Origin of the sequence: Pseudonocardia yunnanensis, assembly GCF_039534065.1 — a bacterium.
GTDB classification, from domain to species: Bacteria; Actinomycetota; Actinomycetes; order Mycobacteriales; family Pseudonocardiaceae; genus Pseudonocardia; species Pseudonocardia yunnanensis.
Map to the genome: position 1 here is coordinate 1 of NZ_BAAAUS010000066.1, position 56,856 is coordinate 56,856.

At 71.4% G+C, this 56,856-nt stretch carries 50 protein-coding genes, 2 tRNA genes and 2 pseudogenes (1 of these 54 only partly in view); 20 read left to right on the forward strand and 34 right to left on the reverse strand.

Annotated features, from left to right (window positions below):
• The 3 genes and pseudogenes from ABD743_RS43140 to ABD743_RS43150 form a co-directional block, all read right to left on the reverse strand.
• Nucleotides 1-86: pseudogene (locus tag ABD743_RS43140) on the reverse strand (glucose-1-phosphate cytidylyltransferase); the annotation flags it as partial.
• Nucleotides 83-1,360 carry a class I SAM-dependent methyltransferase gene (locus ABD743_RS43145; RefSeq protein ID WP_344730298.1) on the reverse strand — a complete coding sequence of 426 codons (1,278 nt, stop codon included), beginning with the start codon at nucleotides 1,358-1,360 and terminating at the stop codon, nucleotides 83-85. The pseudogene ABD743_RS43140 and the gene ABD743_RS43145, both read right to left, overlap by 4 nt.
• Before the next feature lie 196 nt (nucleotides 1,361-1,556).
• Nucleotides 1,557-2,513, reverse strand: coding sequence for an acyl-CoA desaturase (locus ABD743_RS43150; protein WP_344730300.1), 957 nt, complete (start codon nucleotides 2,511-2,513; stop codon nucleotides 1,557-1,559).
• A 217-nt stretch (nucleotides 2,514-2,730) separates the two neighbouring features.
• Between ABD743_RS43150 and ABD743_RS43155 the strand changes: the two genes are divergently transcribed.
• Nucleotides 2,731-2,801: transfer RNA gene (locus ABD743_RS43155), tRNA-Gln, on the forward strand.
• A gap of 249 nt (nucleotides 2,802-3,050) precedes the next feature.
• Here ABD743_RS43155 and ABD743_RS43160 read toward each other — a convergent pair.
• Both ABD743_RS43160 and ABD743_RS43165 read right to left on the reverse strand, forming a co-directional pair.
• Nucleotides 3,051-3,356 carry an antibiotic biosynthesis monooxygenase family protein gene (locus ABD743_RS43160; protein ID WP_344730302.1) on the reverse strand — a complete coding sequence of 102 codons (306 nt, stop codon included), beginning with the start codon at nucleotides 3,354-3,356 and terminating at the stop codon, nucleotides 3,051-3,053.
• Nucleotides 3,357-3,719: 363 nt separating this feature from the next.
• Nucleotides 3,720-4,157, reverse strand: coding sequence for an OsmC family protein (locus ABD743_RS43165; protein ID WP_241043146.1), 438 nt, complete (start codon nucleotides 4,155-4,157; stop codon nucleotides 3,720-3,722).
• A gap of 382 nt (nucleotides 4,158-4,539) precedes the next feature.
• Here ABD743_RS43165 and glmU point away from each other — a divergent pair, with 382 nt between their 5' ends.
• From glmU to pth, 4 genes are all read left to right on the forward strand, one after another.
• Complete coding sequence (gene glmU / locus ABD743_RS43170; protein ID WP_344730303.1) at nucleotides 4,540-6,048, forward strand: bifunctional UDP-N-acetylglucosamine diphosphorylase/glucosamine-1-phosphate N-acetyltransferase GlmU; 1,509 nt, start codon at nucleotides 4,540-4,542, stop codon at nucleotides 6,046-6,048.
• Nucleotides 6,049-6,053: 5 nt separating this feature from the next.
• Nucleotides 6,054-7,025, forward strand: a complete 972-nt coding sequence (locus ABD743_RS43175; RefSeq protein WP_344730304.1) for a ribose-phosphate diphosphokinase — start codon at nucleotides 6,054-6,056, stop codon at nucleotides 7,023-7,025.
• 440 nt (nucleotides 7,026-7,465) lie between these two features.
• Nucleotides 7,466-8,101, forward strand: coding sequence for a 50S ribosomal protein L25/general stress protein Ctc (locus ABD743_RS43180; protein WP_344730306.1), 636 nt, complete (start codon nucleotides 7,466-7,468; stop codon nucleotides 8,099-8,101).
• A gap of 2 nt (nucleotides 8,102-8,103) precedes the next feature.
• Nucleotides 8,104-8,688 carry an aminoacyl-tRNA hydrolase gene (pth, locus tag ABD743_RS43185; protein WP_344730307.1) on the forward strand — a complete coding sequence of 195 codons (585 nt, stop codon included), beginning with the start codon at nucleotides 8,104-8,106 and terminating at the stop codon, nucleotides 8,686-8,688.
• Between the two features lie 760 nt (nucleotides 8,689-9,448).
• Here the strand turns inward: pth and ABD743_RS43190 are convergent.
• On the reverse strand, nucleotides 9,449-11,122 hold the full coding sequence (locus ABD743_RS43190; RefSeq protein WP_344730309.1) for a fatty acyl-AMP ligase: 1,674 nt from the start codon (nucleotides 11,120-11,122) through the stop codon (nucleotides 9,449-9,451).
• 93 nt (nucleotides 11,123-11,215) lie between these two features.
• Between ABD743_RS43190 and ABD743_RS43195 the strand changes: the two genes are divergently transcribed.
• Together ABD743_RS43195 and ABD743_RS43200 are read left to right on the forward strand one after the other, a co-directional pair.
• The gene (locus tag ABD743_RS43195) at nucleotides 11,216-12,574 is read left to right on the forward strand and encodes a dipeptidase (protein WP_344730310.1); all 1,359 of its coding nucleotides are present in this window, start codon (nucleotides 11,216-11,218) and stop codon (nucleotides 12,572-12,574) included.
• A gap of 42 nt (nucleotides 12,575-12,616) precedes the next feature.
• Nucleotides 12,617-15,751: an ATP-binding protein gene (locus tag ABD743_RS43200; protein WP_344730311.1), complete on the forward strand. Its 3,135-nt coding sequence runs from the start codon at nucleotides 12,617-12,619 to the stop codon at nucleotides 15,749-15,751.
• A 53-nt stretch (nucleotides 15,752-15,804) separates the two neighbouring features.
• On the opposite strand, the gene ABD743_RS43205 is transcribed toward ABD743_RS43200, so the two are convergent.
• The 3 genes from ABD743_RS43205 to ABD743_RS43215 form a co-directional block, all read right to left on the reverse strand.
• A complete protein-coding gene (locus ABD743_RS43205) occupies nucleotides 15,805-16,638 on the reverse strand; it encodes an ABC transporter permease (RefSeq protein WP_344730312.1) in 834 nt (277 codons plus the stop codon).
• Complete coding sequence (locus ABD743_RS43210; protein WP_344730314.1) at nucleotides 16,635-17,600, reverse strand: ATP-binding cassette domain-containing protein; 966 nt, start codon at nucleotides 17,598-17,600, stop codon at nucleotides 16,635-16,637. The genes ABD743_RS43205 and ABD743_RS43210 overlap by 4 nt, the downstream gene beginning before the upstream one ends.
• A 237-nt stretch (nucleotides 17,601-17,837) precedes the next feature.
• Entirely contained in the window at nucleotides 17,838-18,395 is a 558-nt protein-coding gene (locus tag ABD743_RS43215; protein ID WP_344730315.1) for a TetR/AcrR family transcriptional regulator, read from the reverse strand.
• Nucleotides 18,396-18,473: 78 nt separating this feature from the next.
• Here ABD743_RS43215 and ABD743_RS43220 point away from each other — a divergent pair, with 78 nt between their 5' ends.
• Nucleotides 18,474-18,908 carry a nuclear transport factor 2 family protein gene (locus ABD743_RS43220; protein WP_344730317.1) on the forward strand — a complete coding sequence of 145 codons (435 nt, stop codon included), beginning with the start codon at nucleotides 18,474-18,476 and terminating at the stop codon, nucleotides 18,906-18,908.
• Between the two features lie 371 nt (nucleotides 18,909-19,279).
• Nucleotides 19,280-19,627, forward strand: a complete 348-nt coding sequence (locus ABD743_RS43225; protein WP_344730319.1) for a DoxX family protein — start codon at nucleotides 19,280-19,282, stop codon at nucleotides 19,625-19,627.
• A 211-nt stretch (nucleotides 19,628-19,838) separates the two neighbouring features.
• On the opposite strand, the gene ABD743_RS43230 is transcribed toward ABD743_RS43225, so the two are convergent.
• From ABD743_RS43230 to ABD743_RS43275, 10 genes are all read right to left on the reverse strand, one after another.
• Entirely contained in the window at nucleotides 19,839-21,329 is a 1,491-nt protein-coding gene (locus ABD743_RS43230; RefSeq protein WP_344730321.1) for a glycosyltransferase family 39 protein, read from the reverse strand.
• 106 nt (nucleotides 21,330-21,435) lie between these two features.
• Nucleotides 21,436-23,253: an ATP-binding cassette domain-containing protein gene (locus ABD743_RS43235; protein ID WP_344730323.1), complete on the reverse strand. Its 1,818-nt coding sequence runs from the start codon at nucleotides 23,251-23,253 to the stop codon at nucleotides 21,436-21,438.
• Entirely contained in the window at nucleotides 23,253-24,212 is a 960-nt protein-coding gene (locus ABD743_RS43240) for a 4-(cytidine 5'-diphospho)-2-C-methyl-D-erythritol kinase (RefSeq protein WP_241042661.1), read from the reverse strand. The genes ABD743_RS43235 and ABD743_RS43240 overlap by 1 nt, the downstream gene beginning before the upstream one ends.
• A 64-nt stretch (nucleotides 24,213-24,276) precedes the next feature.
• A complete protein-coding gene (locus tag ABD743_RS43245; protein WP_344730325.1) occupies nucleotides 24,277-25,806 on the reverse strand; it encodes a DHA2 family efflux MFS transporter permease subunit in 1,530 nt (509 codons plus the stop codon).
• Nucleotides 25,788-26,351, reverse strand: coding sequence for a PadR family transcriptional regulator (locus ABD743_RS43250; protein ID WP_344730327.1), 564 nt, complete (start codon nucleotides 26,349-26,351; stop codon nucleotides 25,788-25,790). The genes ABD743_RS43245 and ABD743_RS43250 overlap by 19 nt, the downstream gene beginning before the upstream one ends.
• 98 nt (nucleotides 26,352-26,449) lie before the next feature.
• Nucleotides 26,450-27,304 (reverse strand): 16S rRNA (adenine(1518)-N(6)/adenine(1519)-N(6))-dimethyltransferase RsmA, encoded by an 855-nt coding sequence (rsmA, locus tag ABD743_RS43255; RefSeq protein ID WP_344730329.1) that lies wholly within the window; start codon nucleotides 27,302-27,304, stop codon nucleotides 26,450-26,452.
• Nucleotides 27,305-27,338: 34 nt separating this feature from the next.
• Nucleotides 27,339-28,928: a resuscitation-promoting factor gene (locus ABD743_RS43260; RefSeq protein ID WP_344730331.1), complete on the reverse strand. Its 1,590-nt coding sequence runs from the start codon at nucleotides 28,926-28,928 to the stop codon at nucleotides 27,339-27,341.
• Between the two features lie 283 nt (nucleotides 28,929-29,211).
• Nucleotides 29,212-30,096 (reverse strand): TatD family hydrolase, encoded by an 885-nt coding sequence (locus ABD743_RS43265; protein ID WP_344730333.1) that lies wholly within the window; start codon nucleotides 30,094-30,096, stop codon nucleotides 29,212-29,214.
• 28 nt (nucleotides 30,097-30,124) lie between these two features.
• Nucleotides 30,125-31,918 carry a methionine--tRNA ligase gene (metG, locus tag ABD743_RS43270; protein WP_344730335.1) on the reverse strand — a complete coding sequence of 598 codons (1,794 nt, stop codon included), beginning with the start codon at nucleotides 31,916-31,918 and terminating at the stop codon, nucleotides 30,125-30,127.
• Between the two features lie 43 nt (nucleotides 31,919-31,961).
• On the reverse strand, nucleotides 31,962-32,516 hold the full coding sequence (locus tag ABD743_RS43275; protein ID WP_344730337.1) for a Uma2 family endonuclease: 555 nt from the start codon (nucleotides 32,514-32,516) through the stop codon (nucleotides 31,962-31,964).
• 40 nt (nucleotides 32,517-32,556) lie between these two features.
• Here ABD743_RS43275 and ABD743_RS43280 point away from each other — a divergent pair, with 40 nt between their 5' ends.
• Both ABD743_RS43280 and ABD743_RS43285 read left to right on the forward strand, forming a co-directional pair.
• The gene (locus ABD743_RS43280) at nucleotides 32,557-33,033 is read left to right on the forward strand and encodes a cation:proton antiporter regulatory subunit (protein WP_344730339.1); all 477 of its coding nucleotides are present in this window, start codon (nucleotides 32,557-32,559) and stop codon (nucleotides 33,031-33,033) included.
• Nucleotides 33,034-33,039: 6 nt separating this feature from the next.
• The gene (locus ABD743_RS43285) at nucleotides 33,040-34,236 is read left to right on the forward strand and encodes a cation:proton antiporter (RefSeq protein ID WP_344730341.1); all 1,197 of its coding nucleotides are present in this window, start codon (nucleotides 33,040-33,042) and stop codon (nucleotides 34,234-34,236) included.
• Nucleotides 34,237-34,345: 109 nt separating this feature from the next.
• On the opposite strand, the gene ABD743_RS43290 is transcribed toward ABD743_RS43285, so the two are convergent.
• The 4 genes from ABD743_RS43290 to rsmI all read right to left on the reverse strand — a co-directional run bounded on the left by ABD743_RS43290 (nucleotide 34,346) and on the right by rsmI (nucleotide 38,639).
• Nucleotides 34,346-34,948, reverse strand: coding sequence for a hypothetical protein (locus tag ABD743_RS43290; protein WP_344730343.1), 603 nt, complete (start codon nucleotides 34,946-34,948; stop codon nucleotides 34,346-34,348).
• Complete coding sequence (locus tag ABD743_RS43295; protein ID WP_344730418.1) at nucleotides 34,941-36,560, reverse strand: extracellular solute-binding protein; 1,620 nt, start codon at nucleotides 36,558-36,560, stop codon at nucleotides 34,941-34,943. The genes ABD743_RS43290 and ABD743_RS43295 overlap by 8 nt, the downstream gene beginning before the upstream one ends.
• Entirely contained in the window at nucleotides 36,557-37,660 is a 1,104-nt protein-coding gene (locus ABD743_RS43300) for a hypothetical protein (RefSeq protein WP_344730344.1), read from the reverse strand. Before ABD743_RS43300 ends, ABD743_RS43295 begins: the two co-directional genes overlap by 4 nt.
• Nucleotides 37,661-37,787: 127 nt before the next feature.
• The gene (gene rsmI / locus ABD743_RS43305; protein WP_344730346.1) at nucleotides 37,788-38,639 is read right to left on the reverse strand and encodes a 16S rRNA (cytidine(1402)-2'-O)-methyltransferase; all 852 of its coding nucleotides are present in this window, start codon (nucleotides 38,637-38,639) and stop codon (nucleotides 37,788-37,790) included.
• A 93-nt stretch (nucleotides 38,640-38,732) separates the two neighbouring features.
• On the opposite strand from rsmI, the gene ABD743_RS43310 reads away from it, so the two are divergent.
• Nucleotides 38,733-40,283: a dolichyl-phosphate-mannose--protein mannosyltransferase gene (locus tag ABD743_RS43310; protein WP_379659194.1), complete on the forward strand. Its 1,551-nt coding sequence runs from the start codon at nucleotides 38,733-38,735 to the stop codon at nucleotides 40,281-40,283.
• A 21-nt stretch (nucleotides 40,284-40,304) separates the two neighbouring features.
• On the opposite strand, the gene ABD743_RS43315 is transcribed toward ABD743_RS43310, so the two are convergent.
• A complete protein-coding gene (locus tag ABD743_RS43315) occupies nucleotides 40,305-41,198 on the reverse strand; it encodes an EamA family transporter (RefSeq protein WP_344730350.1) in 894 nt (297 codons plus the stop codon).
• A gap of 109 nt (nucleotides 41,199-41,307) precedes the next feature.
• Between ABD743_RS43315 and ABD743_RS43320 the strand changes: the two genes are divergently transcribed.
• On the forward strand, nucleotides 41,308-41,943 hold the full coding sequence (locus ABD743_RS43320) for a helix-turn-helix domain-containing protein (protein ID WP_344730352.1): 636 nt from the start codon (nucleotides 41,308-41,310) through the stop codon (nucleotides 41,941-41,943).
• Nucleotides 41,944-41,950: 7 nt separating this feature from the next.
• Here the strand turns inward: ABD743_RS43320 and ABD743_RS43325 are convergent, their stop codons facing one another.
• A complete protein-coding gene (locus tag ABD743_RS43325; protein WP_344730353.1) occupies nucleotides 41,951-42,517 on the reverse strand; it encodes a hypothetical protein in 567 nt (188 codons plus the stop codon).
• Nucleotides 42,518-42,648: 131 nt separating this feature from the next.
• On the opposite strand from ABD743_RS43325, the gene ABD743_RS43330 reads away from it, so the two are divergent.
• Nucleotides 42,649-44,187, forward strand: coding sequence for an acyl-CoA synthetase (locus ABD743_RS43330; RefSeq protein ID WP_344730355.1), 1,539 nt, complete (start codon nucleotides 42,649-42,651; stop codon nucleotides 44,185-44,187).
• A 48-nt stretch (nucleotides 44,188-44,235) separates the two neighbouring features.
• On the opposite strand, the gene ABD743_RS43335 is transcribed toward ABD743_RS43330, so the two are convergent.
• Nucleotides 44,236-45,462: a cytochrome P450 gene (locus tag ABD743_RS43335; protein ID WP_344730357.1), complete on the reverse strand. Its 1,227-nt coding sequence runs from the start codon at nucleotides 45,460-45,462 to the stop codon at nucleotides 44,236-44,238.
• A gap of 181 nt (nucleotides 45,463-45,643) precedes the next feature.
• On the opposite strand from ABD743_RS43335, the gene ABD743_RS43340 reads away from it, so the two are divergent.
• A complete protein-coding gene (locus tag ABD743_RS43340) occupies nucleotides 45,644-48,772 on the forward strand; it encodes an ATP-binding protein (protein ID WP_344730359.1) in 3,129 nt (1,042 codons plus the stop codon).
• A 3-nt stretch (nucleotides 48,773-48,775) separates the two neighbouring features.
• Here the strand turns inward: ABD743_RS43340 and ABD743_RS43345 are convergent, their stop codons facing one another.
• From ABD743_RS43345 to ABD743_RS43370, 6 genes are all read right to left on the reverse strand, one after another.
• Nucleotides 48,776-49,648 (reverse strand): DUF4097 family beta strand repeat-containing protein, encoded by an 873-nt coding sequence (locus ABD743_RS43345; protein ID WP_344730361.1) that lies wholly within the window; start codon nucleotides 49,646-49,648, stop codon nucleotides 48,776-48,778.
• A gap of 191 nt (nucleotides 49,649-49,839) precedes the next feature.
• Nucleotides 49,840-49,912: transfer RNA gene (locus ABD743_RS43350), tRNA-Ala, on the reverse strand.
• 43 nt (nucleotides 49,913-49,955) lie between these two features.
• A complete protein-coding gene (gene sepX / locus ABD743_RS43355; RefSeq protein WP_344730363.1) occupies nucleotides 49,956-51,077 on the reverse strand; it encodes a divisome protein SepX/GlpR in 1,122 nt (373 codons plus the stop codon).
• A 209-nt stretch (nucleotides 51,078-51,286) separates the two neighbouring features.
• Nucleotides 51,287-51,955, reverse strand: coding sequence for a GNAT family N-acetyltransferase (locus tag ABD743_RS43360; RefSeq protein WP_344730366.1), 669 nt, complete (start codon nucleotides 51,953-51,955; stop codon nucleotides 51,287-51,289).
• Between the two features lie 7 nt (nucleotides 51,956-51,962).
• Nucleotides 51,963-53,189, reverse strand: a complete 1,227-nt coding sequence (glp, locus tag ABD743_RS43365; protein ID WP_344730368.1) for a molybdotransferase-like divisome protein Glp — start codon at nucleotides 53,187-53,189, stop codon at nucleotides 51,963-51,965.
• 3 nt (nucleotides 53,190-53,192) lie between these two features.
• On the reverse strand, nucleotides 53,193-54,107 hold the full coding sequence (locus ABD743_RS43370) for a UTP--glucose-1-phosphate uridylyltransferase (RefSeq protein WP_344730370.1): 915 nt from the start codon (nucleotides 54,105-54,107) through the stop codon (nucleotides 53,193-53,195).
• Nucleotides 54,108-54,143: 36 nt separating this feature from the next.
• Between ABD743_RS43370 and ABD743_RS43375 the strand changes: the two genes are divergently transcribed.
• Both ABD743_RS43375 and ABD743_RS44680 read left to right on the forward strand, forming a co-directional pair.
• A complete protein-coding gene (locus tag ABD743_RS43375; protein ID WP_344730372.1) occupies nucleotides 54,144-54,776 on the forward strand; it encodes a 5-formyltetrahydrofolate cyclo-ligase in 633 nt (210 codons plus the stop codon).
• Nucleotides 54,727-54,939, forward strand: a pseudogene (locus tag ABD743_RS44680) (FmdB family zinc ribbon protein); the annotation flags it as partial. The gene ABD743_RS43375 and the pseudogene ABD743_RS44680, both read left to right, overlap by 50 nt.
• Before the next feature lie 62 nt (nucleotides 54,940-55,001).
• Here ABD743_RS44680 and ABD743_RS44685 read toward each other — a convergent pair.
• Entirely contained in the window at nucleotides 55,002-55,283 is a 282-nt protein-coding gene (locus ABD743_RS44685; protein WP_425567064.1) for a hypothetical protein, read from the reverse strand.
• On the opposite strand from ABD743_RS44685, the gene ABD743_RS43385 reads away from it, so the two are divergent.
• Both ABD743_RS43385 and mscL read left to right on the forward strand, forming a co-directional pair.
• Nucleotides 55,282-55,902 carry an SAF domain-containing protein gene (locus tag ABD743_RS43385; protein WP_344730376.1) on the forward strand — a complete coding sequence of 207 codons (621 nt, stop codon included), beginning with the start codon at nucleotides 55,282-55,284 and terminating at the stop codon, nucleotides 55,900-55,902. The two genes, ABD743_RS44685 and ABD743_RS43385, sit on opposite strands and share 2 nt — an antisense overlap.
• Nucleotides 55,899-56,294: a large conductance mechanosensitive channel protein MscL gene (gene mscL, locus ABD743_RS43390; RefSeq protein ID WP_344730378.1), complete on the forward strand. Its 396-nt coding sequence runs from the start codon at nucleotides 55,899-55,901 to the stop codon at nucleotides 56,292-56,294. Before ABD743_RS43385 ends, mscL begins: the two co-directional genes overlap by 4 nt.
• Before the next feature lie 20 nt (nucleotides 56,295-56,314).
• On the opposite strand, the gene ABD743_RS43395 is transcribed toward mscL, so the two are convergent.
• Nucleotides 56,315-56,479, reverse strand: a complete 165-nt coding sequence (locus tag ABD743_RS43395; RefSeq protein ID WP_344730380.1) for a hypothetical protein — start codon at nucleotides 56,477-56,479, stop codon at nucleotides 56,315-56,317.
• Nucleotides 56,480-56,515: 36 nt separating this feature from the next.
• Here ABD743_RS43395 and ABD743_RS43400 point away from each other — a divergent pair, with 36 nt between their 5' ends.
• Nucleotides 56,516-56,856: the 5' portion of a hypothetical protein gene (locus ABD743_RS43400; RefSeq protein WP_344730382.1), read on the forward strand. 112 nt of this gene lie beyond the right edge of the window; 341 of the gene's 453 nt are visible here — the first part of the coding sequence; its start codon is at nucleotides 56,516-56,518; its stop codon lies beyond the right edge, outside the window.

Below are 56,856 nucleotides of genomic sequence, written 5' to 3' on the forward strand. Positions count from 1 at the left end.
CCCACCGGATGCATCGGCTTCGGCAGATCCGACACGCCATCGCGCATCCGCATGCCGTAACCGCCGCAGAACAATACGACCTTCACGCGATCACCTCGAGCGCCGGAATCGGGAACACCAACTGCCCGCCCCATTCGCGGACATAGGACAGCTGGTCGATCAGCTCGTCGCGCAGGTTCCACGGCAGGATGAGGACGTAGTCCGGCCGGTCCTTCGCGATCTGTTCCGGTGGGAGCACCGGAACACGCGTACCTGGGGTGAACCGCCCGTGCTTGTACGGGTTGCGGTCCACCGTGTACTTCAGCAGGTCGGGGCGGATGCCGCAGTAGTTCAGCAGGGTGTTGCCCTTGCCCGGCGCCCCGTAGCCGACCACCGTCTTGCCCGCGCGTCGCGCCTCGATGAGGAACGCGACGAGGTCGTCGCGCACTCGCGAGACCGCCTCGGCGAAACCGTCGTGGCCCTCGGCGGTGTGCAGCCCAGCCGCCTCCTCTGCGGCGAGGACCGCACGCACCCGCTCCGACGGCTCGCCTGCGATCTCGCTGGGCCGTGCCCACATCCGGATGGAGCCGCCGTGGGTGTCCAACAGTTCGACGTCGACGAGCGTGAGGCCGCCCGACTCGAGCGCGCGCTGGCCGGTGAGCAGCGTGTAGTACTGGAAGTGCTCGTGGTAGATCGTGTCGAACTGGGTGCGCTCCACGAGCGTCAGCAGGTGCTGCACCTCGATCGACACCCAGCCGTCGTCGGCCACCAGCGCCCGCAGCCCCTGCGTGAACCCGACGACGTCGGGGATGTGGGCGTAGACGTTGTTGAGGCAGACGAGGTCGGCCGGACCGTGCTCGGCGCGGACCGCGGCACCGGTCTCGGGGGTGAGGAACGCCGTGAGAGTGGGCACGCCCTTCTCCCGGGCGGCCTCGCCCACGTTGACCGACGGCTCGATGCCCAGGCAGCGGATGCCCCGCTCGACGACGTGCTGAAGCAGGTAGCCGTCGTTGCTCGCCACCTCGACGACGAACGATTCGGGGCCCAGGCCGAGCCGCTCGACGGACTCATCGACGAAGCGCTTCGCGTGCTCCACCCAGGACGTGGAGAACGACGAGAAGTAGGCGTACTCGGTGAAGGTCTCCTCCGGCGTGATCAGCGGAGGAAGCTGCGCGAGCAGGCACTTGTCGCACACCCGCACGTGCAGCGGGAAGGTGGCCTCGGGCCGCTCAGTGGCGTCCGCCGTGAGGAACAGCTCGCACGGCGGGGTGGCCCCGAGATCCAGGAAGCTTCTGAGCTCTGCCGAACCGCAGAGCCGGCACGTGACGAGGGGCGCGGCGGTTGGCGCGTCACCCGCATGAACTGCGTTCTCGGTCAGCACTGCGGCGCCCCCCAGATCGTGTCGCGCCGGTGGCGGTTCTCCAGTCTGCGCACGGGGGCCAGTGTTTCACGAACAGCCCAGCACTCCCCCGCGGGTGGGTCACCCGAGTGGGCCGCACGCGAGTCGACTCAGCACCCTGCTGGGCGCATACATGCAGGTCAAAGCGGTGGAATCGCCCGTAGCGCAGAAGCGAGGCTCACACTTCCTGGCTACTGAGCCGGGCGAGCCGCTTGGGAGTGGGCCAACGCACGTCGTAGGCCCAGCCGAACTTCTCGAATATCCAGATGAGCCGGGCCGAGATGTCGATCTGGCCAGGCAGGACGCCGTGACGCGCGCAGGTCGGGTCGGCGTGGTGCAGGTTGTGCCACGACTCACCCATGGACAGCACAGCGAGCGGCCAGAAGTTGTGCGACCGGTCACGCGAGCGGAACGGGCGCTTGCCGATCATGTGGCAGATCGAGTTGATGGACCACGTGACGTGGTTGGAGATCGCGAGGCGCACCAGCCCGCCCCAGAAGAAGCCGGTGAGCACGCCGACCCAGGACCACGAGATGAGCCCGCCCAGCACGGCGGGAAGCAACAGGCTGACCGCCACCCAGACGCCGAACGTCTTGCTCACGCGCACGATCGCGCGGTCGGCGAGCAGGTCCGGGATGAACCGCCGGTGGTTGGTCTCGTTGCGGTCGAAGAACCAGGTCATGTGGGCGTGCAGGAAGCCCCGCGCCACGGCCAGCGGCGACGTGCCGAACAGCCACGGCGAGTGCGGGTCGCCCTCGCGGTCGGAGAAGGCGTGATGGCGGCGGTGGTCGGCCACCCAGTTCAGGACGTTGCCCTGCACGGCCAGCGAGCCGGTGATCGCCATCGCGACCCGCAGCCACGGCTTGGCCTTGAACGACTTGTGCGTGAAGTGGCGGTGGAAGCCGACCGTGATGCCGAGGACGGCGGGCACGTAGAACACGACGAGGAGCACGAGGTCGTGCCAGTCCACCCCCCATCCCCACGCCAACGGCACGGCCACCACGAGCGCGACCATCGGCATCGCGACGAAAACCCAGATCAGCGAGTGCTGGAACGCGGTGCGCCGGCCGGAGATCACCGGGTTCGGATCCAAGGTCGGCCGACTTCCGTCGGCGTCCGAGACGGTGGCGGTCATGGGGCTCCTCGCGGATGAGTGTCTGGGGTGACGGCCGGGCGGCCCGCGCGGCCTGCAGACCGCACCCGTTCCGGAGGCTAGGTGATCAGGACCCGGCCACACAGCCCCCGCCACGGGAACAACAGGCGAATCGCCCGGTTCGCAGCGCGCTCCACCGCATACCCGGCTGTGGTCCGCCGCAACCGGTGTTCCCACTGCGTGACAGGATGAAGGCCTGTCCGCCGTGGTGTAACGGCAGCACCTCGGATTTTGGTTCCGATGGTCCAGGTTCGAATCCTGGCGGCGGAGCAGCAGGTCAGCGCCTCGCCGACCCCGTCATGCCGCACCGGCACGGGCGCCGGCAGCCGGCGTTCCGGGTTGCGCTCGACGGCCCGGCGGGGGTCGGGAGTGGCCCGGATTCGGGTCGCCCGAGCGGCGGCCGAGCCCGCGAGCGGTTTTCGTCACAGGGATGAGATGAGCGGGTGACATACCCGTGAAACCGGCACGACCAGCGACGATCCGGATACGGGGCGCCTCTGTCGCAGTCTCCGACGACCGTCAGAGTTCCGGCTTCTCGTCGTAGAGGACGTAGTGCTCGACCACCGGCGGCGCGGCCAGGAACTCACCCAGAAGCGCTACGTACCGGCTGTATCGATCGGTGCCCCGGAAGTTCTGCAGATGGGCGTCGCGCGACTCCCACTCCACCATCCCGACGAACCGGGTGGGGCTCTCCACCCCGCGAAACATCCGGGCCGAGAGGCATCCCGGCGTTCCGGTCAGAATTGCCTGCGCCTCGACGTAGCGGGCGGCGAAGTCGTTCTCGCTGCCCTCACGAATGTCGATCAGCGCGATCTCGCGGATCATGAAACCGACCCTACGCGCGGTCGGACCGGCGCCGTAGACGAACCGGGGCGGTCCCGCCTCACTCAGCGGGACCGCCCCGGGACGGTTGTGTCATGGATCGGTCGGTAGGTGCGGATCTGCTTACTGGTGTTCGTTACGCGAGTTCCGCTCGGCGATGGTGATCGCCTCGCGGGCCCCCTCAGCGTGGATGTTCACTCCCCTGCCTTGCTCGGCGATGGTGTTCGCTTCGCAAGCTCCCCTCAGCGCCCGTTCGGCGCCGGCGGCGGCTGGGGCGGTTCGGGCGGACGCCCGTTCCCCGTGCACCTCATGCCACTCCTCTGTTTCCCTACCAGCGGGGCCCCTATGACGGCAGGCCCCGGTCCGTCACTCCAGACCGGCGTCCAGAGTGATGGTGGTGCCGGCCAGTGCCTTGCTGACCGGACACCCTTCCTTGGCCGCGAGTGCGGCCTTCTCGAACCCGGCCGCGTCGAGTCCCTCGACCTCGCCGCGGACGGTGAGTGCAATGCCCGTGATCGCGAACCCGCCCTTGGGGTCCGGACCGAGCGTGACGTCGGCGGTGACGTCCAGCGACTGCGGCGTGCCACCGGCCTGCGCGATGAGAGCCGACAGCTGCATCGCGTAGCAGGACGAGTGGGCCGCCGCGATGAGCTCCTCCGGGCTGGTGGTGCCGCCGGCGTCCTCCGCCGTGCGCTTCGGGAAGCTCACGTCGTACGTGCCCACGCCACTGCTGGTCAGTTCGACCTGCCCGGCTCCCTGCTCGAGGGTGCCGTTCCAGGCCGTGCGGGCGGTGCGCGTGGGCATCGAAAGCCTCCTGAGAGCGGTCGTGATCTTCCTTGTGTGACAACCCCCGAGAACGAGCGAACTATCCGTCAGGCGCGGCCGGTGAGACGACCGGTGCAGGATGCACGGCGAACGGTCCGGCCGGACCGTGTGTCAGCCATTCGGGGTGGCCCACGGCCAGGAAGTCGTGCACTGTCCTCGCGCCGTTACGTGGCCCCACCGACCGGCTGTGAGACGTCCGTCCAGGTGCCGGCCGCAGCGATGGGCTCGACGGCGGGGCGCCTACCGACCCCGTAGGCTTTCCAGGTCCCCGACGCCGGCCCGGCGTGCCGTACCGCATCAGGTCGGTATCGCCGTCGGCTCGCCCCGGTGACCACCAGCAGTAGAACAGGGAGTGGGCTCCATGGTCGACAGTCACGAGCCCGGACGCACCGGCGACCACGCACCCGTACGCCCGGCCGCCGCGATCGTGCTGGCTGCGGGCGAGGGCACTCGTATGCGCTCGGCCGTGCCGAAGGTCCTGCATCCGATCGCCGGCCGCAGCCTGCTCGGGCATGCGGTCCACGCGGTTGCCGCGTTGGAGCCCGAGCACCTCGTCGTCGTGGTCGGCCACGGCCGCCACCAGGTCGGCGACGCCGTCACCGCGCTGGGCGAGGAGCTCGCCCGGCCGGTGCTCGCGGCCGAGCAGGAGAAGCGCCTCGGCACGGGGCACGCGGTCCGGTGTGCGCTCGACGTCGTGCCGTCCACGATCGCGGGCCCGGTCCTCGTCACCTACGGCGACGTCCCGCTCCTCGACCCGCACACCCTCACCGACCTCATGGCCGACCACGCCAGGTCCGGGGCGGCACTCACCCTGCTCACCACCGAGCTCGCCGACCCCACCGGGTACGGCCGGGTGCTGCGCGAGTCGGACGGCACCGTCACCCGGATCGTGGAGGAGGCCGACGCCACGCCGGAGCAGCGGGCGGTCACCGAGGTGAACTCCGGGGTGTACGCCTTCGACGCCGAATACCTTCTCGCCACCATCACCAGGTTGCGCGCGGCCAACAGCCAGGGCGAGCTGTACCTCACCGACCTCGTCAAGATCGCGCATGACAACGATGTCGATGTCCGCGCCGTGCGCTGCAGCGACGGCTGGCAGGTACGCGGCGTCAACGACCAGGTCCAGCTCGCGGCCATCCGCGCCGAGCTGAACCGGCGCCTGCTCGATGGCTGGATGCGCAAGGGCGTCACGGTCGTCGACCCGGCCTCCACGTGGACCGACGTCGAGGTCCGGCTGGAGCCGGATGTCGTGCTGCACCCGCACACCCAGCTGCACGGCTACACGTCCGTCGCCGGCGGGGCCGAGGTCGGCCCGGACACCACGCTCACCGACTGCGAGATCGGCGCGGGCGCCAGGGTCATCCGGACGCACGGCACCGGCGCCACCATCGGCGCGGGCGCGTCGGTCGGGCCGTTCGCCTACCTGCGGCCGGGGGCACGGCTCGGCGAGCGCGGCAAGATCGGCACCTTCGTCGAGGTCAAGAACTCCGACATCGGCACGGGCACCAAAGTTCCGCATCTCACATATGTCGGCGACGCCACGATCGGCGAGTACAGCAACATCGGCGCGTCCTCGGTCTTCGTCAACTACGACGGTGTGCGCAAACAGCGCAGCGTCATCGGATCGCACGTCAGGACCGGTTCGGACAACACCTTCGTCGCCCCGGTGCACGTCGGCGACGGCGCCTACACGGGTGCCGGCGCGGTCGTGCGCGAGGACGTCCCACCGGGGGCGCTCGCCGTGTCCGCCGGGGCACAGCGCACGATCGAGGGGTGGGTCGAGAAGAAGCGACCCGACACCCCGGCCGCGGAGGCCGCCGCCAGGGCGGTCGACCGGGCGAACAATGGCGATGGAGGCACAGCACGGTGAGCGCGATGTCGGCAGTCCCGAAGAAGAACCTCATGCTCTTCTCGGGGCGTGCACATCCCGAGCTGGCCGAGCAGGTCGCCAAGCACCTGGACGTGACGATCACGCCCCAGTCGGCGTACTCGTTCGCCAACGGCGAGATCTTCGTCCGGTTCGAGGAGTCGGTGCGCGGCTGCGACGCCTTCGTCCTGCAGTCGCACTCGGCGCCGATCAACGACCAGATCATGGAACAGCTGATCATGGTCGACGCGCTGAAACGGGCCTCGGCCAAGCGGATCACCGTGGTCATGCCGTTCTGGGGCTACGCGCGCCAGGACAAGAAGCACCGGGGGCGCGAGCCGATCTCGGCCCGCCTCATCGCCGACATGTTCCAGGTCGCCGGTGCCGACCGGATCATGACGGTCGACCTGCACACCGCGCAGATCCAGGGCTTCTTCGACGGGCCGGTCGACCACCTCTTCGCGCTGCCGGTACTCGCCGAGCACGTCAAGCGCACCTACGCCGACTACCCACTCGCCGTCGTCTCCCCCGACTCCGGCCGCGTCCGGCTCGCTGAACGCTGGGCCGAGACTCTCGGTGGCACGCCGCTGGCGTTCATCCACAAGACGCGCGACCCGCGCAGGCCGAACGAGGCCGTCGCCAACCGCGTCGTCGGTGAGGTGGAGGGCAGGCTCTGCGTGGTCATCGACGACATGATCGACACCGGCGGCACCGTGGCCAAGACCGCCGAGGTGCTCCTCAACGAGGGCGCTCTGGACGTCGTCGTCGCAGCGACGCACGGCGTGCTCTCCGGCCCCGCACCCGAGCGTCTCGCCGCCTGCGGGGCCCGCGAGGTCATCTTCACCGACACGCTGCCGATCCCCGACGAGAAGCGCTTCCCGGCGATGACCGTGCTCTCCATCGCCCCTCTGCTCGCCGAGGCCATCCACCAGGTGTTCGACGACGGCTCCGTCACCAGCCTCTTCGACGGCAACGCGTAGGAACTCCGCGAATCACGCTCCGGTGCGGCCACGGCGGTCTCGATACACGGACAGCCGTCGGCCGTACCGGAGGTGCGTGGCGCACTCCGCGTCGTGATCCACAACTCCCTCGGAGCGACAGCCTGTCCGCGGACGTCAGCGGCCTGGGCGACACGGCATTGCGGGTACCTACAGCGCTTGAACGGCTCTACCAGCGGCATCCGACCGCATTCCCCGGGTCGGCGGACGCCCAGGAGCGGTCGAAGTCACCGCAGAGAGTGACGCCCGTAAGGGCGAGGGTCTGGCGAGGCGCGCGGTACGCGTCGCGTATCGTTGACGCCAGTTCCGCGGCGAGGGTGGGTGTTCCTTCTTTGCCCGCCGTTATCGACGCAGCCCCCGGCCCTGCCGGTCTGCCTCGCCGCGCGTCCATGTCGCAGCACGCTTGATCGAGGAGAAGTACCGTGGCCGAGGCCCGTATCGACGCCGAGACCCGCACGGAGTTCGGCAAGGGCGCCGCCCGCCGCACACGTCGCGCCGGAAAGATCCCCGCTGTGCTCTACGGGCACGGCACCGACCCGCAGCATCTCTCGCTCCCGGAGCTGGAGTTCAAGCGGGTCGTCCGCGAGCAGGGCCGCAACGCCGTGATCACGCTCAACATCGGCGGCCGCCCCCAGCTCGCGCTGACCAAGACGGTGGTCACCCACCCGATCCGCCCCTACATCGAGCACGTCGACCTGCTGGTGATCAGGCGGGGCGAGAAGGTCGCCGTCGAGGTCCCGGTGCTCATCGTCGGCGACGCCGCACCCGGCACCCTGGTCACCCAGGAGCTCAACAACATCGAGGTCGAGGCCGACGTCTCCAACATCCCGGAGCACGTCGAGGTGTCCGTCGAGGGCCTCGAGGTCGGCACCCAGATCCAGGCCGCTGACGTGCCGCTGCCCGAGGGCACCACGTTGCGCGCCGACGCCGAGATTCTCGTGGTCAACATCGTCGCCGCCCCGACCGAGGCGCAGCTCGAGGGCGAGATCGACACCGAGGGTGCAGGCGTCGTCGAGGAGGCCCCGCAGACCCCGGCGCCCGAGTCCACCGAGAGCTGACCATGACGCCGGGCCCCGCTCTGGTGGTCGGGCTCGGCAACCCGGGCCCCGACTACGCCGAGACCCGGCACAACGTCGGATTCCGCGTCGTCGAACTACTCGCGGCGCGGGCCGGCGGTGGCCGCTTCTCCCGGCACCGAACCAACTCCGACGTGCTCGAAGCCAGGCTCGCCGGGCGGCGGGTCGTGCTCGCCAAGCCGCGCACGTACATGAACGTCTCCGGCGGCCCGGTCGCCGGACTCGCGAAGTACTTCTCCGTGCCGATCGAGGATCTCGTCGTCGTCCACGACGATCTCGATCTCGGCTTCGGCGTGGTGCGGCTCAAGCGGGGCGGGGGCGAGGGCGGCCACAACGGCCTGCGCTCCATCAGCTCCGCGCTGGGCACGAAGGACTACCTTCGAGTCCGCTTCGGGATCGGCAGGCCCCCGGGCCGGCAGGACCCGGCCGACTTCGTGCTGAAGCGCTTCTCCGGGGCGGAGAAGAAGGAACTGGAGTTCGCCGTCGACCTCGCCGCCGACGCCGCCGAGGCCCTGCTCTCCGACGGCCTCGAGCCCGCGCAGAACAAGTTCCATGCCCTTTCGGGCTGACGCGCTGCGTCCTTGATCAACGGTTGGGGGCGCGGAGCCGTGCCGAGAGCGGCTGCGGGGCCCGAAACGGTGATCATGAACTGCGGCCCTGCGGATCAGCCACCACGGGGCGGCGGCCCGTGCCCATGATCAACGAATGGGGACGCGCAGCCGTGTGTCAAGCGGTCGCAAGGCCCGAAACAGTGATCATGGGACGGCTCCGGCTCGTCGGCAGCGGTCGCCGTCGCTCAGCGATACGCCAGGCCACCCCCTGAGCCGCCCCCGCACGGCCACGAGCTGGCGGCGCGACCCCGCGAGCACAACCCTCATGATCAGCAATTCGGGACGCGGAGCCGCGCCGAGAGCGGCTGCGAGGCCCGAACCGGTGATCATGAATCGCCCCGCGGCTCCTCGACCTCGACCGGCGCCCCCCGGGGCCGTCTCCAGGAACCCGCAACCATCCCGGTGCGGCTGCCAGTCCTCCGAAGCAACCCGCCGGGCGACGACATCTGCCCGGCGGCGGCGTGGTGGGACCCCATGATCAGCGGCCGGGGACCCGCAACCGCATCACGCACAGCTGCGCGCCCCGAAACAGTGATCATGATGCGCAGCCGCGCCTCGGACAGTCCCGCTGGGCCGCGGGCCGTCCATGATCAGCACTTGGGGACCCGCAGCAGCGCCATATGCGGCTGCATGGCCCGAAACGGTGATCATCGCCTGGAGCCGCGCCGTTGCGGCAGTGATCAGCGGCCGGAGGGCCCGAGCGCCCGGTGCGGCTGCCTCAGACGCGGGCCCGCAGCAGTTCGCCCGTGGCGGCTCGTCGCAGCTTGCCGGAGGGGGTCTTGGGCAGGGTGCCGGGGCCGAGCACCATGACCTCGGCCGGTCGCACCCCCACCGCGGAAACCACCTGGTGCGTGACGTCCTTGCGGATCACCTGCTCGGCTTCCGGGTCGCCTGCCTTGCGCGACTCGACCGCGACGAGGAACGACTCGCGGTGCATGGCGCCTTCCGTGCCGCTGAGCATCCGGACGGCCACCGCGTTGCCGGCGCGCACGTCGTCGGCCTGGGCCGCGGCACGCTCGATGTCGGTGGGGTAGATGTTGCGCCCGCCCATGATGATCACGTCTTTACGCCGGCCGCAGACCACGACCTCGCCGTTCACGACGTAGCCCTCGTCGCCGGTGTCGAGCCAGCCTTCCGCGTCCTGGGTGGCGACGGGGCCGTCGACGGTGAGGTAGCCGGGGGTCACCGACTCGCCGCGCAGCTGCAGCACGCCGACCTCGCGATCGCCGAGCACCGCGCCGTCGTCGCCCACAACTCGCACCTCGATGCCGAGGAGCGGCGGCCCCAGCTTCGGGAAGCGGCGCCGGGGCTCGCCGGTCGTGGGCTCCGCTCGCCGGTGTTCCTCCAGCTGCTGGGCGTCGATGTGGTCGACCTCCAGCCCCGTGGCGAGCGGGGCGAAGGACACGCCGAGCGCCGTCTCGGCCATCCCGTAGGCGGCGACCACCGACTCCGGTTGCAGGCCGAAGCGGCTGCCCGCCGACGTGAACGCCGCCACGGCGTCCGGGTCGATGGGTTCGGCGCCGTTGAGGGCGATCCGGAGCGACGACAGGTCGAGCGACCCCTCGTCGGCGCGGGCGAGCTGCCTGCCGAGCACCGCGTAGGCGAAGTTCGGCGCTGCGGTGACCGTGCCGCCGTACTTCGAGATGAGCTCGGCCCACAGCAGCGGGCGGGTGAGGAAGTCGACTGGTGTGACGCTCACGAGCTCGAGCCCCGTGGTCATCGGGACCGTCAGGAACCCGACCATGCCCATGTCGTGGAAGAGCGGGAGCCACGACACCATCACGTCGCGGCTCACGTCGAGCGCGGAGGCGTGGACCATGCCTGCGATGTTGGAGTGCAGGTTGCGATGGGTGATCCGCACCGCTTTCGGCTCCGCCGTGGAGCCGCTCGTCAGTTGCAGGAGGGCGGTGTCGTCCTCGGCGGCGGCCGCGGCGTCGGGAGCGAAGTCGTCGCCGCCCGCGTCGAGCGACTCGATGGTGCGGTAGGCGATGCCGCGTTCGGCGAGCACCGGCGCCAGCCCGTCGAACGGCGCGCCGAGCAGCACGAGCTTCGCGTCGATCATCCGTAGGACGGACACGGTGTCCTCGGCCCAGGAGGCGAGGTCGGTGCGTGCAGTCGGCTGGTGGAGCATCGTGACGCTGCCGCCGGTGAACCACACGGCCTGGGCGACGGGGGCGATCGACCCCGGCTCACCCGCGAGGACCCCGACTGCGGCCCCCCGCGGGAGACCGGGCACGTCCTCGCTGCCCATGACCAGCGCGGCCGCCATCCGCCGCGCGACGGCGTGCACGTCGGCCCACGGTCGCCGCACTGCCGTCCTGGGCTCGCCGGTGGTCATCCCTTTGGTGGAACGGGTGGCGGAGTCCAGCAGCATTGCCAGGAACCGGGACATGGTCAAGAGCTTACGGTCTCCACGACCGCGCGACCGTCCGGCGGGTGAGTCGAGCGGCCGGAACGACGGGCCGGGCGGTACTAGCATCCAGGGGTGGCCGATCACTCCGCAGACCGCCTTCCCGCACTCGTCACCGCAGCCCTGCCCGGCGCGCGCGCCGACCTGGAGAGGCTGGTCCGCATTCCGAGCATCTGGGCCGACCCGTCCCATGCGGAGGACACCCGCCGCAGCGCCGAGGCCGTCGCCGAGCTCGCCAGGGGCGCCGGCGCGGCGGACGTCACAATCATCGCGGCCGACGGTGGCGCTCCCGCCGTCGTCGCGCACTGGCCCGCTCCTGAGGGCGCACCCACCGTGCTGCTCTACGCGCACCACGACGTCCAGCCCACCGGCGGCGACGAGCACTGGACGAGCCCGCCGTTCGAGCCGGCCGAGCGGAACGGCCGTCTCTACGGCCGGGGCGCGGCCGACGACAAGGCCGGCGTGATGACCCACCTCGCGGTGCTGCGCGCCTACGAGGGCAAGCCGCCGGTCGGGGTCACGTTGTTCATCGAGGGTGAGGAGGAGTCCGGCTCCCCCACACTGAGCGCCCTGCTCCGTGAGCACCGCGACGCTCTCGCCTCCGACGTGATTGTGATCGCAGACTCCTCGAACCCGTCCGTCGACGTCCCGGCCGTCACCACGAGCCTGCGCGGCCTGGTGAGCGTCATCGTCGAGGTCGCGATGCTGGAGCGCCCGGCGCACTCCGGGATGTTCGGCGGCCCGGTCGGCGACGCCCTCACGGCGCTCTGCCACGGGCTCGCCTCCCTCCACGACGAGAAGGGCGAGGTGGCCGTCCCGGGGCTCGTGCGCGGCAGCGCCGAAGGCCCCGACCTCGACGAGGCCACGCTCCGCTCGGACGTCGGGCTGCTCGACGGCGTCGAACTGCTGGGCTCAGGCAGCGTCCCGACCCGCCTCTGGCACAAGCCTGCGGTGGCCGTGCTCGGTATCGACGCGCCGCGTGTGGCCGAGTCGTCGAACGTGCTGCTCCCCCGCGCCCGCGCCTGCGTGAGCATGCGGCTCGCGCCCGGGGAGGACGCCCTGAAGGCGCAGCAGGCACTGGCCGAGCACATCGAAGCCAACGTGCCGTGGGGCGCGCAGGTCACCATCACACCGGAGTCCGGGGTGGCGGAGCCGTACTCGCTGGAGGCCACCGGCGCCGTCTACGACGCGGTGCGCCGGGCGTTCGCCCAGGCCTACGGCAACGAGGTGGTCGAGACCGGCGTCGGCGGGTCCATCCCGTTCATCGCCGAGTTCGCCCGTACCTTCCCGGGCGCCACGGTGCTCGTCACTGGCGTCGGCGACCCGGCCAGCCGTTGGCACGGCATCGACGAGAGCCTGGACCTGGCGATGTTCGGGAAGGCGGTGCTCGGCGAAGCCCTCCTGCTCGCCGAGCTCGCCCCGAGCACCCCCTGACCACGAGCGAACCACCTGGCACTCCCCGGGCACACTGACCTCGTGCGGATCACGCTGCTCGGTGCCGTGGAGGCGTGGCCGGAGGGCAGCGAGCAGCACCCGGTGTCGCTCGGTGGGCTGCGCCTGCGCGGGTTGCTCGCGCGGCTCGCGCTCGACGCCGGGCGACCGGTCGCCGTGAGCGAGCTGGTGGACGACCTGTGGGGCGATGCGCCTCCCGAGGGAGCCGTCAATGCGCTGCAGGCTCTCGTGTTGCGACTGCGCCGGGCGATCGGGGCCGATCTCGTGGACACCGCCGCCCGCGGTTACCAGCTGCGGGTGGATCCGGAGGCGGTCGACGCACTGCGGTTCGCGTCCATGCTCACCGCTGCGGACGCGGCCGATGACACGGCGGCGTATGCGCTTCTCGGCCAGGCCCTGGCGCTGTGGCACGGGCCTGCGCTCGCCGACGTTCGCGACCTGCCCTTCGCCGTGCCGGTGGCACATCGGCTGGCCGAGCGGCGGGCGCTCGCCGTCGAGCGGCGGGCCCGGCTCGCGCTGGAGCTCGGGCAGCCCGCCGACGAGCTCGACACCCTGCGTGCTCAGCTCGACGCCGCCCCGCTGCGCGAGAGCACGGCGGTGCTGCTGGCCCGCGGACTGCACGCCACCGGCCGGCAGGCCGACGCCCTCGCCGTGCTGGACAGCACCCGGGCGCGCCTGGCCGATGAGCTCGGCGTCGATCCGGGCGCCGATCTCGAGGCGGCGCGGCTCGCCGTCCTGCGCGGCGACGCCGCTCCCGCGCGGGTGACCGCGCCGGCGCCCATTTCCTCGTCGCGCCCGCCGGCCGCCCCGCTGACCAGCTTCATCGGCCGGACGGTCGACGTCGAACGGATCCGTGCACTGCTCGGCACCGCCCGTCTGGTGACGCTCACCGGGCCCGGAGGCGCGGGGAAGACACGCCTCGCGCGGGAAGCCGTCACGGTCGGCGGCGTGGAGACTCAGGTCGCCGAGCTCGCCGCGCTGACCGCCCCGGAGCAGCTGCCCGCCGCGGTGCTCGCCGCGGTCGGAGGGCCTGAGCTGCTGCTTCGTATCCAGGACGACACCGGCCCACCGACGACGGCGCGGCTCGTCACGGCGCTGGGTGGCCGCGAGCTGGTCCTCGTCCTGGACAACTGCGAGCACCTGGTGGACGGCGTGGCTGTGCTCGCGGAGACGCTGCTGGGCGCGTGCCCGCTGTTGCGGGTGCTGGCCACCAGCCGCGAGCCGCTCGGAGTTCCGGGCGAGGTGCTGCACCCCGTCGAGGCGCTGGCACCGGTCGACGCCGTCCGGCTCTTCGTCGACCGGGCGGCGGCGGTCAGTCCCGGCTTCGACCTCGGTGCCGACGTCGAGCCGGCTGTCACCGAGATCTGCCGCAGGCTCGACGGCCAACCGCTGCCCATCGAGCTGGCGGCGGCACGCCTGCGCTCGCTCACGCCGCAGGAGATCGCCGCACGTCTCGACGACCGGTTCCGGCTGCTCACCTCTGGTGCCCGGACGGCGCTGCCCCGCCACCAGACGTTGCGCGCGGTCGTCGACTGGAGCTGGGACCTGCTCGACGAACCGGAGCGGGCAGTGGCGCGCCGGCTCGCCGCATTCGCGGGCGGAGCCACCGCTGTTGCTGCGGAGCGGGTCTGCGCCGGCCCGGCAGGCCCCGCCCCGGGCGAGGTGTTCGAGTTGCTCGCGGCGCTCGTCGACAAGTCGCTGGTCGTCGCGATCCCGCAGAACGGCAGCACGCGCTACCGGATGCTGGAGACGATCAGGGAGTACGCGGGCGAGCGTCTCGACGAGGCAGGTGAACGGGCGGTCACCGAGGCGGCCCATGCCGCTGTCGTGCTCGAGCTGGCGGAAGAGGCCGAGCCCCACCTTCGCGGAAAGGAGCAGCTCACGTGGCTGGTGCGGTTGCGGGCAGAGGCCGACGAGATCGACGTCGCGCTGCGCCGGGCGGTTGCCGCAGGTGACGCGGTCACCGCGCACCGGCTCGTCGCCGCGATGGCGTGGGCCTGGATCGTGCGCGGGCTGTTCGACGAGGCCGTGCGATGGGTGGAAGCCGTCCAGCCGCTCACCGGTCCGATCCCGGTGCGGGCTCATGCCATGAACACCGCCTATCTCGCACTGGTCGGCGTCGCACGTGGCGATCTCCCGGCGGCGGAGCGCGCCGTCGAGGCGGCCCTCACGCTCGCCGCGGGTGTTCCCCGCCCGCTGCCGGCCGTGCTGGCACTGATGGGGCCGGTGTACGCGCTGTTCGCCGGCTCCGATCCGGGGCCGATCACGCAGCTCTCCGAGGCGGACGCTGATCCGTGGGTGCGCGCCTTCGCGCTGCAGACGCAGGCCCAGATCGCGGGCAACGACGGCCGGCTCGACGATCAGCGCCGGTACCTCCGCGCGGCGCACGAGTTGTTCGCCGCCACGGGCGACCGCTTCGGGCTGGGCATCGTCGTGCACGCGCTGGGCGAGCTGGAGGACATCGCCGGCGAGCACGACGCAGCCGCCCGCGCGTACGACGAGGCGATCGCACTCGCACGTGAGCTGGGCAACGACGACGACCTACCCCAGTTCATGAGCAGGCGAGCGACACTCGCGGCCCGCCGCGGCGACGTCGCCGCCGCACGGACGATGCTGCAGCGGGCGAGCACCATGGCGCGGGGGCCGTTCGGATCGGCGGGACTCCTGTCGATCTCGTTCGCGCACGTCGAGCGCCTGGCAGGGGACGTCCAGGCAGCACGGGCCCACCTCGACGACGCCGTCACCGACCTCGGCAAGGGCGGCAGCGGAGCACCGCAACGCGCGGCATACCTCGCGATGACGCGGGCGGCGGTCGAGCTCACCGCGGGCGACCAGCCGGCGGCACGGGCGGCGCTCACCGACGCCGTCGCGGCGGCGGTGGAGAGCCGGGACGGCCCCATCGCCGCGGGCGTGGCCGAGGTCGCAGCGCTGGTCACGCTCGCCGAGGGTGACGCGGAGTGCGCCGGCCTGCTGCTCGGGATCGCGGCCGCCCAGCGTGGGGCCATCGACCGGGGCAATCCGGAGGTGATTGCCGCCCTCGACCGCGTGCGCGACGCGCTCGGTTCCGCCGCAGCGCAGGACGTGATGCGGCGCGGCCGAGAGCTGCCGCGCGACGAGGGGCTGGCGGTCCTCGCCGAGAAGACCGCCCAGCCGATCTGAAAGCCCGACCGTCCCGCCACGGCCCCTCGACGCGGCGGGACGGGCCGTGCCGGTCAGGTCCGGCGCTGGTAAAGCGCCACCGCCAGGGGCGCGAAGATCGCGACGACGACCGCAGCCGCAATCAGAGAGGCAGTAGCCGGCGCCGCGACGGGGCCGCCGGTGAGCAGCCCACGCACCGCGTCCGCGATCTTCGACACCGGATTGAGCTCGACGAACCAGCGCAGCCACGAGGGCATGGTGGAGGCCGGGACGAACACGTTGCTGCCGAACGTGATCGGCAGCATGATCAGCGCGCCGAGACCCTGAACCGACCGGGGCTCCTTCACGACCATCGCCAGCGCGGTGAAGACCCAGCACAACGCGAACGCGAACACCATCACCAGGCCGAGCGCGGCCACCACGGCGACCGGGCCGGTGGCGAACCGGAAACCGAGGATCACGCCGAAGACCAGCATGATCACTCCCGAAGCCAGGTAGCGGACGAGGTCCGCGCCGATCGCACCGAGCAAGGGAGCGGTGCGCGAGATCGGCAGGCTGCGGAACCGATCGAAGATGCCGGTGTGCAGGTCGTCGGCGAGTGCCACGCCCGTGCCTGCGGAGGCGAAGACCACGGTCTGCACGAGCACGCCGGGCAGCGCGAACTGCAGGTAGGTGCCGGTGTCGCCGGAGATCGCGCCGCCGAAGACGTAGACGAACAGCAGCAGGAAGATGATCGGCTGCAGCGTGACGTCGATCAGCGCCTCCGGCGAGTTGATCGTCTTGACCACTCCGCGCCAGACGAGCGTGGCGCCGTGGCGCAGCGCGGACGGGATCCGGCGAACGGGCGTTCCGCCCGCGCTCCCCGTCCGATGGGAGGTGGCCGGTCGTGCGTCGGTAGCGGTGCTCATGCGGCCTCCTCGGTCGCGGCGGCCGGGCCTGCCACCCGTCCGGTCAGGGTCAGGAAGACGTCGTCCAGGCTCGGCAGCCGCAGACCCAGCTCGGCGACCGTGACGCCGGCCTCGTCGAGCCGGGCCCCGGCCCGGTGCAGCAGTCCGGAGTCGACGGCCGGCACGATCAGCTCGCCACTGGCGTCGATGGTGGGCTCGAGGCCGGGGGCCAACTCCGCTATCAGCGCGGTCACCAGCGGCAGGTCGGCCCGGTGCATCGGCCGCACGTGCAGCCGCTGTCCGCCGACCTCGGCCTTCAGGGTGGCGGGGGTCCCGGCGGCGATCACCCGCCCCCGGTCGAGGACCACGAGGTCGTCGGCGAGCTGGTCGGCCTCCTCGAGGTACTGCGTGGTCAGCAGCACGGTCACGCCGTCGGCGGCGAGAGCGCGCACGCCGTCCCACACCTCGTTGCGGTGTCGGGGGTCGAGCCCGGTGGTCGGCTCGTCGAGAAAAAGCACCTGGGGACGGCCGATCAGGCTCGCGGCGAGGTCGAGCCTGCGCCGCATTCCCCCCGAGTAGGTGCGGACGCGCCTGGCCGCCGCCTCGGCCAGGCCGAACCGCTCCACCAGTTCGGCGGCGCGGGCGCGTGCGGTGCGCCGGGGCAGGTCGAGCAACCGCGCGACCAGTACGAGGTTGTCCGTGCCCGACAGCGCCTCGTCCACAGCGGCGTACTGCCCGGTCAGCCCGATCTGCCTGCGGACGGCGGCCGGCTCGGTGACGACGTCGTGCCCGAGCACACTCGCGCGACCTGCGTCGGGTCGCAGCAGGGTGGAGAGCACTCGCACGGTAGTGGTCTTGCCGGAGCCGTTGGGGCCGAGCAGACCGAGCACGGCACCCCGGCGCGCGACGAGGTCGACGCCGGCCAGCGCGGCCGTCCCGCCGAAGTTCTTGACCAGGCCCTCGACCTGGATGACTGATTCCATGACCGTGACGCTGCGCCAGGCCGCTGATACGCCACCTATATCGCGCTGATGCGCCCCTGATACGGCCTCAGGCGATCTCGGGTGCTGCTCGGCGGGTTCCGACCGGCCCGCCGCCTCCGTCGATCAGCGGTGGGCCGGTCGCCCAGTGCGGTGCCCCCCTCCGGGTCCCCCGACCCGGCCGCACCTCTTCGACGTTAGAGGAGATGCCCATCGGGCGGATCGGTCGAAAGATTGATCTCAGCCCGCCGGAGGTCGGAGCCCGTCCCGCAGTACGGCGTAGACGCGCTGCCGCAGTTCGGGCTCAGGGTCGGCGCGGACCACATACAGCATGGCTTTGAGCAGGGCGATCAGATCCTTGACAGTGATCTCGCCGCGAACGGCCCCGGCTGCCTGCGCCCGCGCCAGCAGCACGCCGAGCGCGTCCTGCATCTCGGCCACCGCTTCGGCGACACCCTCCGCTCCCGCTCCGGCGAGAGCATCGGGAAGGTCACGTTTACGTTCCGCCTCCTCGGCGAGGCGGGCGAGGAACCCGTCGAAGGCCGCACCGGGATCGACAGCTGTGGCCCGGGCTCGCGCGTCCGCCGCGAGCTCCTGCACGCGGGCGAGCGACACGGCCTCGAACAACGCCTCCTTCGTAGGGAAGTGCCGGTAGACCGTGCCCGGACCGACGCCGGCCGCGTTGGCGATCTCGTCGAGCGGGACGTCGTACCCGCGCTCGGCGAACGCCGCGGCAGCAGCAGCCAGCACTCGTTCCCGGTTACGGCGGGCGTCGGCCCGGAGCGGTCGCTCAGCCACACGGCCCCCTCTGGCTAAGCGGGGCGCTCGTTCCGTATAGTCGAAGCGGGGTCACCGTTCCGATTCTAGGGAGGATTCATGAGCCGTAGTCCGCGGGAAGTCGTCGATCAGGTGCGCCGCATGGTGGCAGGTGAGGGCGTCACGTTCGCCGACCTCTTCGCCATAGACGGTGTGCTCCGCTACCCGTTCGCCCCGCCCGGGATGCCGCGCGAGCTGCACGGGCGGGACGCGATCCGCGCCTACCACGGCGCCGCGTCCGACCGGCGCGCGATGCTCGAGATCGAGGATGTCGACGTGGTGGTCCGCGAGACGGACGACCCGGAGGTCGTCGTTGCGGAGATCGAGCACCACGGGCACTCCCACGCCACCGGCGGCCCGTACCGGTTCCGCGCGCTGGGCGTGATCCGGGTGCGCGACGGCGAGATCGTCTCTTACGACGACTACATGGACCCGATCGCTATGGCCGCGCTGCTCGGGCGGACCCCTGATCTGGTGGCCGCGCTCGCGTCCTGATCGCGGGCCGTGCGCGGATGCGGTACTCCCGCATCCGCGCACGGCCTGGACGAGTAGTTCCTCATTGCGTGGCAGCCGGGGAGAAGGCAGGTGGGTGTTCAAGAACCGGTTGTGTCGGGAATCTGCTCCGGCCGGGTGCCACGCCCGCCGACCTGGGGTGGCGGCGCCACCGTGATCACGATCGCCGGGAGCTGTCCGTCAATCTCGAGACCCCAACACGGCGGGCCGGAGCGACCGAGTCCTCATCTGCGCAGACCTGCCGCCCCGTCCTGTCACATCCGCGCGCGCCGAGGGGTCAGGTCTACAGCAACCGAGACCCCAGCCGGAGCGGGACAGCACCGCCTCCGGCGACCTGGTGAGGAGCGTTTCTGATGTCCACCGCCTACATCGTCGTCACACTCGTGGGAGCCGCCATGGCGGCCTTCTCCGCCGGCTCCGTCTTCTTCCACGCCAAGTGGGTCGTGCAGCCCCTGGCCGACTACCGCGTGCCCCGCCCGTGGTGGCCCTGGCTCGGTACGGCCAAGGCCGCGGGGGCGGCAGGTCTGGTGGTCGGCCTGTTCGTGCCGGTCATCGGCGTCCTGGCCGGCGTCGGGCTGGTGCTGTACTTCGCCGGGGCCGTCATCACCGTGTTCCGCGCGCGGTGGTACTCGCACCTCCCGTTCCCACTGGTGTACGCGGCGCCGGTGGTTGGTTCCCTGGCCCTGGCCTTCGCCGCCTGAGCACGTGGCCGGCGTGCACCGTGACGCACAGCCGCCCGATCCGGCGGGGAGCCGCCGCCTAGGCCCCCGCCGGACCATCCGGCGGGGGCCTTCTCGTGTCCGTAGTGAAGAGGGCGCGGGGTTCATGCAGATGGTCCGGCGAAGGTCATGCGGAGTGTCTGGGCACAACCGCGCCACTGGACAGCCCATCACCCGATCCCTGCTCGCTCGTCTAGAGGTGCCGGAGGGCGGGCCATAGCTGCGCCCATGGCCGGTGACGCCCCTCGAGCAGGAAGATCGGTGTCCCCTGCGCCAGGTTGGTGACACGCACGTCGTTGTCCAAGGCGCCCACCTGCGTCACACGGTCGAATCCCGCCGCCACGGCGCTCGGGTCGCCCACGAAGATCACGGCGCCGGAGTCCTCCGGCGGCATGCCGAACCACGCAGCCCCCCGCGCCCCGCTGTACGCGGGCAGGCCGGGCGCGAAGTGCTGGATCGCCGACACCGACCAGTAGTCCCCCGTGACCACCACGGCGTTCCGCGCGGACTCCGGCGGCAGCGCGCGATGTGCGGCCACCACGTCGTCCACCATCGCGGGCCAGCCGATCTCGTCGAGCTGGAAGTTCCCGATCTGCAACGGCTGGTCGGCGTGCGCCGAGACCGGCCTGATCGGCAGCACGTTCATGACGCCGAGGACGAGTACTGCGGTCGCCGCGTAGACCGGCCAGGTCGGCACCCAGCGCCACCACACCGCGGGCCTGCGCCGCTCGATCGAGGCCGCGGACGCCGCCCAGAGCAGCGGGAACATCCCGGCGACGTAGTACGGACGGCCGCCGCTGACGAGGAAGATCAGGGTGACGCCGAGCGCCGTGACTCCCAGGAACCGGTACGCGGGGTCAGCCAGCAGCCTGCCGACACCGTGCACGGCGAGCACCGACCCGATCAGCAGCCCGACCATCAGCAGCGCCACCGGCAGGAAACCGATCATGCCGCCCGCGTAGACGCTCTCGGCGGCGACGGCGCGGCTCATCCCCAGTTGCGGCCAGCCGTTCTGCGCCTGCCAGACCAGCGTGGGCACCGTGGTGAGCACCGCGATCGCGCCACCCAGCCACAACGCGGGCCTGCGCAGCAGATCACGCGGACCGAACACGAGCACCGCGACGATCGCGACCGCCCAGAACGCCACGACGAGGAACTTCACCTGGATCGCGACCGCGGTGACCAGCCCGGCCGCGATCATCAGACCGTCCTGCCGGGTGCGCACCCAGCGGACCAACAGCCAGGTCAGGGCCGTCCACAGTGCAGGGTCCACTGTCGACGTGGCCAACAAGTGCCCGGTGCCCAGGAAGTTCGGCGACAGCGCAAACGCGCCCGCGGCGATCAGCTGTGCGCGCCTCGCGCCCCCGAACTCGCGGGCCAGCAGTGCGGTCAGCACGACCCCGGCCACCGTGGCGATTGTGGCCGGAATGCGTAGCACCGGCAGAGATCCCGGCGCGATCGTGTCCATCGCGAGTGCGATCAGCGGCAGCATCGGCGGCTGGTCCGCGTAGCCCCAGGCGAGGTGGTGCCCCGCCGCGATGAAGTACAACTCGTCACCGAAGTAGCCGTAACGGCCGCTGACCGCGGTCAGCAGTACCGCAGTGGCGGCCGCCACCGCGAGCACCGGACCGCGGGCGAAATCCGGCACCGCCCGGGCAAGCGTCGGGTTCGTGATCGTCGTCATTCGTCCCCCCAGAGATTCACGGGCGACGCTAGGGCGCCGCGAATCCGGACGAATCGATCGAACGACGGATTCTGGGGTCAGCCGGACGTCCGGCTGGTCCTCGACACTAGGACTCGGCGATCTCCGCCGCTGCCAGCCAGTCCAGCTCCACGCTCTCCTTCTCGGCGAGCACGGCCCGGAGCTCGGCGTCGAGCTCCAGCAGCCGGGACGGGTCGGTGGCTGCGGCTGCCAGCTCTTCGTGCAACTGCTTCTCGCGCTTGTCGAGCGTCTCCAGTCGGCGCTCGAGCCGGGAGGCCTCCTTGCGCGCCGCTCGATGATCGGCCGCGCTCGACGTCGGCTTCGCCGCGGCGGGTGTGGGTGGCGGCGCGGAGAGGCCAGTCGCCTGCCGGCCTGCCGCCGCACGCCGCTGCAGGTACTCCTCGATCCCGCCGGGCAGGTGCGTGACCTTCCCGTCGCCCAGCAGCGCGACGACCGTGTCGCACACCCGTTCCACGAGGTAACGGTCGTGGCTGACGACGATGAGCGTGCCCGGCCACCCGTCGAGCAGGTCCTCGAGCCGGGAGAGCGTGTCGACGTCGAGATCGTTGGTGGGCTCGTCGAGCAGCAGGACGTTGGGCTCCGCCATCAACAGCCGGGTGAGCTGGAGCCTGCGCCTCTCACCACCGGAGAGCTGTCCGACCGGCGTCCACTGGCGGGCGGCGGGGAAGCCCAGCCGTTCCAGCACCGACGACGCGGTGAGCTCGAGCTTGCCGAACCTCACGTACTTCGCCACCTGCTCGGTGGCCTCCAGTACCCGCATGTCCTTCGGCAGGTCTGTGAGCTCCTGGCTCAGCTCGGCGAGCTGCACCGTGGTGCCCCTGACGACCCGGCCGCCCTGCAGCGGACGCTCGCCGCTCAGGGTGCGCAGCAGCGTGGTCTTGCCCGAGCCGTTGACCCCGACGATCCCGACGCGGTCACCGGGACCGAGGCGCCAGGTGACGTGGTTCAGCAGCGTGCGGCCGGCGATCTCTGCGGTGGCGTCCTCCAGTTCCAGCACCGTGCGGCCGAGCCGGTTGGTGGCGAACCCGAGCAGCTCCACGGTGTTGCGGGGCGGCGGGACGTCGGCGATGAGCGCCTCCGCAGCCTCGATCCGGAACCGCGGCTTCGACGTGCGGGCCGGTGCGCCGCGGCGCAGCCAGGCCAGCTCCTTCCGGGCGAGGTTCTGCCGGCGTGCCTCCGCGGCATCCGCCTGCCGGGAGCGCTCGGCACGGGCGTAGACCCAGTCGGCGTAACCGCCGAGGTAGCTCTCCACCCTGCCGCCCGCGACCTCCCACGTGCGCGTGCAGACCGCGTCGAGGAACCATCGGTCGTGGGTGACGACCACGACCGCGCACCGCCGCGACAGCAGGTGCTGGGCGAGCCAGCCGATGCCCTCGACGTCGAGATGGTTCGTGGGCTCGTCCAGCACCACGAGGTCGGGCTCGCCGACGAGCGCCGCCGCCAGCGCCACCCGCCGCTTCTCGCCACCGGACAGGCCGTCGACGGTGCGGTCGAGGTCGCCGATGCCGAGCCCGCCGAGCACGTCGCGGACCTTGGCGTCCGCTGCCCACTCGTGGTCGGCCGCGCCTTCCCAGGCCGCGAGCACGACGTCCCGGACGCGAGCGCCTGCGGGGAGGGCGTCGCCCTGCGCCAGGTGGGCGAGGTTGAGCCCGCCCAGGCGGCTCACCCGTCCCCCGTCCGGCGGACGCTCGCCGGTGATGATGTCGAGCAGGGTGGTCTTGCCGCCGCCGTTCAGTCCCACGACGCCGACCCGCTCCCCACGCTCGACGCCGAGCGACACGGCATCGAGCAGGACGCGTGAGGCGTCGCCGGGAACGTGGGCCGTGACGGACTCCAGGTTGACCAGGTTCTGGGCGGATCTCTGGGCTGCTGCGCGTGGAGGCATCAGGCACGCACCGGAGGCCAGGACGTGGGCGGACCAGGTGGCTCGTGCTGGTCGACGACACGGGCGCCGGGCACCGGACCGTGTGCCACCCGCACGGTGCGGCAGACGCCGACCCCGGCCAGCTCGGTGGCCACGTCGATCGCCGCGTCGGCACCGGAGCACAGGAACGCGCAGGTCGGCCCCGACCCGGAGACGAGCCCGGCCAGCGCGCCCGCGGTGACCCCGGCGCGCAAGGTGCGGCGCAGGTCAGGAGCCATGCTGACGGCGGCGGCCTGCAGGTCGTTGCCGAGGCTGAGCGCGAGCTGACGAGGGTCGCCGCCGGCCAGCGCCTCCAGCACGGGCTCGACAGGGCGGTCCGGCGGGGCGTCGTCCCCACGCAGCCGGTCGAGCTCTCGGAAGACGCTCGGCGTGGAGAGGCCGCCGCGGTGCAGGGCGATCACCCAGTGCTGCGGGTGCCGGGACAGCACCGGCACGATCCGCTCGCCGCGCCCGGTGCCGAGCGCGGTGCCTCCGTAGAGCGCGAACGTGACGTCGCTGCCGAGCTCGGCCGCCAGCACGGACAGCTCGTCGCGGGAGAGATCGAGCTTCCACAACGCCGACAACCCGACGAGCGCCGCCGCCGCGTCGGCGCTCCCGCCGGCCATTCCGCCGGCCACCGGAATGCCCTTGCGCAGCACCAGCCGCACGTCCGGATCACGGTCGGCGCGCTCGGCCAGGAGCTGGACGGCCCGCCAGGCCAGGTTCGTCTCGTCGGCGGGCACCTCGGCGACGCCTTCTCCGTGCACCTCGATCCCGGGTGCGTCGCTGGACGCGAGGGACACCTCGTCGAACAGGCTCACGGCGTGGAACACCGTGACCAGGTCGTGGAAGCCGTCCTCGCGCAGCGGCCCGACTGCGAGATGCAGGTTGATCTTCGCCGGAACGCGCACGGTGACCGGGGGAGGGACGGCAGCGAGCACCCGACAACACTACGTGCGTCGGCTCCCGGCCCGAGCGGGGCGGGCCGGGAACCCGGCGCCCGGGTTACTTGACGACCGGCAGGACGGGCGCCGACGCCTCGGACGGCACCGGGCGGGTCAAGTGGCGCGGCCGGGCGAACAACAGCACCGCCACCAGCCCGATCAGCAGCACCACGGCAGGCAGAACCAGCGCCTGCCCCATCGCCGTGGCGAAGCCGGCGTGCAGTGGCTCCGGAAGTTGCGACACGCCGAACTCCGAACTCCCGCCGGCGGAGGATGCCGGCAGGTTCGCGGCGAGCCGCGACTCGATCAGCACCGCGATCCCCGCACTGCCCAGCACCGCGCCGATCTGGCGGGTCGTGTTGTAGATGCCGGCGCCGCCACCGGCGTTCGAGGGAGGCAGGTTCCGCGTGGCCGTGGTGGCGATCGGAGCCCACACGAACCCGTTGGCCACGCCCAACAGCGCGACCGGAAGCAACAGCTGCCAGATCGGCGTGGCCGGCCCCATGATCGCCGCGAGCCACAGCAACGCCGCCGGGAAGCACACCATCCCGATACCGGCGATCCAGCTCGGGTGCACACGGTCGGTCCACCCGCCCACGATCGGCGCGAGCCCACCGGAGACGACCGCCATCGGCACGAGCAGCAGCGCCGAACCCGTGGGACTGAGCCCGAGCACGCCCTGGGCGTAGAAGATGATCGGGAACGTCATCGCGGTGACCGCGAAACCGACCGTGCTGATCGCGACGTTGGCGAGGCTGAAGTTCCGGTCGCGGAACAGAGCAAGTGTCACCAGCGGCTCTCCGCGGGTGCGCGCCTGCCAGAACAGGAAGACCGCCATCACCACGAGGCCTGCGATGATCAGCGACCACACGGAGATCGGGCCGGTGATCGTCCCCCAGTCGTAGGTCTGTCCCTCCTGGATGCCGAAGACCAGCAGGAACATGCCGATCGCGCTCAGCGCCACACCGAGCAGATCGAAGCGGCGGACGTGGGTCGGGAGCTCGGGAACCAGCCGGGCCGCCAGCACGAAGCCGACCACGCCGACCGGCACGTTGACGATGAAGATCCACTCCCAGCCGAGCCCGTCGACGAGCACTCCGCCCAGGATCGGCCCGACGAGCGTGGCCACGCCGGCGGTGGCGCCCCACAGGCTCATCGCCTTGCCCCGGCTCTCGGCGGGGAAGGTTCGCGTGATCACGGCCATCGTCTGCGGGGTCATCAGGGACGCACCGAGGCCCTGCAGGACCCGCGCCGTGACGAGCTCGCCGATGCTGTCGGTCAGGCCGCACCACAGCGACGCGAGCGTGAAGACGGCCAGCCCGGCGAGGTAGACGCGGCGCGGTCCGAACCGGTCGCCCAGCCGGCCGGTGATCAGCAGTGGCACCGCGTAGGCCAGCAGGTAGGCGCTCGTGACCCACACGACCGAGTCCACACCGGCACCGAGCCCGGTCATGATCGCGGGCGTGGCAACGGAGACGATCGTCGAGTCCACCAGGATCATGAAGAACCCGACCACGAGCGCCCACAGCGCAGGCCACGGGCTGGGCGGCGCGGCCTCCGCAGCCGTATCGGTCAGTCGTCGAGTGGCCATCCCAGCTCCTTGGTCTCCAGCCGGGCCACGAGCCGTCGCAGCCAGCTCAGCTCCGCCCGCGACATCTCCACGAGGAAGTACCCGTCCAGCAGGTGGGCTTCAGCGGTCTTGGCCGCCCCGCGTTCGAGGGCAGGCTCCACCTCGGCGAGCTCCGCCTCGATGTGGCGGATGCGTGCCGTGAGCAGTTCGATCGCCTCTGCGCGAGGCAGGTTGTGCGCTTCGCCGAGGGCGACCGGGAACCGGGGGAACTCGTTGACCGGCTCCGCGAGCACGCCACGAATCCAGTCCTGCATCGCAACGCGCCCGGCGGCCGTGATGCGGTACGTGGTGCGCTCGGGACGCGCGCCCTCGCGGTCGGTGCCGATCGCCTCGACCAGTTCGTGGGCCGCCAGCCGGTCGACGGTGTGGTAGAGCGAGCCCGGCCGCACCTTGACGACCCGGTCCTCGAACCGGTCCATCATCAACCGGTACATCTCATAGGGATGCATCGGCCGTTCGCACAACAGCGCCAGGATGCTGGTCGCCAGCGACGTCAGTGCCGCCACTACACGCACCACTCCGCTCAGATCGTTCCTCTAGGGTTATTCCGCGCGGAATAGTACACATGGAACTTCCGCCCTCATCGACACGGGCGGGCTCCGGCCTACGCGCGCGCGGCGGCCAGGCGCGCGAATGCGGTGATGTCGAGCTGCTCGGCTCGCTCCAGCGGCGGGATTCCGGCCGCGCGAAGAGCCTCCTCCGCCGCGGCAGGCGAGCCCGCCCACCCCGACAGCGCCGATCGCAGGGCCTTGCGGCGCTGCGCGAACGCCGCGTCGATCAACGCGAACACCTCGGTGCGGTCGCCGGGCGGCGGTTCGCGCCGGTCGAAGGCCAGCAGCCCGGAGTCGACGTTCGGCACGGGCCAGAACACCGCTCGTGGCACCGGACCCGCCCGGCGGGCCGAGGCGAACCAGGCCAGCTTCGCGCTGGGTACCCCGTAGGTCTTGCTGCCGGGTTGCGCGGCGAGGCGCTCGGCCACCTCCGACTGCACCATCACGAGCCCGCGCCGGATCAGCGGCAGCTCGGCCAGCAGGTGCAGCACCACGGGCACGCCCACGTTGTAGGGCAGGTTCGCGACGATCGCGGTGGGCGCCGGCCCGGGGAGATCAGCGGCCCGCAGGTGCAGCGCGTCGGCTGTGACGACGCTGAGCCGGTCGGCCAGCGCGGGCGCCCGCTCGGCAGCGGTGGCGGGCAGCCGGGCCGCCAGTACGGGGTCGATCTCCACGGCATGGACCGCGCGCACCGCCGGGAGCAGGGCCAGCGTCAACGATCCGAGGCCCGGCCCGACCTCCACCACCACGTCGTCCGGCGCGAGCTCGGCCTCCCGGACGATCCGGCGCACCGTGTTGGGGTCGTGCACGAAGTTCTGCCCGAGCCGCTTCGTCGGCCGCAGCCCCAGCTCGCCGGCCAGGGCACGTACCTCTGCCGGCCCCAACAGCCGCGACCGCTCGTCCGTCACCCCCGGAGGGTGCACCGGCCCGCTCTACGTGGTGTCACCGGGGCAGCCCGAGCTTGTTCGCGCACGCCGGCCAGGCCCCGTAGTCGCCCCGGTCGTCGCGGACCTTGCTGGCGACAGCGATCTGCTCCTCGCGGCTGGCCTGGTGGGGCAGCGGCGCGTAGTCGGTGCCGCCGTAGGCGCGCCAGGTGCCGGCATCGAACTGCAGGCCGCCGTAGTAGCCGTTGCCCGTGTTGATCCCCCAGTTGCCGGTGGCCTCACAGTTGGCGAGCCGATCCCAGACGCTGCCGTCGGTGACGGCCGGAGCCTGCGGGATGTCGTCGTTCGTGCCGATCTTGACGACGCGGGGCCTCGCCGGGGTCATGCCGCCTGCCCGGACCTGCTCGCGCCGGACCTCCGCGCCGTTCTGCACGTACACGCGCATGATCGCCGTCTGCTCACCGGCCTTGCCCTTGTCGACGACCACTCGCTTGCCGCGGGGCAGGTCGGGGTCCTCGATGTGCTCCTCCGGCGGCGGGATCGGCCGGACGACCACGACTTCACCGACACCGTTGCGTACCACCTGCACCGACGCGCCGTCGGTGAGCGGAGTGTCGCCGGAGGGCACCGAGACATCGTCCGGGCCGAGCTGGATGCCCCGCTCGGCGAGCAGGCCGCTCACCGTTCCCGCGGAGCTGGTGAGCTGCTCGAGGGCGCCGGTGCCGTCGGTGAACGAGACGGCCTTCGGCACGTTCAGCTTGAGGGCCATACCGGCCAGCGGGATGCTCGTGGTGGGTGCGGCGGACATCTGGATCGGGCTGGCGTCGACACCGAGCACGGCCAGTGCGTCGCCCACCGACGCCGCTGTGGTCCAGACCTCCCGCTCCGACGGTCCTTCCACGAGCGTGAGCTTGCGTGCCTTGCTGACGATGATGTGGTCGCCGCTGCCCAGCTCGGTGGGCAACGCGGGCTCCACACGGTCCTGCGGGTTGGCGTCGACCCCGGCCGACTCCAGCGCCGAGGCGACGTCGTCGGCGAACGTGTGCACGACACGGTCCTCGCCGTCGACCGTGATCCTGACCGTCTTGTCCATGGCCAGCGCGGTGGCGCTGCCGCCGACCAGAGCGACGAGCGTCGCGAGCACGGTGCCGCGCACGACGACGCCGGCATGGCCCCGGCGAGCGGCGGCCTCTTGGCGGCGCCGGTCGGCACGGGTGGGAGCAGCTGCGCCGGGAGGAGCCGGCGGCGCCGTGACAGCCGCGAACGGGTGGGTCAGCGGCTCGGCCTCGACCTCGACCTCGAGAGCTGCGACGGCCGCGACCACCGGGAGCGGGCCCGTCATGTCGTCGTCGATCGGCGGGATCCGGCCGGTGATCTCCTGCGCCGGGACGACCTCGAAGGGGCCTGTCGAGGGGTCCGCACCGGCGTCGACGGCGATGGAGCCGTGGGCAGGCCGTGTCATCACGGGAACCGGGCGCCGCAGATCGCGGCGCGCCGGCTGGGTTCCGCCGTGCGTCGGGCGGACTCTGCCGGTGCGCTCGATCGCGGACTCGCGGGTGTGCGCGAGCAGTTCGGCGGGGGTTGCCGGGAACGTCCCGGTGTCCCCACCGCTGTACCAGTCCGCGTAGGGGTCCTCCGTGGACACCACGGCGGGGGGCGCGGTGTCCTTTCGACCCCCACGCCCACGCGGGGCACGGTGCCGCGCGCGAGGAGAGACGTCGACCACTGGCTTCCAGACCTCGTCGGACCGGGCAGGGGAGGCATCGATCACGGTGGCCCGGAGGCAGGGATCAGGGGGAGCGCCCCGGTCCACCGTGATCGCTGTGCTGGGGAGCGTTCCCCACCCCGGCTTTAGCGATCACGGAACCGTAACGGGCAGCCAAAGCCCTCGCCTATTCCCGACACGCCGATAGCGCCGAGTGGACCCTCCGCTACGCCGAACGAGCGTCGTCCGCGCCTGCCGAAGGTAATCCCACGACAGCGGGTAGCCCATCGAGACGGAAAACTCGCCGGGCGGTGCCTGCGATGCTCGCGGCGAGCTGATCGTCGGTGACACCGCGCAATGTCGCAAGGGCACGCACGGTCCACGGCAGGCAGTACGGCTCGTTCGCCCGGCCGCGGTGCGGGTGCGGGGTGAGGAACGGAGCGTCGGTCTCCGCGAGCAGTTGGTCCTCCGGCACCACGACCGCGGCCTCCTGCAGCGCGCGGGCGTTGCGGAAGGTCACGGGGCCTGCGAAGGACAGGACATAGCCGGCCGCGGAACACTCGCGGGCCATCGCGGCGTCGCCGGAGAAGCAGTGGAACACCACCGTGTCCGGCGGTCCCTCCTCGCGCAGGATCCGCAGCACGTCGTCATGGGCGTCGCGGTCGTGGATCATCAGCGGCTTGCCGATCCGCTTGGCGAGGTCGATGTGCCGGCGAAAGGACTCCTGCTGCGCGGCCGGCGGCGAGTAGTCCCAGTAGTAGTCGAGGCCGGTCTCCCCCACCGCCACCACCCGCGGGTCGCGGGCGAGCCGCTCGATCTCGGCGTGATCGTCATCGGTGAGGGCGGCCGTCCGCGTCGGGTGCAGCGCCACCGCGGCGACCACGCGGTCGTCCCAGTGCGCCGCTTGCACGGCCCACCGGGCGGACGCGAGGTCGTCCGCGACCGTGACGGCGCGCGTGACGCCCACCGCGGCCGCGCGGTCCATCGCGGCAGCCACGTCGGCGGCGTCCACGCAGCCGCAGGCGTCGAGGTGCGTGTGCGCGTCGATGGTCGGCGCGGGGAGCGGCTCCGGTGCGGGCGGCCGCTCGCGACGCCCATCCGCCCCGCTCACCGACACCCGCCCCCGCTCCGGGTTGCGCTCACTTCTGGATCGGCGCCCACTCCGGGCCGGTCTCGCCGAGCTCCGGGTCGAGCTTGCGGAAGATCGGCGTGGGCTTCGCCAGGGGGCGGCCGACCTGGATCGGCGTGGACTCCCAGCGCGCCTGCTCGCGGGTGTAGTCGCCGGTCAGGATCGGGTTGATCCGGCCGGGGATGTCCAGGTCCGGAACGTCGACCAGCTCCGGCTGGGCAGCCCACACCCCGGTGCCTCCCAGCGCCTCGTGCACCTTCTGCGCAGCGTGCGGCAGGAACGGGGTGAGCAGCGTGTTGGCGTCCTGCACGACCTGCAGTGCCGTGTGCAGCACGGCGTCGCGCCTGCCGGGGTCGTCCCCCAGCTTCCACGGCTCCTGCTCCGACAGATATCGGTTGGCCGCCGAGACCACCCGCATCGCCTCGCCGATGCCTGCTCGAAACCGCGAGCGCTTGAGGTGCGCACCGACCGTGTCGAACGCCGCGCGCGAGAGCGCGAGCAGCTCGGCGTCGGCCGGAGCCGGAGTGGTGGCGGGCGGGATCGCACCGTTGTTCTTGTGCGCCATCGAGATCGACCGGTTGACGAGGTTGCCCCACTCGTTGGCGAGCTCGAAGTTGACCCGCCGGACGAACTCGTCCCAGGTGAAGTCGACGTCCTGGGTCTCGGGCCCGGCGGCCGAGATGAAGTACCGCAGGCTGTCCGGGCCGTAGTCGCGTAGGAAGTCCTGCAGGTAGATCACGGTGCCGCGCGAGGTGGAGAACTTCGAGCCGCTCATCGTGAGGAACTCGCTGGACGCGATCTCCGTGGGCAGGTCGAGCACGCCGTAGGGGCCGGGCCCGCCACCGTGGTCGCCCTGGCCGTTGTGGCCGAGCAGCAGCGCCGGCCAGATCTGGGCGTGGAAGGTGATGTTGTCCTTGCCCATGAAGTAGACGTGCTCGGCGTCGGGGTCGTTCCACCACGTCTTCCACGCGTCGGCGTCACCCGTGCGCCGGGCCCACTCGACACTCGCCGAGAAGTAGCCGATGACGGCGTCGAACCAGACGTAGAACTTCTTGAGCGGCTGGTCGCTCCACCCGTCGAGCGGGATCGTGACACCCCAGTCGAGGTCGCGGGTGATGGGCCGCGGGCGCATGTCGTCGACGAGGTTCCTGGTGAAGTTCAGGACGTTCGGCCGCCACCCGGTCTTCGTGGAGAGCCACTTGCCGAGCGCCTCTGTGAAGGCGGGGAGGTCGAGGAAAAGATGCTCGGTCTCGACGAACGCGGGTACCTCGCCGTTGATCCGCGACCGCGGGTTGATCAGCTCAGTGGCGTCGAGCTGGTTGCCGCAGTTGTCGCACTGGTCGCCACGGGCGTGCGGGTAACCGCAGATGGGGCAGGTGCCCTCGACATAGCGGTCGGGCAGCGTGCGCCCGGTGGACGGGCTGATGGCGCCGGTCGTGGTCTTCGGGACGATGTAACCGTTGCGGTACAGGGCCAGGAAGATCTGCTGCACGACCTCGGCGTGGTTGCCGGTGGTGGTGCGGGTGTAGAGGTCGTAGGTGACGCCGAGCCCGCGCAGGTCCTCCGAGATGACACGGTGGTACTTGTCCACGGTCTGCTGCGGCGTCAGGCCCTCCTTCTCGGCCTGCACCAGGATCGGGGTGCCGTGCTCGTCGCTGCCCGAGACCATGAGCACCCGCTTGCCCGCCATCCGCTGGTAGCGGGAGAACACATCGGAGGGCACACCGATACCGGAGACGTGGCCGATGTGCCGTGGGCCGTTGGCGTAGGGCCATGCCACGGCGGTCAGCACGGGGGAACTCATGCATCAAGACTAGGCCCAGCCCGCCACTGGGTTCCGCGGGTGCTCAGACCGTGGCGGAGCCCTCGGACCAGGCGATCTCCAGCTTCCCGTCGACGGTGCGCAGGACGATCCCGAGCACCTCGCTCGTGAGCTCGCCCGAGGCACCCGGCTGCACGGGCACGAGCCGGCCGCCGAGGGCGCGGAACAGCTCGACCCGGCGGTCGTGCGGGTGGGCGACGATCATCTCGCGGACGCCGATCCGACCGTAGAAGTCGATCTTGTCGTAGGTCTCGTCGTCCTTGGACCGGATCTCGACGACGAGCTCGGCCCTTTCCGCGCCCCGCTCCGAGACGTGCTCGGCTGCGCAGTACAGCTGATCCGGCACTCGGTAATCGTCGTCCGAGCGGAAGAGCCCGGTCCCGAACAAGGGCACAAGATCCGCCGCCTCAACGAGCGGCGCGATGACAAAAAAGAACTCCGAGGCAAACCGCTGGTGCGGGCCATCCGGAAGAGGTACGAGGTGCAGTAGACCGTCCCACATCTCGTCGCGGCGGTCCAGCCCCAGCCGGCGGCGCTCGTCGAGCATCGCCTTGGGCGCGTCGAGCATGAGGACCCGCATGCGCTCAGGGTAGCGACGCAAGTCGATTACCGTGTACAGGGTGAACGTTGAGGTCACGCCACTGCCCGGCATCGGTGTGCGTAAGGACTTCGCCATCCGGGGCGGCAGACGGATCGGCGTGGTCACGCATCGGGACGGAAGGATCGAGCTGATCATCTCCAAGTCGGACGACCCCGACGCTTGTCTCGCCGAGCTGCCGCTCACCGTCGACGAGGCGGGCGCGCTGGCCAACCTGCTGGGCGCACCACAGCTCGTCGCGCAGCTCACCGAGGAGCACCGCGACCTGCCCGGCATCCACACCCGCCAGATCCCCGTCGGCGCCCCGTTCGACGGACGCACGCTGGGCGACACCGCCCTGCGCACCCGCACCGGCGTCTCCGTCGTCGCCGTGATGCGGGCGGGCCAGGTCCACCCGAGCCCGACGCCCGATTTCACCCTGACCGCCGGGGACCTCATGGTCACCGTCGGCACGTCGGAGGGGCTCGACAACGCTGTCAAGATCCTCAAGCGGGGCTGATCGCGCGTGGACCACACCGCGCTCGAACTGATCGAGCTCGGCGCCGTGTTCTTGAGCCTGGGCATCCTGGGCAGGCTCGCCGGCCGGATCGGCCTGTCCCCCATCCCCCTCTACCTGCTCGGCGGGTTGTTCTTCGGCACGGGCGGAATCATTCCGCTGAGCGGCATCGAGGGCTTCACGTCGCTGGCCGGCGAGGTCGGCGTGGTCCTGCTGCTCCTGCTCCTCGGGCTCGAGTACTCGGCTGCTGAGCTTGTCACGGGCCTGCGCCGTTCCTGGATGGGCGGCATTCTCGACATCGTCCTCAACGCCGCACCGGGCGCGGCTGTCGCGCTCGCGTTGGGCTGGGGTCCTGTCGGGGCGCTCGTGATGGGCGGCGTCACCTACATCTCCTCGTCGGGGATCATCGCGAAGGTCCTCTCCGACCTCGGCCGCCTCGGTAACCGCGAGACGCCCGTGGTGCTGTCGATCCTCGTGTTCGAAGACCTCGTGATGGCGCTCTACCTGCCGATCCTCACCGCGGTGCTGATCGGCGTGAGCCTCGTCGGCGGTCTCACCGCCGTCGGGATCTCGGTGGCGGTGCTCGCCGTCGTGCTCGTGGTGGCGCTGCGCTACGGCCGGTTCGTGTCCGCACTCGTCGACTCCCCGGACCGTGAGGTCTTCCTGCTCAAGGTGCTCGGGGCCGCGCTGCTCGTGGCCGGTTTCGCCTCGGCGATGCAGGTCTCGGCCGCTGTCGGCGCGTTTCTGCTGGGCATCGCGATCTCGGGTTCCACCGCGGAGAACGCCACCAAATTGCTGGAGCCGCTGCGCGACCTGTTCGCCGCGGTGTTCTTCGTGGTGTTCGGGCTCAACACCGACCCCGCGTCGATCCCACCGGTGCTGGGCTGGGCGGTCGTCCTCGCCGTCGCCACCACGCTCACGAAGCTCGCCACCGGCTGGTGGGCCGCGAGCCGGGTGAAGATCGGCACGCTCGGCCGGGCGCGCGCCGGCGCCGCGCTGGTGGCACGCGGCGAGTTCTCGATCGTCATCGCGGGGCTGGCCGTCGGCTACGCGGCGGTGGACGAACAGCTTGCCGCCCTCGCCACCACGTACGTGCTGCTCATGGCCGTGATCGGCCCGGTGGCCGCGCGGGTGGTCGAGCCCGTCGTCCGCTGGGCACGCGCTAGGCGCCCGTCCACCGCGCCCGCCCCGTCCGCCGGCAACTGACCCTCCGCCCGACTGACCCTCCGCCCGTCGACATGGTCACCTGACGCGCATTCGCCGACGCGCAGAACAGCGACACGTGACCATGTCGCGGCGGGGAGTCCGGCGGGCGTCACGGTTGGCCGTAGCGGCGGCGTAGCTCGCGAGTGAGGTCTTCCGCGCGCTCGGCGTGAATGTCGGGGACCTGCGCGGCCAGGCGATCGGCCGCCGCCGCGATCAGGTCGAGCTGGGCCACGAGCTCCGCGGCCGCCCGCTCCTCCGACGTCGACGGTGCGCGGCCGAGGTAGGTGTCCAGGCACATCGGCAGATCCACCCGCACGATCTCGGCCGCCAGCGCGAGCCGTTCGGGAGCGGCCGCACGGTCGGCGGGCTGGTCGGCGACCTCGTCGAGCCGGTCGAGCACGAGCCGCACGACCTCGACGATCCGCCGGACGGCGGGGATCGTGCCCGCCGGAAGGGCTTCGAGGCGTGGCTCGATGCGGGTGACGAGAGTGGCGGCGTCGGCGCGCAGCGCGTCGGTCAGCCGCGGCGCCGCGGCCGGGTCTGCCGGCCCGACCAGCGCGCCCACCCCGTACAGCCCGAGCGCAACGACCGGCCAGACGTCCCCGATCACCCCGGCGAGGTGCAGCCCGACGCCGGCGAGCGCGCCTGCCATCCCGGCGATGTTCTTCCGGGACGAGAGGTAGCGGCGCACCACACCCCGGCGCTCAGACATATCCGCGGATCTCCTGGAAGACCTCCGCGAGCGGCACCGTGCGCGCATCGAAGGTCCGGCCGCCGGTCAGCTCCGCGACCTCCTCCATCTCGGCCGTGCTGCTCTCGCCGAAGAGCACACAGAACACCGGGACGCCGCGCAGCTGCGCGGGAAGCGAGCCGACGTAGGAGCGGAACGCTGCGATGTCGGCGCCGCTCGTGTTCTCCCCGTCGGTCATCAGAACGATCGAGGTGAACCGGTCGGGGTCGGCGGCGATCTGTTGCTGCGCGATCCGGTAGGCCCTCTCCAGGCTGTCGTAGATCGCCGTGTCCCCGCCCGCCTGCAGCGCCTCGCCCGCGTCCGCGATCCGCTGCCGATCCGGGCCCGGGTCGTCCTCGGCCACGGTGAACGTCTGCGGGCTGCCCGCCACTGTGTTGAAGGGGAGCAGCGTCACCTCCTCGCGGCCCCGGAACCGGCGGTACTGCGCGGTGAGCGACGGGTCGGCCCCGGCCAGACCGGCGAGCGAGCGGCGCAGGTCCCCGATGCGGTCGTCGCGCTCCATGGAGCCCGACGTGTCGAGGACGTAGACCGTGCGCGACGGGCGCCGCAGCTTGTCGAAGTAGCTCGTGAGCAGCGCGTCGACCACGTCGGCCTGCGCCGGGAACGGCAGCTCCACGAGCGTGGCCGACGTCGGCGCAGGGGCGACGCCGGGCACGGCGGGCCTGCGGTTCGTGCGCGTCGCGATCGCGAGCTGCACGTCGGGCGTGCGCAGGTACTCGGTCAGTCGGCGGTAGGCGTCCCGCACCTCCTCGGACGCCCCGGCCAGCACGGTGAACGGGTACTCGGCCGTGACCACCCCGTCTGCCGGGTAGATCAGCTCGAGCGGCTCGGGGAGGTCACCCGCGGCGTTCATCGCCAGCAGCACCGACTCGTAGTTGATCAGCCCGTCGACCCGGTCCCCGGGATCGGCGCCCGTGGCACGGCGGACGTAGGCGTCCTGGAGGAAGCCGGACGACCCTGCGGCGAGCGTCTGGGCGGCGAAGAAGTCGCGCAGTGCCGGAGCAGTCGACGCCGCCTGCGACGCGGTGAGTGCCGACCCTGCCCCGACCAGCGCCGTCGCCACGGCCACGACGGCCGAGAAACCCGAGTTGGACGCCGACGGGTCGGTCATCCCGTAGGTGAACTGCCGGGCACCGGCCGCGGCGGCGATCTCGGCCCAGGTGACCGGCCGCCCCACCCAGCCGAGGCGCTCGGCCACCGAGCGGCGCAGGCCGAGCACCACCGGCGAGGACATGATGTCGGTGGCCGTGCCGAGCCGGGCCGCTGCCTCGGGCTGCAGCGCCAAGTAGCGGTTGGAGGAGAACCAGATCGCGTCGTGATCCGCCGCCGCGGCTCCGGACGCCACAGCCTCGGCACCGTCCAGCGTGCCGATCGGGTCCAGCTCGACGCGCACGCCCGTGGCTGCGGCGGCCTCGTCGAGCACCGGCCCGAGGTCCGCGAGCTCGCTCCCGGCGAGCACCCGCAGCGTCACCGCCTGTCCGGACGGTCCCTCGCCCTGCGAGGCAGGCGTTCCGCTCGTACACCCGGTCAGCAGGGCGAGCACCGCCGCGGCGACGACGGTCAGCCGCCTCACTGGGGGCACCCGAGGCTCGTCAACATCCACTCCAACGTGTCGTACGACGGCGGCTCCACGACATCGACGAGCGCCGGCGGATCCGGCAGACCCCGGTTCCGCAACGTCTCGGCGAACGGCCTCGGGTCCGTCGGGCGGAAGCCGTGCTCGGCGGCCAGTGCGATCAGCTGCGCGTTGGTGGTGAGCAGCGCGCCGACCCGATCGCCCTCCGGTGTGAGCGGCACGAGCGTGTGCCGCGAGAAGATCGTCGGGCTCGGATACAGCAGGCGTGCGTCGGCAGGCAGGACGGGGTCCGGCGACAGCGCCTCCGCCAGGTACTGCGCCTCGTACACCATCGCCATCGGGACGCGGCCCATCCCGGCCGACAGGTAGTCCTCGAACAGCACCTCGGTGGTCGGCGGCAGGTAGCCCTGGTCGCGGAACAGCGGCCGGACTGCGGGCATCACCGCCGCGGCGGCGTCCGGGTCGGCCACAACCGAGTCGCCGTTGGCCACGTAGGAGGCGATGCCCAGATACATGGCGGCCGAGTTGGACTGGCACGGCGCCGTCGTCGAGAGCAGCACGTTCTTGCGTGCCGGGAAGGCCGTGTTGCCCGGCAGCTGATCCCAGCGGGTGTCCGCGCCGGCGAGCTCCAGGTAGCGGTGCACGTCGAACGTCGTCGTCCCCGGCGCGACGACGCCCGCCTGCGTGAGCAGGTCGACGATCGGCGCGAACGTGGCCACCGCCATCGGAGAGGAGAACGGGGCATACGTGCGCGCTGCCGGACGCTCGGCCAGCAGCTTGTCGGCCGCAGGCGAGCTGGAGGGAAAAGCGAAGTCGTAGTCGTCGAGCCGGACGGTGGTGGCGATCTGGCGTGACCCCGCGGGGTCGACCCGGAGCTCGAGCCCGTTGGCGCGGAACACGTCGAGCACACGCTGGTCGGCGAAGAACGCCAGCTTCTCCGATCCGATCACGCCGGTGACGGTGGTCGGGGCCGGGGGCGCCGGCTCGCCGCCGCCGATGTCACGGAACACGACGACGCCGACGACCACCAGGAGCGCGAGTGCGAGCAGCCAGCTGAGAACCCGCCTGCCGGAGCGCCGGCCGCCCGGAGCGGTCATGGCGGAATGATTTCGTCCGATCTTGAACGGGCAATGAACGTGCGGCCCCGAATCGGGCGTCATGGACACCTGAGGCGGAACCGGAGCCGCACAGATCAGCGGCAGGCGTCCATGTCGCGGGCGGAACTCAGGAGCGGGCGGCGAGCGCGGCGGCGTAGAGCTCGCGCTTCGGCACTCCGGCCGCCTGCGCCACCACCGCCACCGCGTCCTTGAGGCGCTCGCCGTCGGCCACCCGTTCCTCGACGGCATCGACCAGCGACTCGACGCTCGGTGCCGCCGAGGGCGCGGCGCCTGCCAGCACGACCGTGATCTCCCCGCGCACCGGGCCTTCGGCGGCCCATTCGGCGAGCTCCGAGAGCGGCCCACGCAGCACCTCCTCGTGGGTCTTGGTCAGCTCACGGCAGACGGCGGCAGCCCGCTCGGGTCCGAGGACGTCGACCGCGTCGGCGAGCGTCTCCGCCAGCCGGTGCGGCGATTCGAAGAACACCGTCGCTCGCGGCTCGGCCACGAGCGTCGCAAGCCACCGACGACGCTCGCCCGCGCGGCGGGGCGCGAAACCCTCGAAGCAGAACCGCTCGCACGGCAGCCCGGAGAGCACCAGCGCCGTCGTCACCGCGGACGGCCCCGGTAGGCACGTGACCGGGAGGTCCTCCGCCGCCGCGGCCGCGACCAGCCGGTAGCCGGGGTCGGACACAGCGGGCATGCCCGCGTCCGTCACGACCAGCACGGTCCGCCCGGCCCGGACGTCGTCGAGCAGGCCGGGCAGGCGGCTCGCCTCGACGGCGTCGTAATGGCTGATCACACGGCCGGACACGGTCACCCCGAGCGCGGCGGCCAATGAACGCAGCCGTCGGGTGTCCTCGGCGGCCACCACGTCGGCCGTGCCGATCGCGACCCGCAGGCGCTCCGAGGCGTCACCCGCGTCACCCAACGGGGTTGCCGCCAGCACCAGACGGCCGGACACCGGCTCAGCAGACATGGATCGCAGCCTACGATCGCCTTCGTGGCCACCCGCAGCGTCGACCGCACGCGAGGTGCCGGAGCCACCCGGGCCGCGGGGAGCGACGCCCCCATCGGCAACCGCCCCGTCGGGGACGCCCCGGCACCCGGGCTTCATCCCGCCGACCCCACGGTCCGGCTCGGCGCCCCGCCGCCGTCCGACCGGCTGCGCGGCTGGGTCGTCGCGATCGCGCTGGCGCTCGTCGCGGGAGCGGTGCGGTTCGCCGGTCTGGGCCGCCCGACCGACGGCGGCACACCCGTCTTCGACGAGAAGCACTACGTGCCCCAGGCGTGGCAGATGCTGCGCAACGGCGGCGTCGAGGACAACCCCGGGTACGAGCTCGTGGTGCACCCTCCGCTGGGCAAGCAGCTCATCGCGCTCGGGGAGTACGCCTTCGGATACGACGGGTTCGGCTGGCGGGTCTCGGCCGCGCTGGCCGGCACCCTGATGGTGCTGCTGATCGTGCGCGCCGGGCGCAGGCTCACCCGCTCCACGCTGCTCGGCGGGATCGCGGGCGTGCTGTTGATCTGCGACGGGATGTCCCACGTGCAGTCGCGCATGGGGATGCTCGACGTGTTCTCGGCCCTGTTCGTGCTAGCGGCGTTCGCCACGCTTCTCTGCGACCGCGACGACGTGCGCGCCCGGATGGCGCTCGTGATCGCCGAGGGCCGGGTACACGACTCTCCGTACGGTCCGCGGCTGGGCGTGCGCTGGTGGCGCTTCGCCACCGGCGTGCTTCTCGGGCTGGGGTGCGCGGTCAAGTGGTCGGGCGTGTACTGGCTCGCGGCGTTCGCGGTGCTCGCCCTCGTCTGGGACCTCACGGCCCGCCGCGCCGCCGGCGTCGAGCGTCCGTGGGTCGGCACGCTGCGACGCGATCTCGCGCCCGCTCTGTGGGCCCTCGCGCTGGTGCCCGTGCTCGCCTACTTCTCGGCCTGGTGGGCCTGGTTCGCGAGCGAGACCTCCGTCGACCGCTACGCCGTCGGCCAGAAGATCGGCCTCGACGGCCCGTGGTCGTTCATCCCCGCCCCGCTGCGCAGCCTCTGGTACTACAGCAGCAAGGTGCTCGAGTTCCACGTCGGACTCACCACGCAGGCCAGCGGGGTGCACCCGTGGGAGTCCAAGCCGTGGACCTGGCCGATGGGCCTGCGACCGATGCTCTACTACTACAGCTCGGGCAGCCAGATCACCGGATGCGGCGCCCCGTCGTGCATCAGCGCCGTGATGCTGATCGGCACGCCCGCCTTGTGGTGGCCCGCGCTCGGCGTGCTCGCGGTCGCGCTGTGGCGCACCTTCACCAGCTTCGACTGGCGCTACGCCGCCGTGCTGGTGGGCTACGGGGCCGGCATCCTCCCGTGGTTCGCCGACATCGACCGGCAGATGTACTTCTTCTACATGACGCCGGTGGTGCCGTTCCTGATCTTCGGCACGGTGCTCGTCATGGGCGCAATCCTGGGCAAGTCCAACGCGTCCCGGGAACGCCGCCAGACCGGGCTGCTCGTCGTCGGGCTCTGGGTGGGTGCGGTCGTCGCGAACTTCGTGTGGCTCTGGCCGATTCTCATCGGGCAGCCGATCACCCCGGAGATGTGGGACGCGCAGCTGTGGCTGCCGTCCTGGCGCGCGTGAGTGCTGCGCGGGCGGCGCCGGTCAGCCGACCGCCGCGAGCAGCACGCTCGCTCCGAGGGCGAGCCCTGCGCTCGCGAGTTGCATCCCGGTGAGCCGTTCGCGCAGCACCAGGCGTGCCAGCAGCACCACCACCACGGGATAGAGCGACACCACCACGGCGCTGACTCCCAGGTCCCCGAGCCGGGCCGAGAGCAGGAACAGCACGTTCGCCGTGGAGTCGAAGATCCCACTGACGATCATCAGGCGTACGGGCGACGGTGCAGGCGCAGGCACGGACACCGGTGCGGCCGGACCGGCGAGCTCGGGCTGCAGCACGACGTGGCGCGTCCGCAGCGGCAACCGGTGCCGTAGCACCAGCGCGGTCACCAGCGTCAGCGAGGTGACCCGCCCGGCGAGCAGCGGCCAGAGCCCCGAGTCGTCGCTCGTCGCGCCCAGACCGACGAAGAACAGGCCGAAGCCGACGCCCGCGGCGAGTCCGAGCAGGAGCCCCGTGGTCGCCGCGGCATCGCGCCGGGTGCCGGCCGTGGCCAGCAGGATCGCCACCAGTGCCACGACGATCGCGAGCACGGTGAGGGGCCCGAGACGCTCGCCGGAGAGCACGCCCGCCACGAGCGGGAGCCCGGCGCCGACCACGGCGGACAGGGGCGCGACCACTCCCATCGGCCCGACCGCGAGCGCCCGGAGGTAGAGCAGCAACCCCGCGGTGCCTGCGATGCCGGCCACCGCGCCGAGCGCGAACGTGGTGACGGACGGCCGCCCTGGCAGGAGCCACAACGCGGGCAGCAGGATCAGCAGCCCGGCCGTCTGGGCCACGAGCGTGACGACGAGCACCGGCGCCCGCCGGGCGGCGAGTCCGCCGGCGAAGTCGCACACGCCGTAGGCGAGCGCCGCGGGGAACGCGACAGGGACGGACATCGCACCTCAGTTCACTAGAACGTACTCAACAGGACATCGCATTGGACGTTAGCTCTGAGGTTGGGGAAGTACAACCAAGTATCCGGGGAGGTACGGCACACTGACCTACATGCAGTCGCCAGAGGAGGTGGCCACCACCGTCGGCCGCAACGTCCGCGCGCTGCGCCAGCAGCGCCGGATGACCATCGACGCGCTCGCCGCCGCCGCGGGCGTGAGCCGTGGCACGGTGATCCAGATCGAGACGTCCCGCGGCAACCCGAGCATCGCCACGCTGGTCGGCCTGGCCGCGGCCCTGCGAGTGGGAGTCGCCTCCCTGGTGGACGGCGACTCCGAGCCGCGCATCGTCGTGCGCCGATCAGCAGAGGCCGCCCGGCTGTGGGCCAGCGCCGCCGGCAGCAGCGCCGTGTTCCGGATCGGCACCGACCCGCCCGACGTCGTCGAACTGTGGGACTGGACGCTGCAACCAGGCGACAGCTTCGACGGCGAGGCACACCCGATGGGTACACGGGAGGTCCTCTCGGTGCTGTCCGGACACCTGGGCCTGCGCGTCGGCAACAGCGTGCAGCACCTGGACGCAGGCGACACCGTGCTCTTCGAGGCCCACGCCCCGCACCGCTACAGCAACGACGCTCCCGAGGACGGCGACGGCACGCCGGTGCGGTTCGTCATGGTCGTTCTGCAGCCCGGCGACGCCGGGCTCGTGCCACCCACGAGCATCGCGGAGGCCGAGATCCCGCTCGTGTGACCGCGGCTCAGCAGCCGTCGGCCCGCAGCGGCCGGTGCACCGGGTCGACGGCGAGCGTCACCGCCTCGACCTCCGAGCGGTACAGGCACCCGCCGCTGGTGCGCACCTCGACGGTGTCCGAGTCGACGAACCGCACCCCGCTGGGCGCAGGCGCCTGCTCGACCCCCTGGTACACCACCGACTCCTGCTCGAACGGCCCGCTGCCCGACCGGATCACCACGGCGTAGATGGGGTCGATGGCATATGGCGCGCCTTCGACCACGACCAGGCGCCGCCCACCGTCGGCCACCTGCGACACCTCACGGTCGACGCCTGCCACCTGCGACGCCAGCCACACCACGGTCACCCAGCCGAGAACCGCGACCGCGCCCAGCGCCAGCACGAGGGCCCGCCCGATGCCCCGGACGACGATGGCGAACGCGGCCGTCACCAGCAGGATCGCCAGCAGGACCAGCCCTGAGGTGAACCAGCGGGCGTGGCGGAGGTGAAACGGATCCATCACGGCCAGCACGGCGAGCCCGCCCACGATCACGGCGAGAACGGCGAGGATCACGGCACGGCGCAGTCTCGGCACCGCGGCATCGTGCCTGATTTCGCTGCCGACGTCCTGTCGGACGGCCCACCCGTGGCGGTGATGGCTGCCGCCGGTAGCTTAGCGCCACAGACGGTCAGGATTGACTGTTCCCGCGTCCGAGGAGGAGCACGTTGTTCCCCGGAACGTTCGCCGCCCGCACCCCCGACAAGGCCGCCGTGGTCATGTCGGACAGCGGGGCTGTTCTGACCTACGCCGAACTCGACGAGCGCTCCACCCGGCTGGCGCGCGCGTTCCGCGATGCCGGTCTGCGGACGGGCGACAGTGTCGCGCTCCTCGCCGAGAACATGGCCGAGTTCCACGTCGTGTACTGGGCCGCGATGCGCAGCGGGCTGTACTTCACCCCGATCGACCACCATCTGACGACGCCCGAGATCGCCCACATCGTGGGCGACTGCGGGGCGCAGGCACTGGTCGTCTCGACGACGTTCGGCGAGGTCGCTGCCGAACTGCTCGATCGGACACCGCGCGTCACGTTCCGGCTCGCCGTCGGCGGACCACTCCACGCGCACACCGAGGTGTCCGCAGCCATCGCCGCCGTCCCGCCGGAACCGCTTCCCGACCAGCCGCGCGGCGCCGAACTGCTCTACTCGTCCGGCACCACGGGACGGCCGAAGGGCATCACCATGCCCTTGCCCGGCGAGCAGGTGGACCGGCACCGCAACCCGGTGCGCAGGCTGTTCGGCGAGCGCTACGGCATCGACGCCGACACCGTCTATCTCTCCCCCGCCCCGCTGTACCACACCGCACCCATGCGCTTCACCGGAATGGTGCACGAGGTCGGGGGCACCGTCGTCGTCATGCCTCGCTTCGACGCCGCCGCCGCGCTGGAGGCGATCGAGCGCTACCGCGTGACGCACAGCCAGTGGGTGCCGACGATGTTCGTCCGGATGCTCAAGCTCCCCGACGAGAAACGGCTCGCCCACGACCTGTCCTCGCACCGTGTCGCCGTCCACGCCGCGGCACCGTGCGCGGTGGAGGTCAAGCGGAAGATGATCGAGTGGTGGGGCCCGATCCTCGAGGAGTACTACTCCGGCAGCGAAGGCCTCGGCCTCACGATGATCGACTCGGCCACCTGGCCGCACAAGCCGGGATCGGTCGGCCGGGCGGTGCTCGGCGTCCTGCACGTGTGCGATGACCACGGCAACGAGCTACCGCCGGGCCAGGTCGGACTCGTGTACTTCGAGCGGAACCAGTTCCCGTTCGCCTACCACAACGACCCCGAGAGAACGCGGCAGGCGCGGCACCCGCACCACGACAACTGGGGCACCACGGGCGATATCGGGTACGTCGACGAGGACGGCTTCCTGTTCCTCACCGACCGCACGGACTTCACGATCATCTCGGGCGGGGTGAACATCTACCCGCAGGAGGTGGAGGACGCCCTGACCCTCCATCCCGCGGTCCTCGATCTCGCGGTCTTCGGCCTGCCCGACCCCGACATGGGCGAGCAGGTGGTGGCCGTCGTCCAGCCGGCCCCCGGTGTCACCACCGGGCCGGACCTCGAACGAGCGCTGCTCACCTACCTGCGGGAGCGCATCGCGCACTACAAGGTGCCACGCCGGATCGACTTCGTCGCCGAGCTCCCTCGGGCCGCCACCGGCAAGATGCGCAAGCACAAGCTACGCGAGAAATACGCACTGACGCCCTGAGGCCGACCAGCGTTCCGGCTCGACGGTGTTGCGCTCGGCCGGCGATTTCTACCGGGCCGTTTCCGTCCAGGTGACCGGCAGTTCGTGGACGCCGTAGATCCGCATGTTGGTCCTGAGTTTCACCTCGCCGGCGGGAATGGCGAGCTGGAGGGTCGGGAAGCGACGCAGCAGGCCGGCGAAACCGGCGCGCATCTCGATGCGGGCCAGCTGCTGGCCGAGGCATTGATGGATGCCGTGGCCGAAGGACAGGTGACCGCGGGCCTCGCGGCGCACGTCCAGGGTGTCGGGGTTCTCGAAGCGCTCGGGGTCGCGGTTGGCGGCCAGCAGCGAGACGATGACGGTCGATCCCTTGCCGATTGTTTCGCCGCCGAGTTCGATGTCGTCCACGGCGTAGCGAAAGAAGATGTCGGCAATGGACAGGTAGCGCAGAAGTTCCTCGACCGCGCCGGGCATCAGATCGGGGTTGGCGCGTAGTTCGGCCAACTGCTCGGGGTGCTCCAAGAGCGCGAAGGTGCCCAGACCGAGCATGTTGGCGGTGGTCTCGTGGCCCGCGAGCAGGAGCAGGAAGGCGACGCCGGTCAGCTCCTCGATGCTGAGGTCGTCATGGCGGGCCAGGTCGGACAGGATGTCCTCGCCAGGCTCGGCGCGTTTGCGCGTGACCAGTTCGGCGAGGTACGTGGACAGTTCGGTGAACGCGGCGATCTTCTCCTCGAACGGCAATTCCGTGTTCAGGAACCTGGCGGTGTTGACCTGGAAGTTCTCCCGGTCCGCGTAGGGCACACCGAGCATTTCGCAGATCACCAGCGACGGCACCGGCAACGCGAACTCCTTGACCAGATCGACCGGCGGGGTAAGGCGCGCCAGTTCGTCCAGTTGCCGCTCGACGATGTCGATGATGTGCTCTTCGAGCTGCTTCATGCGCTTGACGGTGAAGGCGCCGATGAGCTTCTTCCGCAGCCGGGTGTGGTCCGGCGGATCCATGCTGATGAACAGGCCCGGCTGCTGCGGGGACGGTTCGGTGAAGGTGGGCATGCCGGGGATCTCGGTCGGCTCGTGGAGAACGCCGATGTCCTGACGGGAGCTGAACCGGGTGTCGGCCATGAGCCGGCGGACCGCGTCGTAGCCGGTGACGATCCAGCCCTCGTGCCCGTCGGGGAAGACCATGGGGCTGACCGGGCGAGCCTCACGCAGCCGGGTGATCTGGCGAGGCGGGTCGAAGGGGCCCGCGTCGCGCTCCGTCAGGAGGCCGTTCGGGATGGGAACCGTCTGACTCATCGAATTTCCTTTCGTGGCGGCTGTTGTGATCACCTTCGCCGACGGACCTGACACACGACTGACACGGCTCTGACACCGACCACGCCGGAGACATGGCGGTCCTGGAGGCCATGCATCGGCAACCCTCTACGCCGCGTCAGCAGTCGGAGACCGGCCGATCACCCGTGGCAAGATCTGCCGAGTGCAGATCGGGATGCTTGGATCATTCGAGGTCCGCACGGATGACGGCATCCTGGCCGACGTGCCGGGCGCCCGGTTGCGCGCACTGTTGATCGCCCTCGCGCTCGAACCAGGTCACGTGGTCCCGAAGGCAACGCTCGTCGATTGGATCTGGGGTGAGCGCCCGCCCACCGATGCGGCGAATGCCTTGCAACGCTTGGCTTCCCGGCTGCGGAAGGCGCTGCCGGGAGGTGTGGTCGAGGGGCAGACGAACGGCTACCGGTTGGCGGTGGAACCCGACGCTGTCGACGCCGTGCGGTTCGAACGCCTCGTCAGCCAGGCCCGCAATGACGACGATCCACGGCGGCTGCGCGAGGCTCTCGCACTGTGGCGCGGTGCGGCCATGCAGGACGTCGGTTTGCAGGACAGTGAAGCTTTCGACGCCGCGGCCACCCGGCTCGAGGGACTACGCCTGACCGCCATGGAGGATCAGTTCGATGCGGAGATCAGCCTCGGCCACGGTGCGAAGCTGGTCACGGAACTGACCGACTTGGTGGCCGCGCACCCGGTACGAGAACGGCTCGTCGCCGCGTTGATGCGTGCCCTCGTTGCGACCGGTCGCGACACCGAGGCGCTGCTCGTGTACCAGCGCACGAGGGAAACCCTGGCCGACACGCTGGGCGTCGACCCCTCACCGGAGCTGTCGGAGTTGCACGTCGCGCTGCTGCGGGGCGAGTTGGGACGGCGGGAGGAGAACCGCAAGACCAATCTGCGGGCCGAGCTGACCAGCTACGTCGGCAAGGACGCTGATGTCACCGCGGTCCGCGAACTCATCGCCGGGCATCGACTCACCACCCTGATCGGACCGGGCGGCTCGGGGAAGACCAGGCTGGCCACGGAAACCGCGCGCACGCTGCTCGGCGACCTGCCGGACGGGGTCTGGCTGGTGGAACTGGCAGCCATCGGCGCGGACGGTGACGTGGCGCAGTCGACGCTCGCCGCACTCGGCCTCCGGGATGCTCTGCTCGGCGGCGCACCGAACGCGGAGCTGACGGACCGCCTCATCGCCGCGATCCGGGATCGGGAGGCGCTGCTGATCCTGGACAACTGCGAGCACGTGATCGAGTCGGCGGCGGAGTTCGCCCATCGAGTGCTCGGCGAGTGCCGGCGGCTGCGGATACTGGCGACGAGCAGGGAACCGCTCGGCATCACCGGTGAGTCGCTGTGGCCGGTCGAGCCGCTGGCCGTGCCGGAGGCGGACGCCGGCCCCGGCGAGATCGAGTCCTCGCCGGCCGTCCAGCTGCTGCGGGACCGGGCAGGCGCGGCGCGCAAGGATCTCGCGGCCGACGACCACACGTTGTCGACGATGGTGCGCGTCTGCCGGACGCTGGACGGGATGCCGCTGGCGATCGAACTGGCCGCGGCCAGCTTGCGCACCATGTCCATCGATCAGCTCGCCCACCGGCTCGACGACCGGTTCCGCGTGCTCACCAGCGGCAGCCGTACCGCGTTGCCGCGGCACAAGACGCTGCGCGCGGTGGTCGACTGGAGCTGGGAATTGCTCACCGACGCCGAGCGGATGGTCCTGCGCAGGCTCTCCGTGTTCACCGGCGGCGCGAGCCTGGAAGCGGCCGAGCGCGTCTGCGCAGGCGATGCGGTCGAGGCGGAGCAGGTACTCGAGTTGCTGACCGCGCTGGCCGAGAAATCGCTGCTGCTCACCGAGGGCGAGGGCGCACCGCGCTACCGGATGCTCGGCACGATCAAGGAGTACGCCGGCCAGCGGCTCGCGGAGGTGGGGGAATCGGATCTGGCCCGCCACGCGCACCTCGCGTACTTCACCGAACTCGGCGAGACCGCGGAGCCACATCTGCGCCGCGCCGAGCAGTTGGAATGGCTCGCCGCGCTCGAGGCCGAGCACGACAACATCAGTGCCGCGATGCGCGGTGCGCTCGCGGCCGGTGAGGCGCAGGGGGCGATGCGGCTCGCGGCAGCCGCCGGCTGGTACTGGTGGCTCGGCGGGCGCCGGGCCGAGGGCATCGAGCTGATGATCGCGGCCACCGACATCCCCGGCGAGGTGACCGATGACGTCCGGGCCATGGCGTACGCGATGGTGGTGCTCTTCGTGACCTCCGGGCCGGGCGGCGAACACCAGGGCGCGGAATGGATTCACAAGGCGTACCGGTTCGGGCGGCTCAGTCAGCACCACAACCCTGTGTTGGACCTGGTGGTCCCGCTCGAACACATGCTGCGGGCGCCGGACTCCGCAGTGTCCGCGTTCGAGTCGTTACTGGACAGCGAAGACCCCTGGGTACGCGCACTGTCCCGCTGGCAGGTCGGCAAGATGTTGATCATCATCGGGCAGGGCGCGCAGGACGCGGAGACGCACCTGGAGATGGCGCTGGCCGAGTTCCGGGCACTCGGCGAACGGTTCGGGATATCGATAGCCCTGTCCGAGCTGGGTGACCACCTCGCCAAACGTGGCGAGTTCGCCGGTGCCTGCGAGCGTTACGAACAGGCCGTCGCCGTCGTCACCGAGGTCGGTGCCATCGAGGATGTCATCAGCCTGCGGACCCGCCAGGCCCTGCTGTACTGGCTCGACGGTGACAGGGGCTCCAGCGCGGACGCCATCGCCGAGGCCGAGCGGAGCGCCGAAGGTGTCACCTGGCCGTACGCACTGGTCGACGTGGCGCGGGCCAAGGCGGAGCTCGCACGCTGGGGCGGTGACGCCGAGGAGGCCCGCCGTCAGGTCGGCGTCGCGACGACCTACCTGGGCGACGACGCGGAGCACGCGAGCATCCGCGCGGCGATTCACGACGTGCTCGGCTACCTGTCCGACGATCTCCGTGAGGCCCGTACCCACCGCGTCGCCGCCTGGCAGGCGGCGACCGAGGCGGGACACGCGTTCTTGATCGCCCAGATCCTCGTCGGGATCGCGGACCTGGCAGTTCGTCACGGCCAGTACGAACAGGCGGCGCGGTTACTCGCGGCCGGCGTCGCCATACGCGGACTGCCGGACCGCTCCCGCCCGGACGAGGCCAGGATCGAACGGGACGCGCGGCGTCACCTCGGCGAAGCACGGTTCGCCGAGGTGACGCTGGAGGGTACGCAGACGAGCTGGTCCGAGCTGGTCGAGGTCACGCTCGCTTCGTGAGGGTCAGATTGCTGCGCGCTGGATGACGATGTCGCCGTGCCGCGTGCGGGCGTGGACCATGACCTTGTCGTCCGACGGTCCGGCGTTTCCCTGCGAAACGAAGTTGTGCACCGCCCCTCGATCACTGTTGGCGTCGATGGAGGCAGCGGTGCCCTCGCTGATGCCGATCTCGATGTTTCCCGAGCCGCTGATCAGCTTCGCCCGACCGTGCGTCATCCGGCCGATCCGGACGGCACCGCCGGCCTGGGTGGCGGTGACGCTGCCGTCGGCGCGGTCGATGTCGAAGTCACAGCTGCTGCTGCTGAGATCGAGGTCGGCGCGGGCGTGGCCGATCCAGGCGTGCCCGCCCGAGGTCGAGAACCCGACCGCACCCTCGACCTCGCCGATCCGCATCGCGATCGTCCCGCCGTCGATGTTGGCAGGCCCGGCGATGTGGCCGATCGTGACCTCACCGGACGCGATGCTCGCCTGCAGCGCGTCGATGCGATCCATCTGGACCCGACCCGATGCCATGTGCAGCTCGCACTCGCCCAAGGAGCCGTCAGCCTGCACGGCCGAGTACGCCAGGTACACAGCCAGGTCGGAGCCGGTGGGCAGGTCGATCGTGATGGCGACCGACCCGTTCTTGCTCCCGGAGACGGTCGTCTTGACCGACAGCCGACCGTCGGCGAATTCGACCTTGGTCCTGTCGGCGACCTTGACATCCGACCGGTTCGCCTCGTCGATGGGCTCGACCAGCACCACGGTGTCGGGCCGGTCGCTCGCGGTGACCCGCACCTGAGCTCCCGCGACCTCCACGGTCGCGGCGACGGGCCCTGGCGTGGCGAACTCGTAGGGCTTCCGGAGTGCCGAAGCTGTAATCGCTGAAGTTGTCATGCGACTACTGTCATCGGCCGGCCTGACACCGACCTGCCCTCGACCTGACACGAATCCTGACACGCCTCCTGACACGGCGGGCGCAGCCAACTGGTGACTACCTGATCGGCCGGAGCACCACAGCAAAAACCCCCTCGCTCGTGTTGTGAGCGAGAGGGTTTCTCTGCATATCGTAAGAATCGAATTCTCGGTGGAGCTGAGGGGAATCGAACCCCTGACCTACTCGATGCGAACGAGTCGCGCTACCAACTGCGCCACAGCCCCGGCGTCCGCCGTTCCCGCCGGACGTTCAAAGCCTACCAGTCGGTCATTCGCCCACCGCATGCCGGTAGTCACGTCGGGCCGGGCCGGCGAGATCGTGCAGCTCGGGGTCGTCCTCGGTGGCCTCGACCAGTGCCGTGCCTGCCGGGAGCGGCGGAGGCGGAGCCGGGCGTAACCGGGGCAGCGCGGGCTCGCCCTCCACGGCGTCGACGGATGACTCACCGCGCACCCGCTCCCGCCGTTCCCGGCCGTGGTCGTCGTCATCGGGATCAGCGTCGTCGTCGTGATCGGCGTCGTAGCCGTCGGCCTCGTAGCCCTCGTCCTCGTAGCCGTCCTCGTCGTACCGGTCGTCTGCCGGCCGACGGGTGGCCTCGCGACCCCTACGGGCCCACTCGTCGAGGTCGGGGTCGTCGGCCGCCCGCGGACGCCGCGTACCCGCCATCCGCGAGGCTCGGCGCTCCCGGATCGCTTCCTCCAGCCGCACCTGGCGGCGCAGATAGATCAGGTACCCGATGAGAAGGACGTCGACAGCGCCGTGCAGCCACCAGGCACCGGGAACGGCGATGGCCGCGATCACTCCACTGAGGATGGCGACGATCAGCATCGAGAGCACGACCCGCTGCCGGAAGGCGTAACGAGCCTTGGCGGCGACCGCGGCCGCCTCGGGATCGAACCCACCACGACCGGGCCGATACCGCGGCGGCGGCCGCTCCCACCCGTCGTCGTCGCGGACTCCGGGGTCGTCGTCGTCCGCCTCATGGTCGTCGCGGGACTCGGGGCCGTCGTAGTCGTCGGCGTCGTCGGCGCCGTGGTCGTCGAGGCGGTCGTCACGGTCGTCGCCGCAGGCCTCGCCGTGCCTGTCGTCGCGCCCACCGGCGTTCCGGTCGTCGATGTCGTCCCGGTCGTCGTGCCGGTCGTCGTTGTCGTCGTGGTCGGTCCGAGTCGCCGTGGGGTGCCCCTCGTCCACCTGGTCCACGTCCTCGTCCACGTCCACCTCCAGTTCGCTGCCCATATCCGGACCATGTGGCCGCCGAGGCCGCTCGAGAACCCGGCCGGAGAGCGCCGCCACGGTCGGGCGCGCCACCTCCTGGCGGCGTCGGGCGACCGCAGGGACGAGGATCAGCAACCACAGGACGACCAGGCTCGCGAAAATCATCGAGCTCGGCACGGCTGCTTCCTCCCCACGGCGCAGTCCGGTCGCGATCCCGGTCTCCCCGGCCGGAATCGCACCCCAAACGGCAACGGTAGTGAGCGGGAGCGGGCGACGGGCGGCGACGCGCCGTAAGGGACGACATCACTGCTGAGCAGGAGGTGGTCGCTGTGACAGTTGTGACTATTGTGAGGCGGGAAACCGGCGGGAATGGTCGCGGAGTGTGGTCAGACCCTTTCGGCCCGGCCCTCCACCACGAGCCGGGTGGTCAGGCCGCCCGTCTTCTCGAGATCCTCCACGGTGAGCGCGTAGCAATAGTGGTCGCGCCATGCGCTGTCGACGTCGAGGTAGCGCCGGAACAGCCCCTCCTTGCGGAAGCCCAACTTCTCCAGCACGCGGATACTCGCGAGGTTCTCCGGCCGCACGGTCGCTTCCAGCCGGTGCAGCCCGACCCGGCCGAAGCAGTGGTCCACCACGAGTGCCACCGCGGCCGTGGTGACACCGCGGCCGGCCACGGAGGAGTCGACCCAGTAGCCCACGTAGGCCGAGAGCAGCGGCTCGCGCACGACGTTGCCGACCATCACCTGCCCGACGAACCGCCCGTCGAGGGTGATCGCGAACGGCAGCACGGCCCCTCTCCGGCCGGCCCCGCGTAGCTGTAGCCACCGTGCCGGCCACTCGCTCGCGGCGTGTCGCTGGGCCCATCCGCCCGGCATGCTGGGTTCCCACGGCGCGAGATATCGCTCGTCGCGGATCCGGATGGCCGACCACGTCCTGCCGTCGCGCAGACGCACAGGCCGCAGCGCCACCACACCGGCGGAGACCCGGAGGCCACCGAGCGAGGCAGGCCAACCGGGGTGGCGCCCCGCGATCGGCGCCGGGTAGGCATGGGCCATCGCCGACTCAGGCGGGGGCCGGCAGGAACGCCACGCTGACCACCTCGTCCACTGTGGCCTCAGTGACGTTCTCCGGCAAGACGATCAACCCATTGGCCTCGGAGATCGACGACAGCAGGTGCGTTCCGGACGTGCCGAGCGGCTGCACGAGGTACTCGCCGGTGGCCTGCTCGCGCAGCAACCGCCCGCGAAGGTAGCCGCGGCGCCCCGATGGGGAGCTGACGGGCGAGGTGAGCCGGGCCGAGAGCAGACGCCGGTGCGGGTCGGTACGGCCGAGAGCGAGGCGCAGCAGCGGGCGTACCAGCACCTCGAACAGGAGGAGCGCGGTGGCCGGGTACGACGGGAAAAGGAAGGTCGGAACGCCCTCTGCCCCGAGCCGGCCGAACCCCTGGGAGGAACCGGGATGCATCGCGACGCGGGTGGTGTCCAGGTCTCCGAGATCGGCGAACGCGGCGTGGACCTCCGCACCCGCGCTGCCGCCGACTGCCCCGCACACGACGATGACGTCGCTGAACGGGAGCCGCCCCTGGATGGCGGCGGCGATCTCGCGGGCGTCGCCGCGGACGAGACCGGCCCTCGACGTCTCCGCCCCGGCCTCGCGGGCGGCCGCGGTGAGGGCGTGCGAGCACACGTCGGCCACCTGCCCGGCGCCCGGGGTGCGAGCCAGGTCCACGAGTTCGTCGCCCACGGAGATCACCGAGACCCGCGGCTTGGGGTGCACGAGCACCTTGTCGCGCCCGGCGGCGGCGAGCAGGGCAACCTGGGCCGACCCGATCACCGCGTCCCGGCGCACGGCGACGTCACCGGGCTGCACGTCCTCCCCGACCCGTCGCACGAACGCGGCCGACGGCACGCCCTGGTGCACGGTGAGGCGAGCGCTGCCCGCGTCGGTGTAGCCGACCGGGACAACCGCGTCGGCCAGTGTGGGCAGCGGCGCCCCCGCCGTGACCCGCACGGCCTGCCTCGGCTGCAGACGCAGCGGCTGCCGCGACCCGGCCGGGATCTCTCCCACCACAGGCAGAGTGACCGGCTCCATCTCGGTCGCCCCGGCCAGGTCGACGCTGCGCACGGCGTAGCCGTCGATCGCAGCCTGGTCGAAGCCGGGCAGCGGCCGTGCCGTGACGACCTCCTCCGCGCACCGCAGCCCGTGCGCCTCGGAGATCGCCACCCGGACGGGCGCCGGCTTGACCGCACTGGCCAGCACCCGCTCGAGCTGCTCGTCGACCGATCGCACGGGTCAGCCGTTCAGGCGTGCAGCCAGCCACGCGCGCAGGTCGGGACCGTAGTCCGGATCCTCCAGCGCGAAGTCCACGAACGCCCGCGCGTAACCGCCCGGGTTGCCAAGGTCATGCCGTCCCCCTCGATGAACCACCACGTGAACAGGGTGCCCTTCGGAGATCAGCAGCGCGACGGCGTCGGTGAGTTGAAGCTCACCTCCTGCACCCGGCGTGATCCGGTCGAGCGCGTCGAAGATCGTCCGGTCCAACAAGTACCGTCCGGCGGCGGCGTAGGTCGAGGGTGCCTCGTCCGGTGCCGGCTTCTCGACCATCCCGTGCACGCGTTTGACGTCGTCATCGGCGGTGTCGGTGACCTCGAACACGCCGTAGGCCGAGATCTGCTCGCGGGGCACGTCGAACGCGCACAGCACGCTCCCCCCGTGCTGCTCGCGCACCTTCGCCATCTTCGCGAGCACGCCCGTGGGCAGGACCAGGTCGTCGGGCAGCAGGACGGCGAAGGCCTCCTCGTCGTCACCGATCGCGTCGCGTGCGCAGCCGACCGCGTGGCCGAGGCCCTTCGGTTCGTCCTGCGTGACGGTACGCACGGTGATCAGCTCGTGGGCGCGGCGGACCTTCGCGATCAGCTTCTCCTTGCCCCGGGCCTGGAGCTCCTTCTCCAGCTCGGAGGAGTCGGCGAAGTGCGCCGCGATCGCGTCCTTGCCGGGGGAGGTGACGATCAGTAGCTGCTCGGCCCCCGCCTCGGCTGCCTCTGCCGCCACCAGCTCGATGCCCGGGGTATCGACGACCGGCAGCAGTTCCTTGGGCACGGTCTTGGTCGTGGGCAGGAACCGGGTGCCCAGACCCGCGGCCGGAACCACGGCCGAGCGAAACGGCCGAGCCGCTTGTGCCGATGGTTCGGTCGAAGCCTCTCTCATGGTCGGCGAGCCTATCGGCGCCGGTAGCGTGGCCGCGTGACGGCACGCGCGAATCGGACCGAACGGGCGGTCGTCGCGGCGAAGGTGGAGTGGCGGGCGCGCCTCCTCGCCGCGCGCCGGGCCGTTCCACCCCACGTGCGGGCGGAGCGGGCGGTGGCGCTGGCACACAGCGCGGTGGACCTGGCCGCCACCACCGGCGGACCGGTGTGTGCCTACCTCCCGGTGGGCATCGAGCCGGGCTCACCCGAGCTGGTGGCGGCCCTGCACGCCGCCGGCCACGAGGTGCTGCTGCCGGTTGTGCCCCCAGTGCCCGGCCCGCTGGACTGGGCCCGGTACGACGGCCCCGCCGCCACCGCGGCAGGCCCGCTCGGGCTGCGGGAGCCGACCGGGCCGCGGCTCGGCCCGGCCGCCGTGGCCACGGCCCGCCTGGTGCTGGTTCCCGCGCTGGCCGCAGACCGCAGAGGCCGCAGGCTCGGCCGGGGAGGCGGCTACTACGACCGCACCCTCCCGCTGGTGGCCGATGACGTGCCGCTGGTGGTGGTGCTCAACGACGACGAACTCGTGGACGAGTTGCCTGCCGAGCCGCACGACCGGCGGGTGACCGCCGCACTCCTCGCCGATGCCGGTCACACTCTGCTGGGAGGCGATCCTCTGGGGAACAGGAGCTGATCCCCGGAGGTTATGCTGGCACTCAGTGCGTTCGAGTGCCAGCTCGTCCAGTGCCAGTCCGGAGGGACACGTGCCGACCTACCAGTACGCCTGCACCGCCTGCGACCACAGGTTCGACGCGGTGCAGTCCTTCAGCGACCCCTCGCTGACCGATTGCCCTGTGTGTTCCGGGCGCCTGCGCAAGGTGTTCTCGTCCGTCGGCATCGTTTTCAAGGGCAGTGGGTTCTACCGCACCGACAGCCGTTCGGGTGCCACGGTGCCCGAGACCAAGACCGAGACGAAGAGCGAGAGCAAGTCCGAGTCCAACGGTTCGGCCGCCTCGTCGAGCAGCAGCAGCAAGGAGAGCTCGTCGAGCACCTCCTCGTCCACGAGCTCGTCGTCCAGCAGCACTCCCGCCGCAGCCGCGTCCTGACCCTCGGGCCGGGTTGTCCACATCCCGGCCGGGTTGTCCACAGGATCGGTGATCACCCCGTCGTGAAGCCCGGCGCGACCTAGCGTCGGGGCCATGACGACGATCCGCCTCGGCACGCTCCTGGCGCGTCCGGGGTGGCGCAGGCTGGCCCTGCTCCGCCGGGTGGCGGCCGCGGTGCTCGCCGCTGCCGCCCTCGTGCTGGCCCTCGCGCCGCAGCCCGCCACGAGCGGCACCCCGGTGGTGGTCACCACCGCCGACCTGCCGGCGGGCTCCACCCTGCGGGCCGAGCACCTCGCGGTCCGCCAGTGGCCCGCCGCGCTCGCTCCCGCGGGCGCGGTAGCTGAGATCCCGGTCGCCGACGGTCGCGTGCTCGTCGGAGCCGCGCGCGTCGGCGAGCCCCTGACGGACGTCCGGTTGGCCGGAGTCGGCCTCTCCCCCGCCGGATCCGGCGGCGCCACGGCCGTACCGGTCCGCCTGGCCGACGCCGGAGTCGCGGCGATGCTCGTGCCCGGCAGCCGCGTCGACGTCGTCACCGTCGGGGCTCGCACCGACGAACCTGTCGTGCTCGCCGCTGCCGCCACCGTGCTGGCCGTGCTGCCCGAGGACGGCGGCACGTCCGGGCGGCTGGTGCTCGTCGCCACGGCGCCGGGGCAAGCGGCACGGGTGGCGGCCGCTTCGCTCACCGAACAGGTCGCCGTTACCCTCCGCGCGTGATCAAGGGTTTCAAGGACTTCGTCCTCCGCGGCAACGTCGTCGAGCTTGCCGTCGCCGTGGTGATCGGCGCGGCGTTCGGGTCGATCGTCACCGCCTTCACCAACGGCATCATCCAACCGTTGATCAACACGGTCACGCCGCCGAGCAGCCCCGGCTTCGGCATACAGCTCGTCGGCGGCAAGGCGAGCACCTACATCGACTTCGCCGCCGTCGTCACCGCTGCGGTCAACTTCATCATCGTCGCCGCGGTGGTGTACTTCGTGATCGTCTACCCGCTCAAGACCCTCCAGGAGCGGCGCAGGCGGGGCATCGAGGCCGGTCCGGCCGACCCCACCGACATCGAACTGCTCACCGAGATCCGCGACCTGCTCCGCGAGCGCCCGCGCAGCTGACCACCCCCGACACCGGTCCGTCAGTCCCGATCGTGGTGCGGCGGCCGGTTGGCGAGCAACTCCTCGTCGCTGGTCGCCGACGCCGGCTCGTCGCGGGAGTCCCGCTCGTCCGACGTGGTGGTCGGCAGCACGTCCCCGAACACCTCGTCGAGTCTGCGTCGTTTCCGATCCGGAGCGTCTTCCATTCCGCCATCCTGCATCTCTGGTGCGACTATGGGGCGATGGGACTCACGGAGAAGGCCAAGGAGTTCGCTGACCGCGTGTTCGAGAAGCTGGGCTTGTTCGGGGAGAGGGCTGCCGACAAGGTGGTTGAGCTGTCGGGCGTCGCCCGGCAGAAGACCCCGGGCTATCTCGACCGCGCCGCCGATATGGCCGGTAAGGCCGTCGAGAGCACCGCTGCGCGGGTGGACAAGGCCACCGGCGGCCGCTACCACGAGAAGATCGAGGGCGCCAGCACGAAGTTGGGCCATACGCTCGACCGCACCCCGGGCACCGCAGCGCCCGGCACCGGCACACCGAGCGGCCCGGTCGGCGCCCCGCCCGCGTCCGATGTGGCGGGACA

Coding starts and splice junctions, on each gene's coding strand:
- ABD743_RS43235 (WP_344730323.1), bottom strand. CDS start 23,253: ATGCCTCCACGCGCAGCAGCCCAGAGATCCGCCCAGAACCTGGTCAAC.
- ABD743_RS43220 (WP_344730317.1), top strand. CDS start 18,474: ATGAGCCGTAGTCCGCGGGAAGTCGTCGATCAGGTGCGCCGCATGGTG.
- metG (WP_344730335.1), bottom strand. CDS start 31,918: ATGAGTTCCCCCGTGCTGACCGCCGTGGCATGGCCCTACGCCAACGGC.
- ABD743_RS43300 (WP_344730344.1), bottom strand. CDS start 37,660: ATGACCGCTCCGGGCGGCCGGCGCTCCGGCAGGCGGGTTCTCAGCTGG.
- ABD743_RS43395 (WP_344730380.1), bottom strand. CDS start 56,479: ATGGAAGACGCTCCGGATCGGAAACGACGCAGACTCGACGAGGTGTTC.
- ABD743_RS43315 (WP_344730350.1), bottom strand. CDS start 41,198: ATGTCCGTCCCTGTCGCGTTCCCCGCGGCGCTCGCCTACGGCGTGTGC.
- ABD743_RS43360 (WP_344730366.1), bottom strand. CDS start 51,955: ATGGCCCATGCCTACCCGGCGCCGATCGCGGGGCGCCACCCCGGTTGG.
- ABD743_RS43245 (WP_344730325.1), bottom strand. CDS start 25,806: ATGGCCACTCGACGACTGACCGATACGGCTGCGGAGGCCGCGCCGCCC.
- ABD743_RS43175 (WP_344730304.1), top strand. CDS start 6,054: ATGTCGGCAGTCCCGAAGAAGAACCTCATGCTCTTCTCGGGGCGTGCA.
- ABD743_RS43345 (WP_344730361.1), bottom strand. CDS start 49,648: ATGACAACTTCAGCGATTACAGCTTCGGCACTCCGGAAGCCCTACGAG.
- ABD743_RS43160 (WP_344730302.1), bottom strand. CDS start 3,356: ATGATCCGCGAGATCGCGCTGATCGACATTCGTGAGGGCAGCGAGAAC.
- ABD743_RS43205 (WP_344730312.1), bottom strand. CDS start 16,638: ATGAGCACCGCTACCGACGCACGACCGGCCACCTCCCATCGGACGGGG.
- ABD743_RS43320 (WP_344730352.1), top strand. CDS start 41,308: ATGCAGTCGCCAGAGGAGGTGGCCACCACCGTCGGCCGCAACGTCCGC.
- ABD743_RS43190 (WP_344730309.1), bottom strand. CDS start 11,122: ATGTCCCGGTTCCTGGCAATGCTGCTGGACTCCGCCACCCGTTCCACC.
- pth (WP_344730307.1), top strand. CDS start 8,104: ATGACGCCGGGCCCCGCTCTGGTGGTCGGGCTCGGCAACCCGGGCCCC.
- ABD743_RS43165 (WP_241043146.1), bottom strand. CDS start 4,157: ATGCCCACGCGCACCGCCCGCACGGCCTGGAACGGCACCCTCGAGCAG.
- ABD743_RS43230 (WP_344730321.1), bottom strand. CDS start 21,329: ATGACGACGATCACGAACCCGACGCTTGCCCGGGCGGTGCCGGATTTC.
- rsmI (WP_344730346.1), bottom strand. CDS start 38,639: ATGTCTGCTGAGCCGGTGTCCGGCCGTCTGGTGCTGGCGGCAACCCCG.
- ABD743_RS44685 (WP_425567064.1), bottom strand. CDS start 55,283: ATGGCCCCGACGCTAGGTCGCGCCGGGCTTCACGACGGGGTGATCACC.
- ABD743_RS43275 (WP_344730337.1), bottom strand. CDS start 32,516: ATGCGGGTCCTCATGCTCGACGCGCCCAAGGCGATGCTCGACGAGCGC.
- ABD743_RS43150 (WP_344730300.1), bottom strand. CDS start 2,513: ATGACCGCCACCGTCTCGGACGCCGACGGAAGTCGGCCGACCTTGGAT.
- ABD743_RS43370 (WP_344730370.1), bottom strand. CDS start 54,107: ATGAGAGAGGCTTCGACCGAACCATCGGCACAAGCGGCTCGGCCGTTT.
- ABD743_RS43210 (WP_344730314.1), bottom strand. CDS start 17,600: ATGGAATCAGTCATCCAGGTCGAGGGCCTGGTCAAGAACTTCGGCGGG.
- ABD743_RS43290 (WP_344730343.1), bottom strand. CDS start 34,948: ATGTCTGAGCGCCGGGGTGTGGTGCGCCGCTACCTCTCGTCCCGGAAG.
- ABD743_RS43335 (WP_344730357.1), bottom strand. CDS start 45,462: ATGAGTCAGACGGTTCCCATCCCGAACGGCCTCCTGACGGAGCGCGAC.
- glmU (WP_344730303.1), top strand. CDS start 4,540: ATGGTCGACAGTCACGAGCCCGGACGCACCGGCGACCACGCACCCGTA.
- ABD743_RS43225 (WP_344730319.1), top strand. CDS start 19,280: ATGTCCACCGCCTACATCGTCGTCACACTCGTGGGAGCCGCCATGGCG.
- ABD743_RS43385 (WP_344730376.1), top strand. CDS start 55,282: ATGACGACGATCCGCCTCGGCACGCTCCTGGCGCGTCCGGGGTGGCGC.